The sequence below is a fragment of the Hymenobacter polaris genome, assembly GCF_012927305.1.
Classification (GTDB): Bacteria; Bacteroidota; Bacteroidia; order Cytophagales; family Hymenobacteraceae; genus Hymenobacter; species Hymenobacter polaris.
The window spans coordinates 1,764,696-1,821,576 of record NZ_JABBGH010000001.1 but is presented as its reverse complement, the minus strand read 5'-3'; the positions used below and the strand labels follow the sequence as shown (position 1 = coordinate 1,821,576).

Here is a 56,881-nt window from a genome sequence, read left to right as displayed (position 1 = left end):
AACAGCAAGATGCCGCCGCCACCGGCTACCGGTCGCGCGAAGCAGCTCCTTCCCTCGAACAAAGCACGCAAGCCCTGCTCAAAGTCGGGGGCTTCGATTTGCTGGAAACTACCATCGACGGGGCTTCCAACCTCAACCCCGAGAAGAAAGCGCGCAAAAAGATATTTCTGTCAGAAGACGGCAAAAAGACCGACCGCCAGCAGCTCAAAAAACGCCTGAGTCTGTGGCACAAGCTATTGAGTGAGAGCGAGTCGGTAGCCGATGCCGTTGAAAAAGGCCAGCAACGCGTTGAATCGACCGAGCAGCAGCTCACCGATAACCTGCGCTCTGCCGTGGAAGCTACCCATGAGCTAGAGCAGGCTTACCGCTCGGTGGCGCTTTTCTTTAAAAATACGGACCTAGACGAAGTAAAGAACATCTCCGTCCTGAACGCCGATAAAGACCAGCTGCAAGACCTAGACAATACCACGTTTATCGACGCGGTGTCGGAAGAATTGGAGCAAAACTACGACCGCCTCGACCTGCGCGACAACTACTCGCTGCTGGTGGTGCCAGGCTACCTAGGCTCGAACAAAGTGCTTGACAAATGGAGCAAAATTGCTCACAAGAATAAGGTGATGATGGTCACCGACTTCGAGCACTACGACACGCCCGAAGATGTGATTGAGCTGTTTGAGGAGGCCAACCTGACGGGCGCCGACGCGCACAAGTCGAACGTCATCATGACAGCTAACTGGTTGGTAGGCCGCGGCAAGCTCGAAGAAATCGGGGAGGAAGAGGATTTGTTCGTGCCACCGTCATCGGCGCTGGCGGGCCGCATCTACGCCACGCTGGCCTCGCAGGTCACGGCGGGCCGCAAGCACGGCACGCTCAGCGAGGTTGATGGAGTTAAGTTTCCGTTGCGAAAAAGCGAGATTTCCAACCTCGAAAAAATTGGCCTCGTGCCGATGGTCAACGAGTACGGCCGCGTCATGGCTTTCTCGGCCAAAACGCTGTTCAACGGCGACAACATAGGTTTGCAGACCTACTCGGTAGTGCGCGTGTTCGACTACGTGACCAAAGTGTTGATTGATTTTCTGAACCGCCGCGCTTTCGAAAACTGGGACCACAACATGCGCATGGACATTCAAGGACAGATTGTGCGCTTCCTGGACAGTATTGCCGGGCCGGGCAAACTAATAGAGAAATTCTCCATCAAGAAGTTTGAGCGCGACCCCGACCAGAAAGACCGAATTCTGCTCGACATCCACATGGTGCCTTACTTCCCAGCCAAAACCTTCCTCGTATCGCTGGACGGCACCAAAGGAGACGACCCCGACAACCCCGAACGCGACTGGAACGCTGAGTACGCTCAGCAATAGCTCAACCGTATGCTTATTAGCTAGTAGTCTTACCTTTGGCTAGGCAGTAGCGCTTAGCCAACTCATTTTTTACCACCCTTTTCCTTTTCACTATGGCTTCTTTTAGTGCAGTTTTCAGCGCCGCAGGCAGCGAAGAATGCGAAGTAGTAAGTTGCAACTACTCCTTCAACCAGACCACCGATGATAAGGGACGGCCTTCGTCAGTAGTGCAAGGCGGCACCATTAAGTGCACCATTGTTTCGACGGATAGCACTAAGCTTATTAGCTGGATGCTAGACCCTTACAAACGAGCCGATGGTAAGATTGTCTTCAAGCGGGCTGACCAGGATTCGAAGATGAAAGAAATTGATTTCAAAGAAGCTTACTGCGTAAGCTATACTGAGAACTTTGATGCGCGCGGCGACCAGACCCAAGCTTCTATGACGCTGAGCCTAGTTATCTCGGCAAACAAGATTGACGTGAACGGCGCTACGCTCGACAACAAGTGGGTATAGCTTATTTTTGATAGTCGTAAACAAAAGGGCCTTGTTAGATTCATCTAGCAAGGCCCTTTTGTTTACGACTATCAACGCCGTATAAATCCGTATAAAGAGCTATACAAAAGGGTATTAACTCTAAAAAACGGATTTTAGCCTGCTACGAGTACTTCCTATGCAGCGAGAAGTAGCGCGCCATTGCCCACTACGAAGCAACCGCGCCACACTACTTTGCCTTAGAGGGTCTTAAGTTTAAGCCGCGGCCCAAACATAGGAACCTCTAAGCTTCGGCGAGTCCGTTTGCTAGCTAAGTCCACACCCAGCCTGAGTTCTGCAACAGCCACAACCGTTTCTAAGATGTAAAAAACTATATACAGCGTAACTCTGCACCACGCTCCCGACCCACGCTAAAGCCGCGGTCACATTTCCGGGCGGTTCTCCACGTCGGCCACGGGCTTCACGGCTGGGTGGGTGGGGCTGAACTCGTCGAAGTACTGCTCGAACAGGGCTTGCATCATGCCATCTTTGAGGCCGATGTCGGGCACCAGCATGTTGTGCACGCCGGCCCACTGCATAGCCGAAAGGTAGATGTGACCGGCGGGCACAATCACGTCGGCCCGGTCGGGGTTGAGCATAGCCACGTTCACGCGCTCGCTCATGCTGAGGTTGCTGAGCCGGTCGAGCAGGGCGCTGACGCGGCGGCGGGTGATGGGCTTGCCCGGCGTGGTGCCCGACATGCTAAAGAGCTTGCCGATGTTGCCGCCCGTGCCGATGGCGCGCGTGACGTGGTAGCGACGAGCGTTGTCGCGCACCCAGGCTTCCATGCGCTGCCACAGGCCGTTCATTTCTTCCACCGTGCGGCCCCGCTCTTCCTGCTGCATCCGCCGGATGGAGCCAATCTCGAATGACTGCGCGGCCACCTTGCGCCGGTCGTGGTAGATGTTGAACTCGGTGCTGCCGCCGCCCACGTCGATGTGCAGGTAGTGGCGGTTGTCTTCCAGCAGGTGCTCAATAACGCGGTTGATGTAGGCGGCCTCGGCCTGTCCATCAATCACCTGAATATCAAGGCCCAGCTCCTGCTTCACGCGCTCGGCCACGGCGGCGCCGTTGGCGGCCGTGCGCATGGCCGAGGTGGCGCAAATCAGGTGGTGCGCCACCTCGTGCACCTCCATCAGCAGCTTGAGCGCCTGCAGAAACTTGACGAACTTATCGGCCTTGCGCGGCGTGATTTCACCGTTGGCAAATACGTCCTCCCCGAGGCGCATGGGATAGCGCACGTACTCGATGCGCTTGAGGCGGTAGCGCCCATTAAAAAAAAGCACCGCCGAAATCTGGCAGCGCACGGCATTGGAGCCGATATCGACTACGGCGAGCTTGGCAAGCTGATACTCCATTTTGCAAAGCTAACCGCAGATTTAACGGATTTAACGGATTTCGGAGATACGTCCGCTACGTGGGCTGACTACACGGGGGTGGCAGGTGGCTGCGCTAACCCTAAGGCCCTAGGGTATTCTTACTGGCTAAAGCTACTCTAGGTGCCATGTGCGTAGCCAGCCCGCGTAGCGGGCGTATCTCCGAAATCCGTTAAATCTGCGGTTCTGGTTGGTGGCTACCTCAGCTTGCAGCTACACTAAGCAGCGCTTGAGGTCGGTCAGTTGGCGCTGGCTTTGGCGCAGGCGCTGCTCATTCAGCGCGTAGCCTTGCACCAAATATTGCCGCAGTACCTGCGTGGCCCACTGCCGAAAATTGGTGCCGCGCTTGGACTTCACCCGGTAGCCCACCGAGATAATCACATCGAGGTTGTAGTGCTTAATGCTATACTCTCGCCCGTCAGGAATAAGTGTCAAGGATTCCTTGACACTTATAGCTTCCTCCAATTCGCCTTCCTTAAAAATATTGCGAATGTGTAAGCTAACGTTCTGTTTGGTAGTTTCAAACAACTCTGTCAGCTGCGCCTGCGTCAGCCAAACGGTGTCGTGGTCGAGCTGTACGTCGAGGCGGATTTGCCCGTCGGGCGACTGGTAAAGCAGAATATCCTGAGTGGCAGTGGGCATGGCGCGGGTTTTCAGCGAAGGTAGGACCATGAGCCCTCTGGCCTAGTAGCTAGCGCATTACCTCATCGTGCAGAAAATCCGGGTCGGGCTCGCCGATGGGCGCGCCGGGTGGCACCCCTAGGGTGGGGGCGGGCACAAACTTGCTGGGGTCGGCCTCGAACTTATTGATTTGCGACAAGCCAAACAGCAGGCTGGCTTTTTGGCGCGGGGCGGCCGCGGGCAGGTGGGCGGTGAGGTGCTGCTTGAGGTCGGCCACGGCCAGCAGGCACTCGCCCCGCACGCCTTCCGAGGCGCTGGGAGTAGCAGCTAGTTGCAGCAGGTTGTTAAGCACGAGGTTGTTGACGACCACTTGCAACTCGCCTGCGTAGCCGGCCGGCAAGGGGGCTTTCCAGGTTTGGGCAAGTAGCTGGTCAACCACCGGCAGGAAGCCGGGCTGCTGGGCGTCGCGGGCGTGGTACTCAAGCAGGCGGGCGGCGCGGGCGGGGTCGAGCAGGGCGGCTACGGTGGGGCTGGCGGCGGCTTCGGCGGCGGCCAGCGGGTCAAAGGCGATGCCGGTGCGGCTGCCAAACAGCTCCAGGGTGCTGGGGTAGCCGGCGGGCCTAGGGGGTATTTGCGCCAGCAGCTTCTCGGGCAGCGCCAGCGCGGCCGGGGTGAGGGTGGCTAGCAGGGCCTGCAGGGCGCGGGCTTGGTCGGCGGGCGGCACCAGGCGGGTAGGCACCTGCCCGTCGCCCTTCACGGCGGGCGTGAAGTAGAGACCCCCTAGGGTTTTGGCCGTGGCCACCACCTGGTAGCGGTGCAGCAAGTACATGGGCACCAGCACTTCTTGCAGCGTAGCCAGCGGCGCGCCGGCCGGCACGGCGTTGTCCGAAAACGTGTCGAGCACGTGGCGCCGCACGGTCATCAGCTGCGTGAGCTGGGCTACGGGGTCGGCGCCGTCGTCCCACTGGCTCGAGAGCGGGTGCAGGGTAATAGTAGGGTCGTAGGCAAATAAATGGCCCTGGGCCAAGGTTTCGCGCATAATGGCCCCTAGGCCCGCCGCCTCGTCGGTGCCCTTCGGAAAGTCCTGGTAGCCCCACAAAATGGCGCGCTTGTCCCAGCTGCCGATGCCCGTGGCGTAGGCCTGGCGCACGTCGAGGGTGCCGTCGGGCTTCAGCACGATGCGCGGAAACGGGTAGTCCATGACCGAGCTGCGGTCGCGCACGCTGGCGGCAAAGTTGTGAAACAGCCCCAGGGTGTGCCCAATCTCGTGGGCCGACAGCTGGCGGATGCGGGCCAGCGCCAGCTCGCGCAGGGCGGCCGGGGCCGGCTGGCCGTTTTTGTAGGGTTGCAGCAGGCCCTCGGCCAGCAGGTAGTCCTGGCGGTGGCGGTCCGAGCCCAGGGTTACCACGCCCTTGATAATCTCGCCGGTGCGCGGGTCGCTGTACGACATGCCGTAGGAAAACGCCCTCGGGTTGCCGGCGCGGTCCACCCAGTTCACCACGTTGTAGCGAATGTCCATGGGGTCGGCGTCGGCCGGCAGCTCCTTCACGATGAACGCGTTGCGGTAGCCGGCCGCCTCAAACGCCTGGTTCCACCAGCTGCCACCCTCGATGAGCGCCTGCTTCACGTCGGGCGGGGCGCCGCGGTCTACGTAGTACACGATGGGCTCGACGGGGTCGCTCAGCTGGGCGCCGGGGTGCTTCTTGGCCAGGCGATGGCGGCGGGTGAAGCGCTGCAGCAGTGGCGCCTCCATGGGGGCCGAAAAATCCTGGTAGCTAAAGGCGTTGAAGCCCGAGCGCGGGTCGAAGGGCCGCATCTCGAAGCCCGGCCCCGGCAGCTCCACAAACGACTGGTGCAGGTGCACGGTAATGGCGTTGGGGTCGGGCGCCTGGCCGCTCTCGCCGCCAAAGCCCCAGCTCGCCGCCACCGGCCCACCCGTGAAGGTCACCATCGCCTCAAACTCGCTGTTCTTGGGGAAGTTGCGGGTGCGCTCGGGGTACACGGCCGAGCGCGACTCGTCGAAGCGGTAGGGTGCGGTGGGCCCGCCGGTGCGCGGGCCGCCCCCTAGGCCCACGAAGTTGCTGCCGCCCAGCTGCTCGGCCAGCTTCTGGCTGTCGCGCACCAAAAAGGGCGTCAAATCGAGCAGCACGCGGTTGCCCTCGGTGGCCACCGGCACGAAGCCCCAAATGATGGACTTGGCAAATGAGCTTTCTACCGCCCACTGCGCGTCGGCGCCGCCCGAGGCGCGGTAGGCGAAGTTGGGCTCGACCAGAAACACCTTGGGGCCTACCTTAGTGAACCGAACCGCCGCCGCCGCGCCCTGCCCGCGCTCGGGGCCCCCTAGGCCCACGCCATCGGCCAAGGAGCTGAAATACAGAAAGTCCTGGTCGAAGCGACTGACTTCCAGGTACACCTTGCCGGTTTTCTCGTCGTAGTAAAACGGGAAGAAGCCATCCGACTTGCGCAGGCCCTGCGTGATGGCGCCGAGCGTGGCGGCCGGCTTGGCCTCGGGGCGCGCGGCCGGCGGGCTGCCGGCCGGGGCGGCGTTTTGCGCCGCGGCCAAGCCGCTGGCTCCTAAAAATGTAGCTAACAGTAAAGAAGGCTTCATGCCAAAGCGAGCTTGATGAAGTCGGGAAGATAAGTAACTGAGGCGGCGGCTCGTTTGCTGCCTAGGGGCAAAAGCCAAAAAAATAGCCGCAATGTTCGATATCCTCTTGCCTCAGTTCTACTACCACTACTGGCAAAAAGCAGCACGTCATGCTGAGCTTGCCGAAGCATCTCTACCGCGCCGCCTAGGGGTTGTTCGGTAGAGATGCTTCGGCTGCGCTCAGCATGACCGCTTGGTTTCATAATCGCCTCTTTTATTGCCCGCTCAGCAATACGCTAGCCGGCTGCGGCCTAGCCCCCGTTGGCGCTAAAACACCTCGCCCAGGTTCAGGGCCAGGCCGTGCGAGCCGTCGAGGCCCCAGGCGTAGTCGATAGCCAAGTTGGTGTGCGAGATTTTGTTGAGGTTGAGGCGCAGGCCCGCCCCTAGGGCCGGCACCACCTTCTCGAAGCCGCCGTCCGATTCGCCCTTGCCGCGGGTATAGTTGATTTCGCTGACGCTCTGTGCGTTGGCAAAGACCACCCCGCCCAGCAGCCGGTTGCGCGTGATGCCGTAGCGGTACTCGGCCTCGCCGTATACCAGATTCCTGCCCCGAAACCGGCCCTGAATAAAGCCCCGCCCGGTGTTGCCGTACATGTCCCAGCCGGTGGCCGGCAAGTCCAGAAAGGGTGGATTGCCGCTGAGGGTGAGCGCGTTGTAGCTCCACAGGGCCAAGATGTTGGCCGAGCGCGGCGAGGGGTGCAGGTACAGCCGGCCCTCTACTATCATCGACTGAAAATTACGGTCGCTGCCTAGGGCGTGCAGGTTGGGGCGGTACTGCACATTGAAAAGGTAGCCGCCCTGCGGGTTAATGGCGTTGGTGCGCCCGTCGTGCAGCAAGCTCAGCACTGGCCCCACCGATACCGAGCGGCCCGACACGCCGTAGGGGTAGTGCGAGATGCTGGTCACCTCGCGCCGCCGGTTGCGGCTCACAATGTCCCAGTGGTCGTCGAGCTGCATTCCCACGCCCACGTACCAGGCCGGGGCCACGCGCCGCAGCACGGTTTGGTACAGGCGCAGGTACTTGTAGTCCATGCTCACCGCGTCGTCGGTGGTATTGGTGTACATGCCCAGGCCGTACGTGCTTTGCGGATAGCGCATGATGCGCCAGTCGCCGAGCAGAGCCCAGCGGTTGCCGGGTCGCCACAGGGCCGAGGTGAGCGTGAAAATCAGCTGGTTGTTGAGTGTGTACTGGGCCGCGCCCACCATCGTCGACACGTTGGCGGCCGGCGCCCGGTAGGCTAGGTTGAGGGCCAGCTCGGCCACGCCGCTGGTTTGCTGCGAGTAGCCCACCACCGGCACCAGCAGCAGCACGCGGTGCCCAGGGGCCAGGCTCGCCGAGTCGTGGGCCGGCAGGCGCGGGTAGAGGCGGTGCGCCACGTCGGCCACGTCGAGCGGGGCCGGCGCGGCGGCTGGGTGCAGGCCGGGGGCCTCGGGCACTTGCGCACGGGCTGCCCCGGCCGCCAGCAACAGCCCCGCCAGCAGCCAGCAGCGCCACTTCGTAAATAACCCAGTCAACATGCTAAAAAATAGACGGATAAAACAGCTGATAGCTAACTTTTCACGAAAGATAAGCAGCCGGGTCATTGCTGGTTAGACTGCCGAGCTACCCAAAGGTTAAGGCCCGCGGCTGGATAAAAGCTAAATAATCGCTGAACCCGGCGCGGGTGCCGACCGAAAACGCGCAAACCAGCACGTGGCCCGCCCCTAGGCTAAACGGTCCCGGCAGCGCTTGTCTCCCGCCTGGCAGGGCTCGGGTCAGCTGGTCATCGGGTAGTCGGCGGGGACGCCGGCCCGCTTAGGGGGCGGCGTAGCCCTAGGGGCTCTACAAGCAATAAGCCCCGCGGCAGCTACCGCGGGGCTTATAATAATGATACTAGGATAAACTTGCTAAGTAGCAATTAATACACTAGGATAGCTAGTGGCCGGCAAAGCGCCGTATAGCTTATTGAAATAATGTTTACAACTACCGTGCCAAAAAGGCGCTAGTCCTGCTCCAGCATTAGCTTCAGGATGTGCAGCTCCTGGGTGGCGCGCTGCACGCTGGCTTCGAACGCCTCATAGTTGAGCTGCTCGGGCTTGGTTAAGGTGATGGCCAGGTGGCAGCCCGAAGGCGTAGCCAGCAGCTGCACGGGTACCTGCCGGAACGTAGTATTGGCCGTGAGCAACTCGTACTGCGCCGCGCCGTGGGTGGCATCGTAGCAGGGGCGCAGTTTGGCCAGGCCAGCGGGCGTTTTAACCAGCCACTGGCCAAAGGGCAGCGGCTGCACCGACTCGACTTGCGGCAGAGCCCAGGGCAGCCACTGCGGCGCATCACTCATACAATCAACCGCTTTGACGACCGTGCAGCCGATGTTGATGGTCTTGGTAATGGTGAAGGGGCTGATGGACTGGCACATGAGATGAGTAGCTGAACAAGGTGAGTTGGAAGAGTGATTTGGCGAACTGGTGCTTGAAATACGCAAGCAACTTGGCCGCCGGATTGAGGCCATCGATAAAATGGCCTACTCGCCCGATGAATTATCCTGTGTGCCTGTCAAATAAGTTTTGTCTTATTTAACGGCTCCCCAAAGCGGTACTATATTATCTTGATATTATCCTTATACATCAGTTAGTTAGCTCCCAGGTGCCTAGAGCTTACAACTAGCCGGAGTACTTTTTATAGATGAGCTGTAAATCGGCGTTGTGCCCGGCTGCGTGAAGTAGTGGCTAGCGTACTTGCTCTATGGTGAGCTGATAGGGCAGGCTGCCATAGCCCCCGAGCGGCGTGACGCTGCTCACGCACACGTAGCCATTGCTGCCGTCTTCAAATAGGCGGAAAGGGTACGCCTTGGTAGGGATGGAGCGTATCAGGGCGTAGGTACTGGCATTGTACTGCTCTACGGTGCGGGTAGTAGTGCCTGCACAAATGGTTTGGCCAGCCGCATCAAAGCAAAACGAGGTGTAGGCTAGGTTGCCGTGGGGCAGGGTGCCCTCATACGTCAGCACCTTCGAGTAGATAGCCCCTTCGCTGGATGTGAGGTACTTAGTGCCGTTGGGAAACAGCTCGAAGATGGTAGCATCAACCGGATGGTCGCCGTGGTATCGGTCGGCAAAATGCGTTTGCACACTGCTGCCATTAAAGCTGTAGTAGTGCTGGTCAGGTGGGCCGATGGTCAGCGTCATCTCCACCAATTCGGTATTGGAGCCGGGCACCCGCTTAAAGCGCGTAGAATACCAGTCGCCGGTTTGATTTACTAGCATTTTGGCGGCCCGGTTGTAAACCTTTAACGCATCGTACTGCCACGTTGCCGTCGAAACGAATAAATAGCCGTTGTTTGCCACTACGCAAGTAGCGGCCGTCCCTACGTTGAGCTGGTCAATCTTTTCCAGCGTTTCGGCATTATAGATAAAGACCCACCCATCGTTGCGCGGCACATATAGCTCCGGCACGCCGTTGTAGGTGGCAAAATCGCTGTAGCCGATGGTAGCCCCGGAAGCCACCGATTTGGTAATCTCGCTGCTCGTGAGGCTGTATTGGGATATGGTGCCGCTCCGCTCAAAAAAGTAAAGCTGGCGGCGGCGGCGGTCGAACTGCACATCAAAGGGCGAGCTGGCAACCACCTTAATGTTAGGCCGCTGCACTTTTACTGAGTTGCTGTTAATGGGAGCGGTAGGACCGGCTGAGGTATTCTTTAGTATCGCTACTACTTGGTACTCAACGTAGGGCGTGTAAGGCACTAGCTTGTCGGTGAACGTGGTGCTGGTGCCCTGCTGGTAGGAACTGATAGCGGTGCCTGGGTCGGTGGGCGATAGGCGGCGTAGCACGCGGTAGCTCACCAGGTCGGCGTTGTCGAGCTTGGTCCACGAGAGCGCCACGGAGTCGCTCGCCAGCTGTGTTTCGTGCAGCACAATCTTGTCGGGGTAGGAGCTGGGTTCTGGCTCTTGGTGGCGGCAGGCGGTAACCAGCGACACTAACGCTATAAAAAAGAAAAGTACAAATTTTTGCATGTATAATAAATATTGAAGGCCGTAAATGCAGGCAAAGTTATAAATAAATTTTAGGTGAAGAAGCCCAATGGCACCTAATAGCTGGTAAATACTGCGGGCGTAAAAAAGCGCTTAAACCAAGATGGCTTAAGCGCTTTTTAGCAAGCGGCTCGTTTACTAGGCGCGAGTCGGTAGAGGTTCTGGTTAAACGCTAGTGGTCGAGGGGATGCTAGTCGGTAATCAGTGGCCGGGCTGCGCAATGCCGAGGGCCTGCAGCTGGCCGGCATACTTGTTATAAATCAAGCGCAAATCGGCGTTATGCTTGGCCGCGTCGATGCCCTGGCTGGTATTTTGGGCGTGGAAGCGGTGCAGGTGGCTGTAGTGCGCGCACACCACGGGCAGGTGCCCGGCCAGCAAAAAGCGCACGTAGAGGTCCAGGTCCTCGGCGGTGAGCAGCTCGGCGTCGTAGCCGCCTACCTCATCCAGCAGGGCCTTGGTGTAGCACACATTGCCCTGAATGAAGTGCTCGGCCCGGAAGATGGCCGTGAGCATGGCCGCGGGCGAGTCGAAGCGCCAGGCGTAGTAATCCTCGCCGGGCAGGTAGCGGCCATGCCCGTTTACGCGCAGAAAATCGGCCACCAGCCAGGGCCGGTCGGGGTGGGCCCGGATGGCGGCGGCGTAGTGGTAGAGGCTACGCTGCAGCAGCAGGTCATCGTCGTCGAGGGGCGTGAGCCAGGCCTGGGCGGGCGCCTGGGCAATGAGCTGGTTGCGGGCATAGCCGGGGCGGCGGCGCTCGGCGTCGAGCCAGTAGCGCAGGGGCGGGCCGGGCTGCTGGGCGGCGTCGGCCAGCCAGGCGGCGGTGCCGTCGTCGGGCCCGTTTTGGTAGATGAGGTGTTCAAACGAGAAGTCGAGCGGGGCCGTGATGGTGGCCCGCACGCTGGCCACGGTTTCGGGCAGCAGCGCCCGGCGCTGGAGCGAGGGGGTAATAACGGAAAAATGCATAGGCCCTTCATTCGGCGCGGCGGCCCCTAGGGTTGCGCGGCGGCCCCGCCGGCCCCGGCCCGGTGGGTGTAATGCCGCGCTAACTACCGGCGATGAAGCTAGGGTGTTCGCGCCCCCGCGTACCTTTCGAAGCCGGCGGTAGTCCTTGTTTTTGCGCAACTTAAACCGCGGCTGCCGACGTTGGGCAGGGGGACCTAGTTTTCCGGTTTACCTTCTTTTTTCTGCTTTTTCTGGTTGCTCATGCTGCTTATTTTTCTAGGGTTTATCGTGATCATTCTGGGCCTCAACGCCACGCGCTACTCGGAGGGGTTTGGGCGGTGGCGCGGGGGGCTGCTGGCGCTGGGCACGGGGCTGCTGCTGCTGGGCGTGGCTTTTAGCACGGTGGTGCAGGTAGGAGTGGGGCAGGTGGGCGTGCAAACGCTGTTTGGCAAGGTGGAGGGGCAGGTGCTGGCGCCGGGCCTGCACCTGGTGAACCCGCTGGTGAACGTGACGCGCTTCGACACCCGCACCCAGAACTACACTATGTCGGCGGTGCGCACCGAGGGCCAGCAGGCCGGCGACGATGCCATTCGGGTGCTCTCGGCCGACGGGCTGGAGGTCGTCATCGACCTCACCGTGCTCTACCACGTGGTGCCCAGCCAGGCGCCCAAAATTCTGGCTACCATTGGCGAGGACTACCAGGAGAAAATCGTGCGGGCCATCTCGCGCACCCGCATCCGCGACAACGCCGTGTACTACGACGCGGTGGCGCTGTACTCGACGCGGCGCGAGGAGTTTCAGGCCCGCATTCTGGCCGCCATCGAGAAAGACTTCGGCAGCAACGGCCTCAAGCTCGACCAGCTGCTAATTCGCAACATTCAGCTGCCCGAGTCGGTGAAGCGCAGCATCGAGAGCAAGATTTCGGCTGAGCAGGACGCCCAGAAAATGCAGTTTGTGCTGCAAAAGGAAAAGCAGGAGGCCGAGCGCAAGCGCGTGGAGGCCCAGGGCATTGCCGACTACCAGCGCATCGTGAATACCGAGCTGAGCGACAAGCTCTTGCAGTACGAAAGCATCAAGGCCCAGCAGGCCATCGCCACCTCGCCCAATGCCAAAGTCATCATCATGGGCAAGGGCAGCGGCGCGCAGATGCTGATTGGCGATAAGTAGGCGGCGCCCCCGCGCAGCCCCGCGGCGGGCCCGCAACCCTAGGGCCGCGGGCCGCGCCCTTGGCAGGCAACTCTCCTTTTTATGCCTGACAAGTTACGCGCAGTGGTGCTGCTGGCCGCCCTGCTGGGCGCCCGGCCCAGTGCCAGTTATGGCCAAGTGGCAGCCCCAACCACCCGCGCGGCGGGCCGCCTCACGGGCTTGGTGACGGATGGCGCCACGGGGCGGCCGCTGCCCTACGCCACGGTGGCCGTGCTAACCGCAGCGGGCGCCGTGGTGGCGGGCGCCGTGGTGGCGGGCGCCGTGGGCGGCGGTAGTGGCCGGTTTGAGCTGGCGGGCGTGGCGGCCGGCACCTACACGCTGCGGGTGAGTGCGCTGGGCTACCAGGAGCTGACGCGCGCCGGCGTGGTGGTGGCGGGCGGCGAGCAGGCCCTAGGGGCCCTGGCCCTGGCGCCTGCCCCCCAGCAGCTGAGCGAAGTGACCGTGACAGGCCCCAGGCGCCTGGTGGAGGAGCTGGTGGACCGCACCGTGTACCACGCCGACCAGGATGAAACCACCCGCGGCGGCGACGCCACCGAGGTGCTGCGCCGCGTGCCGCTGCTGAGCGTGGACCTGGACGGCAATGTGAGTTTGCGCGGTAGCCAGAATATTAAGGTGCTGATAAACAACAAGCCCAGCACCATCACGGCCACCAGCGTGGCCGACGGCCTGCGCCAGCTGCCCGCCGACCAGATTGCGCGGGTGGAGGTGATAACCGCGCCCTCGGCCAAGTACGATGCCGAAGGCTCGGCAGGCATCATCAACATCGTGACCAAGGGCAACGCCCTGCGCGGCGGCCAGCTGAGCGCCGATGGCAGCGGCGGCACCCGCTCGGGCACCCTCAACCTGAACGGCGGCTACCGCACCGGCCGCATGGGCTTTGCCCTGGGGGGCTTCGGGCGGGCGGGCTACAACACGCCGGGCAGCTTCCGCAACGAGCAGCAAACCACCGACCCCGCCACCAGCGCCCAAACCCGCACCACGCAGGTGGCCGATACGCGCCAAAACCAGTTGTTTGGCCGCTATACCCTAGGGTGGGATTTTGACCTGGATAAACAAAATGCGCTAGCGGCTTCGCTCACCTATGGCACCCGCAACGCCACCACTTACCAGGACGGGCTGCTGACCCAGACCCAGCCGCTAGCTACAGGCCTAGGCACCAGTTCGGCGCGCAACGTGCGCACCACCGACGAGTCGGGCACCGTCGATGCCAGCCTCGCCTACACCCACCTCTACGCCAAGCCGCAGCGCGAGCTGAGCGCGCTGGCCCTGCTGAGCTACAACAACCGCGACTACAACTTCGACAACGACATTTACGCTGCCACCGACGCGGCGGGGCCGGGCACGGCGGGCAACGACAACCACAGCACCAACCAGGAGCTAACCGCCCAGCTCGACTACCAGACGCCCACCCTGAAAAACCAGCTGCTGGAGCTGGGCGCGAAGAACATCCGCCGCCGGGTGGGCAGCGACTACACCTACTACGGCCAGCTGGCCAGTGCGCAGGCCGACAACTCGTTTCGGTATCGGCAAAACGTGGCGGCGGCCTACCTGGTCTATACCTTCAACCTGCCCCTAGGCTTCACTTTGCGGCCGGGCCTGCGCTACGAATACACCAGCATCGCGGCCGATTTTGGGCGCGGCGGCGCGGCCGAAATCGGCCGCGATGCTGGTGCCCAGCGTGGGGCTGCTGCACAAGTTTGCCAACGGCAACGTGTTGAAGCTGAACTATAACCGCCGCTTACAACGGCCCTCGCTGCAGTTTTTGAACCCCAATGTGCAGGCCGCCAACCCGCTGCTGCAAACCCAGGGCAACCCCCAGTTGCGCCCCGAACTTACCAGCAACTACGAGCTGGGCTACGGCACGCTGCTGCGGCAAGCCAACCTGAATTTCTCGGCCTTTGTGCGCCGCACCACCGGCTCCATCCAGTCGGTGCGCACGCCCCTAGGCCAAGTTGAGTACCCCGGCGCGGTGCTGATTGACTACCAGAACGTGGGCGCCGAAAGTGCCTACGGCGGCAGCGCGTTTCTTGATTTGAGCGTGGGCCAACAATTTAGCATCAGCGCCGGGCTGGACGCTTACTACCTGGTGCTGCAAAACAACGTGCCCGACCCGCGCTACGCCGCCCGCAACGCGGGCCTGGTGCTGGCCGGCCGCCTCTACGGCAGCTACGCCCTGCCCAAGGGCTGGGGCTTGCAGGTGTTTGGCTTCTACCGCGGGCAGCAGGTGCAGCTGCAAGGCGCGCAAAGCAACTTCGCCGTTTACAGTTTCAGCCTCAAGCGCGAGTTTGCCAACAAGCGGGCCAGCCTGGGTTTCGGGGCCGAAAACTTCTTTTCGCTGCGCAACGCCGTGCGCACCGACATCGCCAGCCTCCTGCTAACCCAAAATAGCACCGTTGTGCAGCACCTCACCAGCTTCAAGGTGTACTTCAGCTATCGGGTCGGCAAGCTCAGCGCCGAGGCACGCCCCCACAAAAACGTGAAAAACGACGACTTGAAAACCGACGAAAACGGCGGCGGTAGCCAAAGCGGCAGTTCCACGCCCGCCGCCACTCGCCCCGCGCCCGTTGCGCCAGTGGCGAAGCCAGCGGGCGGTAGCAAGTAGCTGCGTCGTGGTAGGTCAGGCGGTTGGACAAGCCCTGCCAGCCGGCCGGCCCCATCCAGCGAAATGCCCGTTCTTGTGGGTTAAAAAAAATGTGGGCTTAACGCTGGTTTGTTTTAGGTTGGCTGGGCCAGGGGCAGCGCTTGCAAGTGCGTATTTCTGCCTCAAACTTGTTTCTTCATGCCGTTTCGTGTCCGTTCTGCCGGGCGGTTGCTGCTAGCCGCTGGCTTGCTGGCGGCCCTGCTGCCCTTCTTCCTGCTGTGCTACTACAACCAGCCCTACCTGGATGATTTTGCGCTGGGCACCCTAGGCCGCACGCGGGGCCCGTGGGCAGCCCAGGCTTATCTCTACGCGCATCTATACGGCCGCTTCGTAGCTTCCTTTCTTCTAGTAGTCGGCAACCCGCTGACCTACGGTGCGCTGCGGGCCTACGGGCTGGCGAGCCTGGTTATCAACTTATGTACGCTGCTTGCCCTGTGGTTTAGTTTGCGCAGCCTGCTGCGGCCCGCCCTCAGCCGGCTTACTACGCTGCTGCTGGCCGGCGCGCTCCTGCTGTTCTTTATCGCGCTTATTCCCGATATCTACGCCTCGTTCTATTGGTTTGCCGCGCAGGTAACGCACCACCTGGCCGCGCTATATCTGCTGCTAGTGGTAGTAGGCGCGGTGCGTTTTCAGCAAGCCACCCGCCGGGCTCCTAAGCTGGCGTGGCTGAGTTTGGCGGTAATCGGCACCCTTTGCACGGGCGGTTCGAGCGAGCCGGCCACCGTGCTGCTGGGGTGGCTGCTGCTCGTGGCGGGCGGCATCAGTTGGCAGCGGTGGCAAGGGGCGGCCCTGCGCCTCTGGGCCGGCTTGCTGGGGCTGCTAGCCGGGGCGGCGTGGCTAAACGCAACGGCCCCCGGCACGCAGCAGCGCCTGCACGCAACGGCCTCAGGCGCAAGGAATATGGCCCCGCTGCTCGCCTCTTTTTGGCATCCGGCTTGGCTGGCCGGGGCGTTGGGGCGCCTGCTTTTTACTCCCGGCGTGCTACTACTGCTGCTGGCGCCGCTCGCGTTGCAGCCCTTGGTGCCCGCACTGGTAGCCGCGCGGCCCCGTGGGCTGCGGCTGCCTTTGCCTTTCGGCGCCGCCGTGCTCCTCGTCGGGATCCTGCTAGGGGCATTGCTGATGCAGGTGCAAATTGAAAGCCCCGCCATTTCGAGCAGAGTGGCTAATCTGCTGCTCTGGTGGCTGCTGCTTGGCTGGCTAGGGGCTTGCTGGGCGGCCCTGCCCGCTGCGGCCAGCCAGCGCCGCCCCGTTCCCAAACTCGTGCGGTACGCCATCGGTGCCCTGCTCGTGCTGTATGTGCTGCTGCCCGTGCGCCGGGCGTGGCGCGAGGTAGCCATCGAGGCTCCTAGCTGGTATGAGCAATGCTGGCAGCGCTACGCTTTTTTGCAGCGCCTAGCCCTCACTACGCCCCACGTGCGAGCGCAGGTGCCACCCATTCGGCGCGTGGTGCCGCGCTACGTGCTTATTCGGGGCTACGATATTGGCACAACTTACAACCGACCCTACAACCGCGATGTGGCGGCTTACTTTGGGGTTGACTCGGTGCGCGTTGACCCGGCGGCCCAGCACGCTGCCTTCTAGCACTGTGCCGCCCAATGGCCAGCCTTTTTACTAGTTATGCAGGGTGCGCATTAGGCCACCGCCGCTGCTACAGCACCTTCCTTGCGCTCGCCAATTTGCTGGCGCCACATGGCGTAGTAGAGGCCTTTTTGGGTAAGCAGCTCGTCGTGGCGGCCGGCTTCGGCTACGCGGCCGCGCTCGAGCACGAAGATGCGGTCGGCGTGCAGAATGGTACTGAGGCGGTGGGCAATGAGCACGGTGATGTGCTGGCGCGAGCCCGACAGTTCGCGCACGGTGCGGCCGATTTCCTCTTCCGTGAGCGAGTCGAGGGCCGAGGTGGCCTCGTCGAATACCAGCAGGGTGGGGTGGCGCAGCAGGGCGCGGGCAATGCTGAGGCGCTGCTTTTCGCCGCCCGATACCTTCACGCCGCCTTCGCCCAGTACCGTGTCGAGGCCCTGGGGAGCGCGGGCCAGCAGGGTGTCGGCGGCCGCCTGGTGCAGCGCGCGCAGGCACTCTTCGTCGGTGGCCTGGGGCGCCACGAAGCGCAAGTTTTCGCGGATGGTGCCGGCAAATAGCTGCGTGTCCTGCGTCACGAAACCGATTTGCTCGCGCAACTGGTCGAGGTCCACCTCCTGGCTGGGGATGCCGTTGTAGAGGATTTCGCCCGACAGCGGCGGGTAGAGGCCCACCAGCAGCTTCACCAGGGTGGTTTTGCCCGAGCCGCTGGGGCCCACGAAGGCAATGGTTTCGCCCAGCTTGGCCTCGAACGAGATACCCGCCAGAGCCGGCGCGGGCGCCGTGAGGTGCTTAAATACCACGTCCTCGAAGGCCAGGGTTTCGATGCGCTCAATGGCCCTAGGGTGGGCCGGCTTCACGTCGCGCGGGGTGTCAAGGATGGTTTGGAAATTATTGAGCGAAATCTCGGTTTCGCGGTAGGTGCCGATGATGGTGCCCAGCTCTTGCAAGGGCCCGAAGATGGAGAACGAGTAAATAAAGAACGAGAAAAACTCGCCCAGGCTAATGTGGTTTTGCACCCGCAAGTACAAGAGCAGCAAGATGATAATGTTGCGCAGTAAATTCACGAACGTGCCCTGCACGAAGCTCAGCGAGCGCAGGTAGCGCACCTTGCGCAGCTCCAGCTTCAGGATTTTGCTGGTGATGCCGTTCAGGCGCTCGGTTTCCTGCTGGGCCAGCCCGAGGCTCTTAATCAGCTCGATGTTGCGCAGGCTTTCGGTGGTAGAGCCGGCCAGGGCCGTGGTTTCGCCCACGATGGTGCGCTGAATGACCTTGATTTTCTTGCTGAGCGCGAAGCTCAAAATGCCCAGCAGCGGGATGGTGAGGAAATAGCCCAGCGCGATGGGCCAGTACACGGTAATGGCGTACCACATCACGAAGATGATGCCCACCACCGACGTAAACAGCACGTTGACAAAGCTTTGAATGAGCTTCTCCACGTCGAGGCGCACCTTCTGGAGCTTGCCCAGGGTTTCGCCCGAGCGCTGGTCCTCAAATACCTGGTAGGGCAAATCGAGCGAGTGGCGCAGGCCGTCGGAGTACATGCGCGCGCCCAGGCGCTGGGTGATGACGTTGACGTAGTAGTCCTGGAAGTTTTTGGCGATGCGCGACACCATGGCCACGCCTAGCATGGCACCAATGTAGGGAATGGCCTGCCAGAAAAACGGCCAGAAGGGCACGTTCAGCAGCCCGCTCACGCCGCCGGTGCGGGGTACAAAATGGTCAACGAGCCGGCGAAACAGGTAGGGGTCGAGCAGCGAAAAGACCTGGTTGACGGCCGCCAGCACCAGGGCCAGCACCAGCAGGGGCCAATAGCGGCGCAGGTAAGAGTAAAGCAGTTGCATAAAAAAACCGCCGGGCTCAGTGCCCGGCGGTACTTATAACAACAAAGTAGCCCAAATGGCCCTAGGCCAGCCGCGTGGGGGCCGGCCGGCGCAGTACCAGGATGGCCACCAGTCCCACTAGCAAACCTATCGCTCCCAGCCCGTTGGGCAGCAGCCCGCCCGGAATGCGCGTGGCGTGCATAAATGCCGCCCCAATCATGATGATAATCAGCCCTAGGGCCGCTGGGCGCACAAACTGCGGAATAAACAGGCCAATGCCGCCCAGCACCTCGCCACCCGCCACCAGGTAGGCCACCACCGTCGGCAGCCCCAGCTTGCCGAACATGGCTACCGTGTCGTTCAGGTGCAGGAGTTTGTTGCCGCCAGAGGCGATGAAAGCCAGCCCAATGAGCACTTGCAAAACCCAGGCAATAATGTTGCGCGCTGCCATACGAGAGAAAGAATAAGGTGAGGCGCTAAGGTAGTTGGCTTAGTGATTAACTACTAGTGACTAATGACTAGTTACCAACAAAAAAGCACGTCATGCTGAGCCCTGCGAAGCATCTCTACTGAACAACACCCTAGGCGGCGTGGTAGAGATGCTTCGGCAAGCTCAGCCTGACGTGCTTTCGTTAAGCACTAAGCTACTGCCAGCCGCCGCCTAGAGCCCGCACCAGGGCCACGGCGGCGCGCAGCTGGGTGGTTTGGGTTTGCACCAGCAGGCGGGCGGCGTCGAGGGTTTGGCGGTCGGCATCGACCACAGCGAAGTAATCGCTGAGGCCACGGCGGTAGCGCTCTAGGGTGAGGGCGCCGGCCAGGCGGGCGGCGGTGAGGGCCCGCTGCTGGGCCCGCAGCTGGGCTTCGGCGGCGCGCACGTTGGCCAAGGCGGTTTCGGTTTCCTCGAAGGCGGTGAGGGCTACGCCTTGGTAGTTAGCTTCTACTTCACGGCCCTGGGCGCGGGCCAGCTGCTCGGCCCCGCGCAGCCGGCCGCCATCAAAGAGCGGGATGTTGAAGCCGCCCCCTACGTAGTACGTCAGTCCCCGGCCCACGTTGGGCAGCTCGCCCAGCTGCGAGCTTTGGGGGCCCACAAAGCCGTTGAGCAGCAGCGTGGGCAGGCGGTTGAGGCGCGCGGCGTCGGCGCGCAGGTCGGCGGCGGCCAGCTGGCGCTCGGCGCGGCGCACGTCGGGGCGGCGGGCCAGCAGGCTGGCGGGCACCGTGGCCGGAATGCTGGGCAGCGGCGGCAGCAGGGCGGGGGCGCCAGTGGGGGCCGTGCGCGGGCCGCCCGGCAGCGCGCTCTGGTAGCTTACCGAGTCGGGCGCCAGCGAGGGCACCACAAAGCTGCTGGCCGGGCGGCCCACCAGCGTGGAAAGCGCCGCTACCAGCCCGGCCCGCTGGCGGCGCAGCTCAATAGCGGTGGCCTCCACGTTGGCCAGCTCGGTTTGGGCGCGGCGCACGCCAATCTCGTTGTCCACGCCGGCCTGGAAGCGCGCGTCGGTCAGTTGCACATTGTAGCGGCGGGCTTGGCGGGCGCTGTCGAGCACCAGCAGCTCAGCATCGAGGCCGCGCAGGTTGAGGTAGATGTCGGCCGCGTCGGCGGTGGTTGTTAGGCGCACGGCTTGCCCATCGGCTTCGGTGGCCTGCTCGGTGGCGCGGGCGGCTTGGGCCTGACGCTTGAGGCGGCCAAACAAGTCCACCTCGTAGTTCACGTTCAGGGGCACGTAGAACTGGGTTTGGGGCACGGCTACGGCCGGAATTACCGCCGACTGCAAGGGGCGCAGGGCCGACAGCTGCGACTTGTAGGTCTGGGGCGCCAGCGCAACGATTGGCACGCGCTGGGCATCGGCAATGCGCAACTGGGCGCGGGCCTGGTCGATGCGCGCCACGGCGGCCCGCACCGAGTAGTTCTGTGCCAGGGCTTGCGTTTCGAGCCGGCTCAGCGTGGTGTCGTTAAACACTGCCCACCAGGCGGGCAGGCTGGGCACTTGGGGCAGCTCGCGGGCGGTGTCGCGGGCTACTGGGGCCGGCTGCTCGGGCCGCCCGCGCCCCAAAGAGTCCACGGGCGCCGTGTTTTTAAACGCCGTGGGCACGGGCACGGCGGGCGGCTCGTAGCGGTAGCGCGTGGCCGCGCAGCCAGTGAGCGTTAAGCCGAAGATAAAAAGGGAAATACGCATGCCAACTGTTCTCAGAAGAACGTCATGCTGAGCTTGTCGAAGCATCTCTACTGCGCAATTAACTTCAAATGCAAGAGTTACTTATTCAGTAGATATGCTTCGACAAGCTCAGCATGACGTTCTTTTTTCGTTGTTATAAACTGAACTACTACTTGGCCAGCGGCGACGAGACCCTAGGGGCGTCGGGGTCGTTGGGGCCAGGCTTGGTGGGGGTGGGGCCGGTGGGCTTGGGGGCGGCGGGCGCGGCTTTGGTCGTTACGGCGGCGCCCTCGGCCAGCGTTTCGGCGGGGTTAATTACCAGCTGCTCGCCGCCCCGCAGGCCGCGGGTTACTTCCACCGTCGAGCCGAAGTCACGGCCGGTTACGATGGGCTGGAAATGCACCTTGCCGTCGCGCACGACAACTACTTTGGGCTCGATGCCCGGCACCAGGGCGTTGGCCGAAATCAGGATGCTAGGGGTAGTTTGGGGCAACTCGAAGCGCACCTGGCCGTAGGCGCCGGCCCGCACCTGCTGGCGGCGGTTGGGTAGCTGCACCTCGGTGCGCAGCGTGCGGGTGGCGGGGTCGAGCGAGGCAGCATCGCGCGAGACGTGCGCCTCGAAGGGCTTGGTGGGGTATTCGGGCACCAGCACGTCGGCGCGCATGCCTTTTTTGATGCCGGGCACGTAGTTCTGGGGCACGTCCACGAAGGCGCGCAGCGTGTCGGTGTCCTCCACCTTAAAGAGCTGCGTGCCCGTCGAGTTGCCGCCCGTCACCAGCGTGCCCACGTCCACGTTGCGCTGGGTAATGGTGCCGCTAAAGGGCGCCACCACCTGCCGGAAGCTGCGCTGGGCCTGCAGCTGCTTCACCACCGCCTGCTGGGCTAGGTACTGCGCCCGGCCGGCGTCCACTTCTTGCTTCGACACGGCGCCGGGCAGCCCCACGCTTTCGAGGCGGCCAAACGAGCTGCGGGCCAGCGCCAGGTTGGCCTGGGCCTGGGCAATCTGTTGGTCTAGCTCGGGCGTGGCAATGGTGGCCAGCACCTGGCCCTTGCGCACGTGCTTGCCGATGTCGGTGGTCCAACTCTGCACAAAGCCATTGACGCGGGCAAACACGAAGGTTTCGTGCAGGGCGCGGATGTCGGCGGGCAGGCGCAGGGCAGTGGTGTCGGGCGCGCGGCGGGCGGGCGCCACCAGTACCACGGGGCTAGCGGTGCGCTCGGTTTGGGCGGCCTCGCCGCGAGCGTGGTTGTTGCGCAGGCGCGGCACGATGCCCACCACGAAAAGCAGGCCGAATACGGCTAGTAAAATCAAGATAACCAGCCAGAAGCGGCCGGTGCCGGTATTTCGGGGTTGGGTGGCGGTAGGGTTAGACATTCGGCTTAAGGTATTTGGCGCGGCAGGGCCCTAGGGGTAGCAACAGTAAAAAAAGAGTGAGTAAAAGACGTCATTCCGAGCCTGCGAGGAATCTCGCCCGCTTCGTTGAATGGTGGTGCAATGACACCTGGATGACTTCAAGCGAGACTCCACGCAAGCTCGGAATGACGGCCTGACGGGTGGCTGCCAGGCCGTAAGAGCGCCAATACCCTAGGCCGCCTGCGGCGCGGGCACCTCGTTGGCTTCCTGCTGAGCTTTGGCTTCCGCTTTTGCCTCGCGCTCCTTGAAGAACGAGAACATGATGGGCACAAAAAAGAGGGTAGTAACGGTAGCCAGCATCAGCCCGCCAATCACGGCGCGGCCCAGCGGGGCGTTTTGCTCGCCGCCCTCCCCTAGGCCCAGCGACATGGGCAGCAGGCCGATAATCATGGCTAGGGCCGTCATCAGCACCGGGCGCAGGCGGGTGAAGCCGGCATCCAGGGCCGCGTCGCGGGGCGCCAGGTCGGGCTCCTCCTCGCGGCGCTCGTTAGCGAAGGTGACCAGCAGGATGGAGTTGGCCGTGGCCACCCCGATGCACATGATGGCGCCCATCAGAGCCGGCACGCTCAGGGTGGTTTGCGTCACGAATAGCATCCACAGGATGCCCGCCAGCGCGCCCGGCAGCGCCGTGATGATGATGAGCGGGTCGAGCCAGCTTTGGAAATTCACGGCCATCAGTAAGTATACCAGCACGATGGCGCCGGCCAGGCCCAGCTCCAGGCCCACGAACGAGGTGCGCATCGAGTCGGCCTGGCCGCGCAGCACCAGCGTGGTGCCCTTGGGCAGCGCCTTCTTATCCTTTTGGTACTTAGCCATCACCGCCCTGATGTCGCTGGCCACGCCCCCTAGGTCGCGCCCGCTCACGCTGGCGTAAATGTCCACCGTGCGCTGGATGTTATAGTCCGAAGCCACGGCTACGGTGCTGGTGCGGCGCACTTTAGCAAAGCTGGTCAGCAGCTGCGGCTCGGGCTGGTTGGCGCCGGTCACGGTTATCTGGTTCAGCTCGTCGAGGGTGGCCAGCTGGCTAGGGGGCGTCTGCACGGCCACGGTGTAGTTCACGCCGTTTTGCGGGTTCAGCCACTGGTTGGGGTTGGTTTGGGTGCTGCTGCTCAGGTTCACCAGCACGTTGTTGGCAATGTCGCGCTGGGCCAGGCCGGCCTGCTGGGCCCGCACCCGGTCCACGTCGAGGCGAATCTGGGGCTGGTCAAACTTCTGGTACACAAAGGCATCGACCACGCCCGGAATGCCCGCGATTTCCTTTTCCATCTTCTCGGCCAGGGCGTGGTTGGCGGGCACGTTGCGGCCGGTTACCTGAATGTCGATGGGCGCGGGCAAGCCGAAGTTCAGCGTCTGGTTCACGATGTCGGCGGGCTGGAAGAACACCGTCAGGTCGGGGTACTTCTGCTTCAACTCGGCCCGAATCTGGTTGATGTAGCCGGCGGTGGGGCCGTGGTCTTCCTTCATGCTCACCAGTATCTCGCCGTCGCCGGCCCCGATGGTAGGGTTGTCGCTCAGCAGCAGGTTGATGGAGATGGCCGGCAGGCCAATGTTGTCGAGTATCAAGTCCAGCTCCTTGGCCGGAATCACGTGCCGAATCACCTGCTCGACCTGCCGGAAGCGCACCTCCGTTTCCTCGACCCGCGTGCCGGTGGGCACCCGCACGTGCAGGCGCAGCTGGCCGGCATCCACGGTGGGGAAGAAGTTCTCGCCAATAAACGGGTACAGCCCTAGGGAGCCGATGAACAGCACCGCGAAGGCCGCGCCCACCAGCCCGCGGTGGTCGAGGGCCCAGTCGAGGGCGCCCTGATAGGTGTGGCGAAACTTCTCGAACCCGTGCTCGAAACCGGTGTGGATGCGCCACACCCAGCTTTTTTGAATGCCCTCGGCGGCGGCTTCCTCGGCTTTGGTGGGGGGCGCTTCGGCTTCTTCCTCGGGCGTGCCGCTAGGGTGCTCGTGCTCGAACTGCTGGCGGTGCAGGCGGGCCAGGTCGCGCTCGGCCTGGCTGACTTCGCGCCCGTTGCGGAAGTGGGCGCTGGGCACTTCCTCCTCTTCCTGGGCGTGGTAAATGGGCAGTTCCTTGCGTAGCAAGAACATGACCATGGTGGGCACCAGCGTGCGGCTGAGCAGGTACGAGGCCAGCATGGCGAAAATAACTGCCGTGGCCAGGGGCGCGAAAATGGCCGACGCCACCCCGCCCAGGAAGAACACCGGCACAAACACGATGCAGATACTCAGCGTGGCCACCAGCGCGGGCGTGGCAATCTGCTGCGCGCCGTCCAGAATGCTGCGCTTGAGGCCCTTCTTCTGGCCCATGTTGCGGTGAATGTTCTCGATTTCCACCGTGGCATCGTCTACTAAAATGCCCACGGCCAGCGAGAGGCCCCCTAGGGTCATAATGTTGAGCGTCTGGCCCAGGATGTTCATCACCACGATGCTGACCAAAATGGACAGCGGAATGCTGGTGGCAATGATGAGCGTGGAGCGCCACGAGCCCAGAAACAGCAGTATCATGAGCGCCGTGAGCGCCGCCGCGATGCTGGCCTCGATAATTACGCCCTTGATGCTGGCCCGCACGAAAAACGACTGGTCGAACAGTAGCTTGATATTGAGGCCCGCCGGGGCGTTGGCCTGAATGTTGGGCAGCGCCTTCTTGATGCCGTTGATGATGGTGAGCGTGGAGGCCGCCCCGCTTTTCAGAATCGGGATGATGGCCGTGCGCCGCCCGTTCTGGCGCACGATGTTCTGCTGCACCGCCGAGCCCTCGTGCACGAAAGCCACGTCGCGGATGTAGGTCGTTACGCCATCTACCGTCTTGATGGGCAAGTCGTTGAGCGTGGCAATGGCCTCGGGGCTGGAGTTGAGGCGCACGTCGTACTCGCGGTTGCCAATCTTGGCCGAGCCGGCCGGAATAATCACGTTCTGGGCCGTGAGGGTGTTCACCACGTCGTCGGCGCTCAGGCCCTTGCCGGCCAGCTTCTGCGGGTCGAGGTCCACCATCACCTGCTTGGGCTTGCCGCCGTTAGGCAGCAGCACCGAGGCGCCCGGCACCACCGCCAGGCCCGGCCGAATAAAGGCATTGGCCGCGTCAAACAAGTCCGACTCGCCTAGGGTCTCCGACGAGAGCGACGTCTGGGCAATGGGCACGTTGGAGGCCGAGTAGCGGATGATGAGCGGCGGCGTGATGCCGGGCGGCAGCACCCGCAGCAGCGTCTGGTTGATGGCCGTGAGCTGGGCCACGCCCGCGTCGGGGTTGGTGCCAGGCTGGAAAAATACCTTAATCAGCCCGATGCCCTTGAGGCTCTGGCTTTCCTGGTGCTCCACGTTGTTGACGGTGGTGGTGATGGCCCGCTCCACCGGAATGACGACGCGCTGGTTCATCTCCTCGGGCGCGATGCCCGAGTAGGTCCACACGATGCCTACCACCGGAATCGGGATGTCGGGGAAGATGTCCACCGCCATTTGCCGGATGGTGAGGATGCCGCCAATCAGAATCAGCAGCGCCATTACCACGAAGGTGTAGGGCCGCGCCAGGGCCAGTCGTACTATCCACATAAGTGCTCCGCTATCGTCACGCTATCAAAACCGGGCAAGGACGCAGCCTAGGCCGGCGCCGTTGCAGAACGGGTAGCCGCCGGGTGGGAGAGGGGACGGCCGGCAAGCTAACCAACCAAGCGGTTAAATGGTTGACGTAGAGCAGATGAATGTTTAGTGTAGGGCTGCTGCCAGCCAGCGGCGGGCTAGTAAGCTCAGACCCTAGCACCGGGCAAAGCGCCGCAGCCTTAGCCAGCTACCCACGAATTGGTGAGCGACGCACGGCTCAGCAGCCAGGCACCCCCTAGGGGGGATTCATGCCAAAAAATGCCGCGGCTTAGAAGAAAAAATAAAGTCAATCCAGAAATAAAAAAAGCCCCTTCCGCAGGGGAAGGGGCTTTTTTAAACTTAGTAAGCGTAGCGCGCTAACGCTACCTTAGGGGCAAGGCTATCTTAATAGCGATACACCTTTTCGGCGTTGTTCTGCTTGAACGACTCCTCGAAATACTTGGCGTCTTCGGCATTGCGGGGCTTCACGCCCATCACGATGCCACCGTTTTTAACGCCTTCTTCGTACTCCACGGCGTGCTCCTCGGGAATGCCCGAGCCTACCAGGGCGCCCACCAGGCCGCCCGTGAGGCCACCAGCCCCGGCGCCCGCCAAGGCCGCCGCCAGCGGACCGGCAATAATGAGCCCAAGGCCCGGCAGGGCTACCGACGTGCCGATGGCCGCGATGGCGCCAATAATGGCGCCCGCCGTGCCGCCGATGGCCGAGCCTACGCCCGCGCCTTCCATAGCTTTATCGCCCAACTCAGTGTGCTCATTGGCGTCGCCGAAATGCGTTTTGCGCGTGTCGTCCGACATCATCAGGTGTACATCGTCTTTATGATAGCCGCGCTCGTGCAGCGCCTGGTAGGCGCGCTCAGCACTAGTGCGGTCCTTAAACATACCGCTCGTAGTGCCCCCCTCGCGGTAATCATTGTCATAGCTGTCATTCTCGCCCGTTACGGCGTCCTTAACGGCATGGCCGGCCCGCGAGGCGGTATTCTGCACCGCGTCGATGCCGCGGCCCACGGCCGCGCCTGCCGAGCCAGCTACGGCCGCGCCTTTGGCCGTGGCGCTATAGTCGTCGCCGGGGCGCGAAGTCTGGTCGGAGTTAGTTGCCGACGAATTGGTTTCGGTGTTGCCGTAGGTAGAGCCGGTGGCTGAAGCGCCGCCTTCCATCGATTGGGTGGATGAGTCGAGGGTATCAGCGTCCGACGAGGTGCTACCACCGCTAGCGCCGCTGTAGTCGGTGCCGCCGGCGTAGCTGGTGCTTTCGTTGCTCAGGTTGCCGCTGTTGCCCAGGCCAGTGCCGGTATTGCTGGTGCCGTAGTTAGAGCCGGCGCCAGTGCCGGAATTCATCGGGTTGTTGGGGTCGTTGGTATTCATTGGAAAAGGAAACTTGGGTGGGAAAACGGCCTATGCCGTCTCGTTTAGCTTAACGAGTCTGGGCGCGCGGGGTTGCGCCCGGCTGGTTTTCGGCGCAGACGGCCATAAAAAAGCCCCGGTTAAGACCGGGGCTTATATAATTGATAACTAGTTATTAAGCTAAACCTCAGACAGAGCGGCATACTGCGCATAGTTTGCTTCTTGCAGCCAAAAGCTGCGGCAGTCCCGAATCAGCCCTTTCAAAAACTGCTCGTCCTGCTTCAGGCTGCGCCACTCGCCCAGGCCCAGGCGCTCGCACAGCTTATAAAAGTTATCGCCCTGACCTTTCGAACCCTGCACCCGCACCAGGCAGCTCAGCAGCGGCCGGCCCGCCTGGTGCTCCTCGGTCGAAATCTCGGCCAGCATCTCGTTCAGGCGCGATTTCTCGTGCGAGATATCCAGGTTCAGGCCCAGCTCCGACTCTTGCACGAGGGTGAGGTAGCTGACGGTGCCCACCTGCTGGCGGGCATAGCGAATAAGGTACTGGCGAAGGCGATTAGTCATAGCGAAGGATGGGAAAATGAAATAATTTAACTAGCGGGGCGACAGCGGCAGCCTAGCTGCGCGCCAGCCCCTAGGGGGCCCGGCTCGCGCAACGCGCCACTATCTTATACGTACGAACCGGTCGCCCCGACCGGTTCTGGTTTGTAGATAGATACCAAAAATCGAGCCGGCGTTGCGTCCAGGCCAAAATTTTAGGGGGTTGCGGCGCCCGTTTGCCAGCAGCTATTTCTTGCCGCTGCGGCGATTTAACTCCTTCTTTATCAGGCCAAACTCGCGGCTACTCTGGCCCGCGATGGCGGTGTTCTCATTGGCTCGGCGCAGCAAATAGGGCATCACGGCTTCCACGGGGCCGTAGGGCACGTACTTGGCCGTGTGGTAGCCGGCGTGGGCCAGATTATAGCTCAGGTTGTCGCTCATGCCGTAGAGCTGCGCAAACCATACGCGCTCGTCCTGGGGGGCCACGCCAGCCTCGCGCATCAACTCGGTAAGCAGGCGCGAGCTGGCCTCGTTGTGGGTGCCCGCGCACAGGCTGATGCGGTCGAGGTGCTGCACGCTGAAGCGCAGCGACTCGTCGTAGAGGTCGTCGGTGGCTTGCTTGCTGGGGTTGATGGGCGTGGGCAGGCCGCGCTGCTGGGCCAGGCGGGCTTCCTTCTCCATGTAAGCGCCGCGCACCAGTTTCACCCCTAGGTAGTAGCTGCCCTGCACCGCCCGCTCGTAGGCCGCCTTAAAGGCGTCGAGCCGGTCGTGGCGATACAGTTGGTAGGTGTTCCATACAATGGCGCGCTCTTGGTTGTAGCGCTGCATCATGGCCTCGGCCAGCTCGTCGATGGTGTGCTGAATCCAGCTTTCCTCGGCATCCACAAACAGGCGCACGCCACGCTCGTGGGCGCTGGCGCACAGCGCGTTCAGGCGCTGCTCGCCGCGCGCAAAGGCGGCCCGTTCGGTTTGCCCTAGGGGGATGCCCGCCTGCTTCTTCTCGAGTAGCGCGGTGGGCATCAGGCCCGTTACCTTAAACACCGAGAACGGAATGTGGGGCGTGGTGGCGGCCAGCGCAATGGTGGCCAGTATCTCGTCGCGGGTGCGGTCGAAGCTGTAGTCGTTGCCGGCGCCTTCCACCGAGTAGTCGAGGATGGTGCCAATGTGGTAGCGTCCCAGCTCGTTTATCACCGGCTGGCACTCGGCAATGGTTTCGCCGCCGCAAAACTGCCGGAATATCGTGTTTTTGATGAGCAGCTTCACGCCGGGCAGGTGCCACTGCAGGGCCGACTGCATAAGCCCGCCGCCGAGCTTTACCAGGCTGCCGTTGTTCATGGCCGCAAACAGCAGGTACATTTTGCGCAAGTCGGCGTCCGACTTGGCTTCGAAGGCAATGCGGGTATCCTCGAACGAAACGGGGGCTACGGGCGCGGCCGGAACGGCAGGGGAGGGGGCAGGCATGGGTAGGAGAGGGGGAAGAAGCTGGGGCCGGCCCTAGGCGCAATGCGGCGCGCCAGAGCCCTAGGGCCACTGCCCGCGCTACCTCGCTGCCGGCCCAGTACGGTACTACTACGCGAAGGTAACGCCGCCCGCCCCAACCCGGTTCGTACCTTTGCGGCCACTACCAAGCAGAGTGGCACTCTGCTCAGAATTTGCGCCCGCCGGCCCCGGCGGCGCGGGCGCGGGGTGCCACCCGGCGCCCTGCCCAGCTCATGCCAACTACCCCCACCGCCGACACCTTCTTCACCCGTCGGCTAGCCCAGAAGGGCAACCCCCTCATTATTGCCGGCCCCTGCTCGGCCGAATCGGAAGAGCAGGTGCTGGCCGTGGCCCGCGCCCTGAAGGCCGCCGGCCAGGCCGACATCTACCGCGCTGGCATTTGGAAGCCGCGCACCAAGCCCGGCGGCTTCGAAGGCCGCGGCACGGCGGCCCTACCCTGGCTGCAAGCCGCCCGCCAGGAAACCGGCCTGCCCATGGCCATTGAGGTGGCCACGCCCAAGCACGTAGAGGAGGCGCTGAAGCACGGCATCGACGTGCTCTGGATTGGGGCGCGCACCACCGTCAACCCCTTCGCCGTGCAAGAGCTGGCCGATGCGCTGGCCGGCACCGGCGTGCCGGTGATGGTGAAGAACCCCGTCAACCCCGACCTGGCGCTCTGGATTGGCGCCATCGAGCGGCTGGAGCGGGCGGGCATCCGCGACCTGGCGGCTATCCACCGGGGGTTCAGTACGTTTGCGCCCTCGCGCTACCGCAACGCGCCCACCTGGGCCATTCCGATTGAGCTGAAAACGCGCCGACCCGACCTGGTGCTCCTTAACGACCCCAGCCACATCGGCGGCCGGCGCGACTTGCTGCTGCCCATTGCCCAAAAGGCGCTCGACCTCGACTACGACGGCCTCATCATCGAAACTCACCCCGACCCCGACCACGCCCTGAGCGACGCCGCCCAGCAGGTGACGCCGGCGCGGCTGCAGGAAATCCTGAGCGAGCTGAAGTACCGCTACCGCAGCTCCGACAACGCTGACTACCGTAATAAGGCCGAGGAGCTGCGCCAGAAGATGGACGAGGCCGACCACGAGCTGCTGGAGGTGCTAACCCGCCGCGCCGCCCTGACGCAGGAGCTGGCCGAGTACAAGAAGGAGAACAACGTGAAGATTTTGCAGCTTGAGCGCTGGCAGGAAATCTTCCGCACCCGCCCCGAGTGGGCCGCCCGGCTGGGCCTCAACGAGCGCTTCATTGCCGAGCTCTACAAGCTCATCCACATCGAGAGCATCCGCCAGCAAACCGAAGTGCTCAACGGCCGCGCCATCGACGCGGTGCCCGCCCCGCTGGGGCCGGGGCTATAGCGGCGGGTGGCCCTAGGGCACCCGGAGGTAGGTGCGAATGGAGGCATCAAAAGCGCAGCCGTCTTTTGTACTGTCGATTATTAGGGTATCGCCGCGTAGCTTGTATATGCCATCTGGCGCATAAATATTAGCTATTGAGTTCAGTATAAGGAAGTCACGGTCAGCAAACTTTGAATTGCAGGTTGAGCTACGATTTATGAAATAAGTGCCATGAGCTTCTAGATGCTTTTTGAGAAAAAACCGGAATTGACCTTTATTGTCAAGCACAAGAATTATGTTGGAAGGCTTTTTGGGTAGTGCTAGAGCCGAATCCTCAATAAGGCGCCAGGTGCCGACCAGCGAGCTAGGCGCTGGCTCGTTGGTCGGGTGATGGTCAGCAAGACAACCGGCCAGTAGGAAGGCAAAAACTGGTTTCACAAGGAGAAAATTACAGCGAATTTGTAGTCCGTGAGTAGGGGCGGGGCTTGCCCCCGCCCATCGTTGAACGAAATCGGCTAAGCGGTGCAGGCGACGGGCGGGGACAAGCCCCGCCCCTACGGTACCCGGACCCTAGAGGCCAGCACTTCACTGCCGCTTGTAGGTAGCCACTGGCGCATCGGCGATGCACGCCGAGCCTTGGTCGATAACCAGCTTGTTGGCTTGCAGCGTGTAGGCTCCGCTGGGTGCGTAGGCCCCTACCGAGTCGGGCACTAGGCGCAGCAGCGACTGGCTGGCGCCTTGGCCGCACAGGTTGCCCTGGCTAGTAGCGTAGCGGCCCGCCGACTTCAGCCTACCGCCCCGGTAAAGCTGGTAGCGCTGGTTGGCTTCGAGCAGCAGCTGCTCGTCGGGAAGCCAGCCGGCGGGGCAGTAGCATTGCAGGTTGGTGAGGTGCCAGGTGCCTACCAGCTCATCGCCCGGGGTGGGGTCGGCCTGCTGGTGCGTGCAGCCGCCTAGGCTCAGCAGCAGGATAAAGGTAGCTAACGTGCGGTTCATGGGTTGGGGAGGGGCTAGCGTTGGCGCCGGAAGGTGTAGCGCGGGCCATCGGCGGCCAGGCACTGGTCGATAATGAGCGTATCGCCGCGCAGCGTGTAGTTGCCGTGCGGGGCGTAGGCATTGGGCGTGGCCGGCGCTACTTGCAGCAGGGGCTCGGCGCTGGCTGCGGCACTGCATGCCGAGCCCGTGCCCAGGGCGTAGGTGCCGGCGGCGGCGAGCTTGTCGTTGACGAGATACTGGAAGTGCCGCGCCGAGTCCAGCAGCAGGCGCTGGTTGGGTACGGTGTTGGTGGCTGGGCAAAAGCACTGCAAGGCTACCAGCCGCCAGGTGCCCACCACCGAGGTGCCCGCGGCAACATCGGCTTCGGCGGTGGTGGCAGGCGGCACGGCTTCGCGGTGGCAGGCGCCTAGGGCCAGCGCCAGCACCAAAGAGGGGGCAAGAATTTTCATAGGTCAGAAAGGTTAGTTGGCTACCCAGTGGTAGGTTTCGAAGCCGCCCGCATCGGCGCAGGCCGCCTCGCCGGTGATGCTGAGCAGCTGCCGCCCGTTTTGCTCGGTCACGGCGTAGGTCCGGCGGTCGCTGTTGGGTAGCTTTTGCTCGTCGGTGGCGTAGGTGACGATGGGGAACGTGGCCGAGCCCGTGCCGCACGGCAGCAGCCCCACCGACAACTCGTAGGGCACGCGCAAGTCGGGCTGGCCGCTGCGGCGCAGCAGCAATTGGTGGTCGGCCCCGAAGGTGAGCTGCCGCGAGTAGCCCTCGGTGGCCGGGGTGCGGCGGCCGCCCATGTAGGCGGTGGCGTCCCATTCCCAGTGGCCGGTGCCCAGCGCCAGCTCGTCGTAGGTGGCGGGCCGGATGTCGGCATCGGTCTGGCAGCCAGCTAGTAGCAGGCCAAAAGCAACGAGTAAAACTACTTTTTTCACGGTGGGCCGGGCAGAAAGGAAGTCAAGTGTGAAGACTTGATGGAAAAAGTGGGCCAGCCGTTGCGTGGGATACTAAAAAATAGTGCTTCAGGCTGCTTGCCGTTTCTTTGCGGCACTTACCCGTCCAACCCCGCGCCCGTTGACCGCTCCCCTCGCCATTGGCCCCGAGGCCCTGCCCGCCCTCGCCGAGTTTCTAGCCCACGCTGCCCCCAGCCGTCTGTTTGTGCTGGCCGACACCAATACCGCCCGCGCCTGCTACCCCCTGCTGCAGCCCCACCTGCCCCCGGCCCACGAGCTGCTCACCATTGAGGCCGGCGAAGCGTATAAAACGCTGGCTACCTGCGAGCTGGTGTGGAGCTGGCTTACTGCCCAGCAGGCCGACCGCCACGCGTTGCTGCTGTGCCTGGGCGGCGGCGTCGTCACCGACCTGGGGGGCTTTTGCGCGGCCACCTACAAGCGCGGCATCCGGTGCGTGGGGGTGCCCACCTCGCTGCTAGCCCAGGTAGATGCCGCCGTGGGAGGCAAGACGGGCGTTGACTTCCAGGGCTTTAAAAACCACATCGGAGTGTTTCAGGAGCCGGCCGGGGTGTTTATGGCGCCCGCTTTCTTGGCAACGCTGCCACCCGAGGAACTGCGCTCGGGCTACGCCGAGGTCGTTAAGCACGCCCTCATTGCCGATGCCGCCGCCTTCGAGGCGCTGCGAGGGCTGGACCTGGCCGCCGCGCCCGCCTGGACGCCCATTATCCGCCATTCGGTGGCCATCAAGCAAGGCATTGTGGCCCAGGACCCCCACGAGCGGGGCCCGCGCAAGCTGCTCAACTTCGGCCACACCGTGGGCCACGCCATCGAAAGCTACCTACTCACCCAGCCCGGCCGCGAGGTGCGCCACGGCGAGGCCATCGCCGCCGGTATGGTGTGCGAAAGCTGGCTCTCGGTGCGGCGCGGCTTGCTGCCCGCGGCAGCCCTAGGGGCTATCGAGCAGGTTATCGACGCCTCGTTTGCGCCCATTTCCATCCTCACCCTCGAGCGCGAGTTAATTGCCGCCTACGCCACCCACGACAAGAAGAACGAGGCCGGCCGCATCAACTGCACCCTGCTGGCGGGCATCGGCCAGGGCGTGTTCGACCAGGTGATTACCCTAGCCGAAGTGGCTGACTCTCTGGCTTATTACCAACAACGATAATCTTACTGCGGAAGTCGCGGAGGTTTTTCGCGGAAGCCGCGGAAGTACGACCTCCGCGACTTCCGCGAAAAACTTCCGCGCCCTCCGCGGTTAAAAAACCTATGCTTACTCTCTCCTGGCCCGGCGGCCCCTTGCGCGGCACCGGCCGGCTGCCCGCCTCTAAAAGCGAAGCCAACCGCGCCCTGCTGCTGCAGAAGCTAGCCGGCGGCGGCACCCTCACCAACCTATCCGAAGCCAACGACACCGTGCTGATGCAGCGCCTGCTAACCCAGGCCACCACGGCTGACTACCTCGACGCCGAGGACGCTGGTACCGTCATGCGCTTTATGACGGCCTACTTGGCGGCCACCGGCTGGCGCGGCCTGCTCACCGGCGCGGCCCGCATGAAGCAGCGCCCCATTGGCGTGCTGGTAGAGGCGCTGCGGGCCCTAGGGGCGGTTATCACCTACGAAGAAGCCGAGGGCTACCCGCCCCTGCGCTTCGGCGGGCAGCCGGTGGCCGCGCCCGCCAGTGGCCCCGCCGAGCTAATGGTACGCGGTGACATCAGCAGCCAGTACATTTCGGCCCTGCTCATGGTAGGGCCCACGCTGCCCGGCGGCCTGCGCCTACGCCTGACGGGCGAGGTTGGCTCGCGCCCCTACATCAACATGACGCTCAGCCTGATGGAGCATTTTGGTGCCACCGCCACCCTAGGGCCGGGCGAGACGATAACCGTGGCCCCCGGCGGCTACCGCCCGGCCGACTATGAGGTGGAAAGCGACTGGTCGGCGGCCAGCTACTGGTACGCGCTGGTGGCGCTGGCCCCGCCCGGCTCGGCCGCCACGCTGCCCGGCCTGCGGGCGCGCTCGTGGCAGGGCGACCACGTGATTCAGCAAATCATGCACCCCCTAGGGGTCGAAACCGAGTTTCTGGCCGACGGCGGGGCCTACCTGCGGCAGGTGCCCCTGGCCCCGGCGTCGCTGCTCGCCCAGCCCCTCGACTTCACCGACTGCCCCGACCTGGCCCAGACGGTGGCCGTGGTGGCGGCGGCCCTAGGGGTGCCGCTGCGCCTGATGGGCCTGCACAGCCTGCGCATCAAGGAAACCGACCGCATCGCGGCCGTGCAAGCCGAGCTGCGCAAGTTTGGCGCCGACATGCCCGAGGTAGCGCCGGGCGTATTCGAGATGCAGGCCACTGACTTTAAGGTGGATAACCAGGAAATCAATACTTACGACGACCACCGCATGGCCATGGCCTTCGCGCCGCTGGCCGTGCGCGGACCGCTGCGGGTGCACGAGCCGCAGGTGGTGCGCAAGTCGTACCCCAGCTTTTGGCGCGCGCTGGCGGCGGTAGGCGTTTCGGTTGGTGATTAACGGTTAGTGATTAGTGCTTAATAAAAGGCCGTCATGCTGAGCCCCGCGAAGCATCTCTACCGAACGGTACTCGAACGACGCGGTAGAGATGCTTCGCGGGGCTCAGCATGACGGTCTTTTATTAAGCACTAATCACTAAACACTACTTTTGGCGGGCCTGGCCGACCATTCACCGCGGCCGGGCCCGACTTGCTATGACGCATTTGCTGCGCTGGCGGCCCGGCACCCTGCTGCTGGGCGGGCTGCTGCTAGGGGCCTGCCGCCACCCCACCGGCACTACCGACGCTACCAACAAGAACGTGGTCTGGAAATCTGACGCTTACACCCTTTACCGCGACAGCGTGACGCAGGGCGCCAACCACGCCCGCGCACTGTCGGCCACCGAGCTGACCTCCAACTACCAAAGCCCCGCCAACGAGCGCCTGAGCCCGCTGCTGACCTTTAAGTTCAGCATCAACGGCAAGGACAACGAGCTGCCGCCCGGCCAGGACAACACCTTTCTGGCCTTGCCCACCGCCGCAGGCGCGCCCCTCGAAACGCCCGTTATTACCTGGGGCCAGCGCTCGCAGGAAACGCGCCCGGTGCCCACCGACCAGTTTCTGGCGCCCAGTACGCAGGTGAAAATCCGGGTGGATATGCGGCCGGTGCTGGCGGCCCTAGGCCAGCAGGGCTACTATACCACCTTCAAGGGCGAGAAGATATATAAGGCTGATTTCAAGCACGTATTCGTGGCCGGCACGCCCGCGCCGCTGAGCTGGGACTTCGACAACCTGCACAACAAGACCGAGCTGGAGCTGCACGACGCCGACGGCGACGGCATCTACGAAACCACGCTCACCTTCAACGTGCCCCAGGCCGCGCCGGCCACCGCGCCGCGCTGGCAAGCCAGCCTCCACCCCGCCGGCTTGCCGCAGTACAAGTCCGACTACCCGCTGGCCGACGCCCTCTACAACCTGGCCCTGGAGGAAGCCAAGCGCGCCGTGGAGCCCGACGGCACCTTCCGCACCGGCAAAGAGTGGGCCGGCGTCTGGACGCGCGACATCAGCTACTCCATCATCCTGGCGCAGGCCATTTTGCAGCCCCAGGTGGGCATGACCAGCCTGCTGCGCAAGGTGAGCCCTGAGGGCCGCATCATTCAGGATACGGGCACCGGCGGGGCCTACCCGTGCAGCACCGACCGGGTGATCTGGGCGGTGGCGGCCTGGGAAATCTACAAGGTGACCGGCGACGAGGCCTGGCTTAAAAAAGTGTACCCCATCGTGCTGAAGTCCTTGCAGGACGATGCCCAGAACGTGTACGACCCCGCCACCGGCCTGGCGCGGGGCGAGTCGTCGTTTCTGGACTGGCGCGAGCAAACCTATCCGCGCTGGATGCAGCCGGTCGATATTTACGAAAGCGAAAACCTGGGCACCAACGCTGTTCATTTCCAGGCCAATACCGTGCTGGCACTGATGGCCCGGCAGCTGGGCCAGGCTGACGTAGCCACCCAGCACGAGCAAGTGGCCGCCCGCATCCGGCAGGCAATGAACGAGCGCTTCTGGCAGGATGGCCCCGGCTACTACGGGCAGTACCTGTACGGGCGCCTGTACCCTTCGCTCTCCCCTAGGGCCGAGGCGCTGGGCGAGGCGCTGAGCGTGTGGTTTGGGGTGGCCGACGCGGCGCGGGCCCGCACCGTGGTGAGCAAGACGCCCACCGTGCCCTTCGGCATCCCGTGCATTTATCCCCAGATTCCGGGCATCCCGCCCTACCACAACGACGCGGTGTGGCCCTTCGTGCAAAGCTTCTGGGCCCTGGCCGCCGCCCAGGCCGGCAACGAAGCCTCGCTGACGGAGAGCATGGCGGCGGTGTACCGCCCGGCGGCGCTGTTCCTCACCAACAAGGAGAATTTCGTGGCCGGCAGCGGCGACTTCGCGGGCACCCAAATCAACAGTAGCAACATGCTCTGGAGCCTCTCGGGTAGCCTAGGGCTGGTGTACCGCATTTTGCTGGGGATGCACTACGAAACCGACCGCCTGGTTTTCCGGCCCTTCGTGCCGCAGGCGTTTGCCGGCCAGCGCACGCTCACGGGCTTCAAGTACCGCCGGGCGGTGCTGGATATTGACGTGCAGGGCTTCGGCAACGAGATAAAGACCATCACCCTCGACGGGCAGCCGCTGGCCGGCGCGGCCGTGCCCGCCACGCTGAGCGGCCGGCACAAAATCCACATCGAGCTGAGCAGCCAGGCGCCGGCCGGCGCGCCGGTGCACCGCGTGCCCAACCGCTTTAGTCCCGAAACGCCCCAAGTCACCTACGCAGGCGGCCGCCTGAGCTGGCCCGCGCTTCCCGGCGTGCAGGAGTATAAAATCTTGAAAAACGGCGTGGTAGTCGCCGCCGGCCCCGCCACCGAGCACGCCGTGGCGGCGCCTACCGACGTGGTGGCCGAGTACCAAGTGCTGGCCGTGGGTGGCAATGGCCTGCAGTCGTTTGCCAGCGAGCCGCTCAACGTGGGCCCCGCGCCGCTGCAGGTGCAGCTCGAAACCCTGGCCCCGCCCGCTGCCTACCCCTACCAGGGCTTCACCGGCGCGGGCTTCGTGGAAATCAGCACCACTAAAAACCCGCGCCTGAGCCTGCCCGTGACCGTGCCCGCCGCCGGCCGCTACGCCCTCGACTTTCGCTACGCCAACGGCAACGGCCCCACCAACACCAACAACAAGTGCGCCCTGCGCACCCTGCGCGACGCCCAGGGCCGGCAGCTGGGCACCGTGGTGCTGCCCCAGCGCGGAGTGGATGAGTGGAGCAACTGGGGCTACTCCAACGCCGTGCTGGTGCAGCTGCCCGCCGGCACCAGCACCCTCACCCTCGCCTACGAGCCTGCCAACACCAACATGAACGGCGCCGTCAACCAAGCCATGCTCGACTGCCTGCGCCTGCGCCGGGTAGAATGAAGTAGGGCCCTAGGGGCTACTTGAGGCAAAAAAGGCCGTCATGCTGAGCTTGCCGAAGCGTCTCTACCGCGTAAGTAATCCCAACGTTAGGAGTTACTTACACGGTAGAGATGCTTCGGCAAGCTCAGCATGACGGCCTTTTTATACTGTACTAACCGTTGGCACCCCCCAGCAGGCCTTTGGAACGCCGGTGGGTCCTAGGCCCCTATTCGGGCAGAATGTAGCGTGGCCCCTCAAACTCGGCGGCCGAGCGCAGCTGCAGTAGCTGCTGCAAGCCGCTGGTGGCTAGCTGGCTCAGCACGTGGGCCGACAGGCCGCACCAATAGCACACCACGCCGGCCGCGCGGGCCAGGCTTTCGGTGCGCAGCAGCGTGCGCTGGCCGCTGGCCGACACCTCTAGCAGCTGCTGGCAATCGACCCACAGGCGGGTGGGGTGGCTGGCCAGCAGGCGCCGGGTGGCCTGCTCTAGCTGGGCCACGTCGGCGGGGGTGGTGCAGCTGCCGCGCAGGCTAAGCCCCAAGCACCCGCGGTGCCCGCCTGCGTGAATGGTGAGCGGCTTGTTCATGGCAAAGGCGACAGGAGGGAGAGAAATAGAGGAAAGCAAATATAGGCATCTGCTGCCTTCGCTGCTATTATGAAAGTATGACGTAAAAACCCCTTGATTATGAGCGTTGAAGCTCGCGGAATGAGCCGGCCTGAGCTAGTAGTTCAGCGGTAGTAAAGTAAAACTTGGCAGGTTAAAAATACAATGAATACCTACAAAATTTACTAATTTAGTAATGCAAGACCGTTCCTGCGTCGGCGGCGCGGAAAGCGGGGGAGCGGCTCGCGTTTTAGCTCTATTTTTGCCCCCTATGACGGATGCCGAATTTGACCTGCTGGACGAGCTATACTTTGTAACGCCCTTCCGCACCCTACTGGAAAAAACCGGCCTGCCCGCGGCCGAGCTGCAGGAGCTGCTGGGCGGCCTGCTGGCCCAAGGCCTACTGCGCTACTACTGGCCCGACCCCGACACCGAGCTAGCTTACGAGCCCACCACCTTCGGGGCCCTGGGGCGCGATGCCAGCTACCTGGCCTCGAAAGAGGGCCTGCTGCAGCACAACACCCGCTAGCCGTGGCTGCCCTAGCCCCCGCCCCGCCCGACACCACGCCCGGCGGCCTCGACTCGGCCGTGGTGGTGCCGCCGGCCCCGGTGCGCACGCCCGGCTACTACGTGCGCCAGCGCCTGTGGGCCAACCGCCCGGCCGTGGCGGGGCTGGTGTTCATCGGCCTGTGCGCGCTGATGGCCTTGCTGGGCTACTGGGTGCTGCCCGACCCCAGCCCCGACGCCAACAACGGCCTGGTGCAGCTGCAAAAGCAGCCGCCCGGCTTCGTGGCTACGCTGCGCCAGGTGCCCGACCCCACCGCGCCGCCGCCCGGCAACGCCCTGCAAGTATGGCTGCACGGCCGCCCGCCCCAGGTGCGCGACGAGCTGGCCACCGCGCCCCCTAGGGCCGCCGGCCCGGCGCCGGGCCGCCTGGTGCGCCGCACCTACTGGCTGGGCACCGACAAGGCCGGGCGCGACGAGCTAAGCCGGCTGCTGCTGGGCACGCGCATCTCGCTGGGTATCGGGCTGGTGGCGGTGCTCATTTCGCTGGCCCTAGGGATTAGCATTGGGGCGGTGGCGGGCTACTTCGGCGGCGCGCTCGATAGCGTGCTGCTGGGGCTGATGACCGTGGTGTGGAGCATTCCGGGTATTATGCTGGTCATTGGCATTTCGCTGGCGCTCGATAGCAAGGCGGTGTGGGTCAGCTTCCTGGCCGTGGGGCTCACCATGTGGGTGGACGTGGCGCGGGTGGTGCGCGGGCAGGTGCTGGGTTTGCGCTCGGCCACGTTCATTGAGGCGGGGCGGGTGCTGGGGCTGCCCACCAGCCGGCTCATTTTTGTGCACCTGCTGCCCAACCTGCGTGGGCCGCTCATTGTGCTGGCCACCAGCAACTTTGCCGCCGCCATTCTGCTCGAAGCGGGCCTCAGCTTTCTGGGCCTGGGGGTGCAGCCGCCGGCCCCCAGCTGGGGCCTGATGGTGAAGGAGGGCTACGACCTGCTGGGCACCACGGCCGGCCTGTGGCTCACCCTGCTGCCGGGCCTGGCCATTAGCCTACTGGTACTTAGCTTCAACGTGGTGGGCAACGGGCTGCGCGACGCCTTCGACCCCAAAACCCCGCTCGCCTAGCCCGGTACGGCCCAGCTTAGCGCGCCTGCCGCGCCGGTTGTAATATTGTAGTCGCAACTTTTGCGTTTATTGCCGCCTCGCCCGCACCATTCGGTTGCCGAAGGCTCCCTAGCCTATGCCGCAAGCCGCTACCATTGATGAGCTAACCACCCGCCTTGTGCTGAAGGAGCGCGAGCTGGAGGCGCTATTGCAGATTACGCAGGCCGTGACCGACGACCGCGCCGAGGGCGAGCTGTACAAGATTTACCAGTTTACGCTGCTCGGGCAGCTGGGCATTCGGCAGCTGGCGCTGTACGTGCTCGAAGAGCAGGCTTTTCGGTTGAAAGCCAGCAGCTTCGGCACGCGCCTGCCCGCTGACTCGCGCTTTCGGCCCGAGGAGGTAGCCACCTGGTGCCCTAGGGTAGCCTGCCCCCTCAAGGAGCTGCCGCTGGGTGAGCCCTGGCAGCAGTTCGAGCAGCTGGTGCCCATCAGGGGCGAGAACGAGACGGTGCAGGCCCTGCTCTTCACCGGCGCCACCCAGAGCCGGGCGGGCCTGACGGTGGCCGACTCGCTGGCGTTTTTGGTGACGCTGAGCAACATTTTGCTGGGGGCCGTGGCCAACCGCCGGCTGGTGCGCCAGCGCATGGCCTCGCTGGCCGCCGAGTCGGCCCGCCAGCGCGAAATCGAGATTGCCCAGCAGGTGCAGCTGCTGCTGTTTCCGCAGCGCCTGCCCAACAACGAGCGGGTGGCCCTGTACGCCACCTACCGGCCCCACGCCGAAATTGGGGGCGACTACTACGACGTGGTGGAGCTGGACGCCGACCGGCTGCTGGTGTGCGTGGCCGACGTGAGCGGCAAGGGCGTGCCGGCCTCGCTGCTGATGTCGAACTTCCAGGCGGGCCTGCGCACGCTGCTGCGCCAGGGCATCGACCTGGCCACCACCGTGCGCGAACTGAACCACCTGATATTTCGCAACTCGGCGGGCGAGAAGTTCATTACGGCCTTTCTGGCCCTCTACGACCGCCGCACCCAGGTGCTGGAGTACGTGAACGCCGGCCACAACGACCCGCTGCTGCTGCCCGACGCCGGCCCGCCCCAGCGCCTACACGATGGCACCCTCATGCTGGGCGTTATGGACGAGCTGCCGATGCTCAAGGTGGGCCTGGCCCACATGGCCCCGCACTCGCTGCTCTTCACCTACACCGACGGCCTGACGGAAGTGTTCGACCAGCAGCATCAGGAGTTTGGCGAGGCCGGCGTGCTGGCCGTGCTGCAGGCCCACCGCTACCTGCCCCTGCCCCGCCTGCACCACGAGCTGCTGGCCGCCATTCAGCGCTTCAACCGCAAGGGCGACCGCTTCGCCGACGACGTAACCATGCTCAGCCTGCGCGTCAAATAGACCGCAGATTTAACGGATTTAACGGATTTCGCGGATACGCTGCTTCGCAGCTGGCTACGCGGGGGGTGCGCACGGGTGCTGCTGCTGGCTGGTTAGCTTGCTGATTGGCTAGCTGGCGTAAACTGGTTGGCAATTCGCGTAGGCTTGGTTGGCGATTGGTTAGCCCGCCCTAGGCCCCCGGCGCAGGCAAAACCGCGCTATGCGCGTCGTCAGCCACCGCAGGTGGCGTATCTGCGAAATCCGTTAAATCCGTTAAATCTGCGGTCCAGGAATCGCAGCGGATGAGCGCGGCCAGGCCTACGAAGAAGAAGGTGCCGATTTTATCGACTTCCAACAGCTCGTTGAGGAAGAGGTGGAAGAGGATGATGACCAGCGACAGCACCACGGCCAGCACGATACGGCGCACCTCGGGCCGGGCGGCGCTGGCATGGTAGAGGCGCTCGGCCGTGAGCAGGGTGGTGGCCACCAGGGCCGCAAAGAGCAGGAAGCCCGGCACGCCCTGCTCAGCCAGCTGCAGCAAAAAGTAGTTGTGGGTGGTGGAGTGCTCGGGGTTGGCGCTCACGTAGGTGCGGAAGCTCTTGAGAGTGTAGCGCTTATACTCGGGGTAAAAGGTAGATGGGCCGGTGCCGGTGAGGGGCTTGTCGGCCACCATGCGGGCGGCGGCCACCCAGCGGTACACCCGCTCCATGCCCGACACATCCTGCAGCTTGTAGGTCGAAGCCAGGTGGGCCTCGAAGTTGCCGCCGTGCCACACGGTCTTCTCAAAATCGGGCGCGTAGTTCATAAAGCGGTCGGCCCCCGTGAAGTACACGGCCGACCCCACGCCGGCCACCGCCAGGCCCAGCAGCAGCCAGCGCGTGAGGCGGCGCCGCAGCACCCAGTAGTATAGCCCCGCCACCGGCAGCGCCAGCCACGAGGCGCGGGTGTAGGAGGTGATGAGCCCAAACAGTAGTAGCCCGCCGGCCGCCAGCCACCAGCGCCGCCGGCCCGGCGTGCTGGCCTGCTGCGCCAGCCCACCGGCTAGCGGCAGCAGCAGCGCCAGCACGGTAGCGTAGATGACGTGGTTGATAAAAAACGGCTGCACCGCCCAGCCCACCTTGGCAAAGCTGAAACCCTGGGTGGCGTGGCGGGGCATCACCCACGCCAGCGCCACCACGCCCGCCCCGGTGTAGCAAGCCGCCACCCGCCAAAAATCGGCGGGGCGACGCACCAGCAGCAGCGTGCCCAGCAGGCACGGCACCAGGTACCAGCACTTGGCCAGCAGGTACTTCACCGAGTGCAGCACATTCACCGAAAACAGGGTGTCGAAGGCGGCCCAGGCTAGCATGAGGGCCGGCAGCAGCAGCAGCGGGTGGCGCCACTCGCGCGGGGCCAGCTGCCCTAGGCCCCCTGGCCCCAGCAGCAGGGCCAGCGGCACGCACACCAGCAGGCTCAGCAGCAGCGGCTCGCTGGGCACGTCGATGTGCAGGCTGCCCAGCACCAGCTCGTGCGAGAAGGGCAGCGTGAGAAACAGCAGGTAGTAGAGCCACTGCCAGCGGGCCAGCACCAGCACCAGGGCCGGCACCGCCAGCGCCGGCAGCAGCCAGGCCGGCTGCTGCACCAGCGCCGCCAGCCCGCCCCCGAGGGTCAGCAAGGCCAGAAAACCCACGAATACCCACTGCAGGGAGTCGGCGGGGCGCAGGCGAAGCAGCAGGTGGCGCATAGTGGTGGGTAAACTGTTAGGTGGATGGTGGGTGGATGGTTGAGGTGTTAGGTTAAGTAGCCCGTCATGCTGAGCCTGCCGAAGCATCTACCGCGCAAGTAATCCTGGCGTTAGGGTTTAGTTACGCGGTAGAGATGCTTCGGCAGGCTCAGCATGACGGGCTACGTGATTTCCTATCCGCTAACCCTAGCGTTAGGGTTTAGTTACGCGGTAGAGATGCTTCGGCAAACTCAGCATAACGGGCTACGTGATTTCCTATCCGCTAACCCTTTGCCTGACCCCTAGGCCCGGCCGGCGGCGCAGCAGCTCGAGCAGCAGCACCAGCACCAGCGACACGGCCAGCGTGCCCACCACCGCGCCCAGCACGAGGAGGACCCGGAAGGGCCCGCTCTTGCGGGTGGCCGGGTAAGCCTTCTGCACCAAGTAGAGCGACGACACGCGGGTGCGCAGCGAGGTTTCGGCCTGCTCGAAGGCGGCTTGCGAAGCTACCAGGCGCGTTTGCAAATCGGTCAGGCGGCCGTTCAGCAGGTTCACCGAGTCGGCCCCTAGGGTGATATTTTCGAGGTTGATGGGGTTGCCCATATCGGCCTGCGTGAGGCCGCGCAGGGCCCGCCGCAAAGCCGCCGCGTTGCCGCCGCCACCGCCCTCGGCCAGGTTCAGGGCCCGCTGGGTTTCAATGATTTCCTTGGCCAGGTAGCGGCCCTGCTGCTCGAGCCCATACACGCCGTAGCGGCGGCGGGCGGCCAGCAGCTGGCGGCGCACGGCCTCGTAGTTGGCCCCAATGCGCGCCGAGCGCTGCCGGTACAGCTCCAGTACCTGGCGGCGGTTTTCGTAGGTCAACTGCTGGTTTACCGAGTCGATGGCGGCCACCAGGGCGTTGGCCACGGCGGCGGCCAGCTTCTTATCGCGGTCGCGGAAGGTAAGCTCGATGGCGTCGCGCTCGTTGTGCACGATGCTGAAATTGCTGTTAAACTCGCTCAGGGCGTTGTTTTCGGCCCGGTCGGTGCCGGGCGGGCCCACGTGGTAGTGCTCGTAGAGGTTGAAGCGCCGCACCATCTGCTCGGCCAGCGGCAGCGACTGCCCGATGGTGACCACGCGGTCGAGGTCCTCGGGCCGGCTGCCAATCTCCAGCTTCGAGCCCTCCACCAGGCGGTCGGGGTCGGCGCTCTGGGGCGAAGTGGGCAGAAACACCGCCGTCGAGCTGTAGATATTGGGCAGCGACAGGGCCACCACCACGCTTACCACGGCCGCCAGCGCGGCCGCCAGCCCCAGCAAGTACTTCCAACGGTTGAAAATGGCCCGCAAGCTGGCCAGCGAGAAAACGAACGGCGAATCGGGCGACATAACGGGCAAAAAAGTGCCTGGCGCGGTAAGCCGGCCGCCAGGCCGGGCAAAGATAGGGCGGCTGCCAGCCTGGGCGGCCGCCTATCTTTGCGCGCTTTGCCGCCGCTCGCCTTATTCTTTTTGTCGCATCAAACGTTTTTTTGGTAACATTAGCCTGGCCGTGGGCCTCAACCTGCTGGTAAAGCCCGGCTGGGTGCTGCTCGAAAACCTGGTGCAAGACCGCCTGGGCCACGCCACGTTTGGGCTGGTGGCGGCGGCTTCGTCGCTGGCCGTGGTGGTGGCCACGGTGGGCGATTTGGGCCTCACGCAGTTTACGGTGCGCCGCCTGGCGGCCGAGGCCGACTTTGCCCGCCAGCACTTCGGCACGCTGCTGCCGCTGCGGGGCTTGCTCACGCTGCTGGCCCTAGGGGTGCTGCTGGCCACGGGCTGGGCGGTGGGCTACCGCGGGCCGCAGCTGCAAGTGCTGGCCGCCATCGGGGCCAGCTTGCTGCTCACGCAGTACGGCCTGTTTTTGCGCGCTCCCGTGCAGGGCCGCCAGCACTTCAACACCGACGCCGTGCTGTCGGTGCTGGAAAAATTGCTGGCCTTGGGGCTGGTGGGCGGGCTGGTGCTGGGCGGGCAGCTGGCACTGGGCAGCTACGTGGGGGCGCGGCTGGCGGCGGCGGCTTTCACGGCGGTGCTGTTTCTGGGGCTGCTGCGGCGGCTGTTTGGGGCCTTGCCCCACCGCTGGCCCCGGCGGCTGCCGGCCGGGCAGCTGCTGCGCGGGGCCGTGCCGTTTGCCTTCATCGCCCTGCTCTACGGCATCAACGAGCGCCTCGACATGGTGCTGCTCGAGCGCCTGGCCTCGGCCCGCGAGGCCGGCTACTACGCCGGGGCCTACCGCTGGCTCGACGCCCTGATGATGTACGCCTGGACGGTGCTGCCGCTGTTTTTTGCGCGCTTCGCCCACGCGCTGGGCCAGCCCCGGCAGCAGCGCCAGCTGCTGTGGTTTGGTCAGCGCATCGTGGCCGTGCCGCTGCTGCTGGCCGTGGCGTTCGTGCTGTTTCGGGGCGAGGTGCTGTTCTGGCAATTCACCCGCAGCTCGCCCCCCGAGCTGGCGCGCATGGTGCTCTGCCTCAAGGTATTGTTTCTGAACGTGCTGGTGCACGCCTTTTTCGCCATCTACAGCACGCTGCTCACCAGCACCCACCACCAGCGGGCGGTGAGCTGGCTGGTGGCGGGCAGCATCGCCCTCAACGTGGGCCTGAACCTGCTCACGCTGCCGCGCTACGGGGCGGTGGCGGCGGCCGTCAACACGCTGGTGAGTGCCGTGCTGGTGTCGGGCGGCTACGTGTGGCTGGTGGCGCGGCGCACGCCGGTGGCGGTGCCCTGGCACATCCTGGCGCGGCTGGCGCTGGCCTTCGGGCTGCTGTGCGGCGGCTGGTACCTGGCGCGCACCCAACTGGCCCTCAGCTGGTGGCTCGAAACCGGCCTGATGGGCGCGTACTTCGCCGCCCTGCTGCCGCTGACGGGCCTGGTAAGCCGCCGCGATTTTGGCCGGCGTATGCGCCCAACTCGTTAGGGAAGTTCCCGCAGAGGTGCGCAGTGGTAAACCGCCGAGGCTCGCTGAGTTTCAAATGCCCCAACTCATAACTCATAACTAATAAAGCGATGCACGTCGCCGTGACGACCCGGTTTCTGCTGCCGGGCGGGCAGCTGGAGGGCCTAGGGCGCTACGCCTTCGAAACCCTGCGCGAGCTGGTGCGCCAGCGGCCCGACTGGCAGTTTCACTTCCTCTTCGACCGGCCCTTCGACGAGCGCTACCGCCTAGGGCCCAACGTGACGCTGCACGCGCTGCTGCCCCCCGCCCGCCACCCCCTGCTGATGCTGGCCTGGTACGAGGGCGCCGTGGCCGCTTGGCTGCGCTGGCACCGCCCGGCGGCGCTGCTCTCGCCCGAGGGCTTCACGGTGCTGGGCACCCGCGTGCCCCGCGTGCTGGTGGTGCACGACCTAGCCTACCTGCACCGCCCCCAGGATATGGGCCGCCTCATGCACCGCTACTACGCCTACTTCGTGCCGCGCTTTGCCCGCGCCGCCGCCCAGCTCGTGGCCGTGTCCGACACCACCCGCCAGGACGTGGCCCGGCAGTTTGGCCTCGCTGCCGCTGGCATTGCGGTGGCTCATAATGCGCCGGCCGCCCACTTTCAGCCCCAGCCGGCCCTGGCTGTAGCGGCGGCGCGCACCCGCTACAGCCAGGGCCAGCCGTATTTTTTGTACGTGGGCGCCTTGCAGCCCCGCAAGAACCTGCCGAATCTGCTGCGGGCGTTTGCGCTGTTTAAGGAGCAGGGTGGGGCAGCCGCGGCGCCCGTGCAGCTGCTGCTAGTGGGCCGCGACGCCTGGCGCACCGGCCCCTTGCACGACACCTACCGGCAGCTGCCCGCCGCGGTGCAGGCGGCCGTGTGCTTCACGGGCCGCGTGGGCGAAGCGGAGCTGGTAGCCCTGTATGCCGGCGCGCTGGCTATGGTCTACGTGCCTTTCTTCGAGGGCTTTGGCTTGCCGGTGGTGGAGGCCCAGGCCAGCGGCTGCCCGGTGCTCACCTCTAGCGTGTCATCGCTGCCCGAGGCGGCCGGGGGCCCCACCGCCGCCCTACTCTGCGACCCCCACGACCCCGCCACCATCGCCGCCGCCCTAGGGCAGCTGGCCACCGACGAGGCCCTGCGCGCGCGCCTGCGCGCGGCCGGCCTGGCCAATGCCGCGCGCTTTAGCTGGGCCGCTAGCGCCGCCGTACTGGGCCGGGCCCTGGCGCGGGCCGCCGGCCAGGAGTAGCCCCAGCGTGGGGCAGGCAAGGAACGCTGCCCACCAGCCGCTATTTTTGCCGCATGGCCCGCCTGCACCCGTACCAATTTGCCTTTCATATGCTGCCGCAACTGGTGTGGCGGCGGCCCGAGGCCGTGCGCCACGAGCTGGGCGACCCGCTGCTGGCCCGCGAGCTGCTGCTGTACGTGTGGGACAAAGCCGCCGAAAACCTGGCCTCGCCCGAGCGCGTGGCCCCGCGCGGCTTGCAGCTAACCTGGCACCGGGTGGCGGGCCGCGCCACCGCCCTGCTGCAGCTGCCCGCCGCCCAGGCCACCGGCGAGGCCCACCTGGCCGCCATCGTGTATGAGCAGCCCGAGGCCGACCCGGCCAGCTACGAGCGCGTGCCCGACGACCTGGACGAGGAGGCCGACGACCTCCTGCCCGACGAGCCCGACGAGCAGCTGCCGCGCTACTTTTTGCTCGAAGCCACCCTAGGGCGCAGCCCCGACGAGACCGGCACCCCTACCATGCTGGGTGAACTGCGCGGCGAGCACCACCGCCACCACGCCCCCGGCCCGCCCGCCGGCCGCACCGACACGGCCGGCCGCTTTTTGCAGGCCCTGGCCGGGCTGCTGGGCCCCCCGCCCGAGGAGGTGCCCGTCATGCGCATCGTGCGGGGCTAGGCTGGTTGTTAGCTGTTCGTTGTGCAGCCCGGCCGCCGTTGCCGAACAACGAAAAACGAACCACCGGCTTACTGGCGCACTATTGTATTGATGTCGTTGCCGGCGTCGGGGTAGGTGAAGTGGCCGCCCACCACGCGTTTGCCCTGCACTCGGCACTCCCAGGTGTAGCTGCCGGCCACGGGCTGGGCGGCCAGGCCCTTTGGGTTTTTGAAGTACTCGGGGTCGGTAGGTTCGGAAGGAAACAGCACATCGACGCCCTGCTCGGTTTTGGCTACCGTCTTGACGAGCATGTACTCCTGGTGGTCGCGCTCGCTCGTCACGATGAAGACGGCCTGGTAGCCATCGAGCGAATGGTACTTATCTAATACGCCTAGCTTAATGTAGGGCGTGGTAGAAACCATCCAGGTCTGGGCCTTGGCCGCGGGCGCACCCCATCCTAGCAGAGCGATAACAAATAGGAAAGCCAGTGAATAAGATTTAATTGGTCGACGGCAGAGGTAAGTAAATAGGGCTTTCATGGTATATAAAAAAGGTGAAGCTTTGAAATATTCAATCAGAAGAAAAAATAAGAATAAAATAATGGATGCCGCTGTCCTAATAGCGCAATATAAAGCAGGCGCCCGGCACAATTGCAACTTACGCTGCGCCTTGCCAGTTGATAGCAAAGCCACTGCTGGCTTAGGAGGAACGATTTTTGTAAGCCCTTGACGCTGAATCACCCATGCGCCGCCGCCACCAGCTAGCCCAGGCCGCCGCCGAAGCCACTGCCCGCGCCCAGCAGAGCGCCGATACCCGCTGCGGCCTCTGCGAGCGCGAGGTGCAGCACACCAGCCGCCACCACCTGGTGCCCCGCGAGGAAGGCGGCCGCTACGGCGACACCGTGAACCTGTGCCAGCCCTGCCACAGCAGCGTGCACCGCTTTTTGAGCAACCGCGAGCTGGCCCGCCAGTACAGCACCGTAGCGGCCCTGCGCGAAGCCGCCGAGCTGCAGGAGTACCTCACCTGGATTCGCAAGACCCGCGTGGAGCGGATTCGCAACCGCCGCGGCAGTAAGTAGTTGTTAAATAGTACTGTATGTTAGATGTTGACTTGTTTTTGCCACGTCATTTTGTGCCCTTTGGCCAGCTGCGGCGCCAGCCGACCATCGTGGTAGACAGCACCGGCCTGGGCGCGGCCCTCACGCTGGCGCACTGGCGCGGGGCGGCCACGCCCGCCGCCCTGCGCGATGATACTAGCGCCGGCTCGGTGCTGCGCGCCCTGCGCCAGCCCGCCGCCCTAGGCCCCGCCCAGGCCGTAACGGCCAACCACTTTGACATCGACGGCTTTGTGGGCGTGTGGGCGCTGCTGCACCCCGAGCTGGCCCTAATCCACGAGGACTTGCTGCGCCAGCTGGCGGTGCTGGGTGATTTCCGCGAAATAGATTGGCAAAACCCGCTGGCAGATACGGCGCTCAAGCTAGCCTGCTGGCTGAACGCCGAGGAGAAGACGCGCTTCTACGAACCCTTTGGCGCGCCCGCCCGCCGCCGGCGCGAGGACGAGGCCTCGGCCGAGAAGTTCGCCTGGTTTCTGCCCCGCTTCGCGGACATTTTGCTGAACCCTGAGGCCGGCCGCACCGCCTGGGAGCCCGAGTATGCGCGGGTGCGGCAAGCCGTGGCCGCCCTGCAGGGCCCCCTGACCGAGCGCCGCAGCTATGCTGCCATTGGCCTGGCGGTGGTGCAAACGCCCGCGCCAGTGCCCTACTACGCGCTGTTTGGTCCCACGGCGGGCTTCGACTGGGTACTAAGTGTTTACGACGGGCAGCGCTACGAGCTAGAGTGCAAATACACCACCTGGATTGACCTGGAGAGCCGCCCTACGCTGCCGCGCCTGCCCCTAGGCCCCCTGGCCGCCCGCCTCAATGCCCACGAAACTGGCCCCTACCGCTGGGTGGCCGACCCCCTCACCGATACCGGCCCGCTGCTGCGCCTGGCCGGCCGCCCCCTCTCCAAAGCCGAGCGCTACGCCGACCCCGACGGCCGACCCATCTACGCCTCCTCGCTAGCCCCTAGGGTGGTAGAGGCCGAGGTAGTCGCTTATCTGCAAGAGGGTTACGAAGGAGTAGAGTCCCGGCGCTATTGGACCTGGGCCGAGGTGCGGGCAGTCGGTAATAGGGATAAATGAGTAGATGAGTACAATAGGCGGTCATGCTGAGCTTGTCGAAGCATCTCTACCGCATCGTATGTTCAGTAGAGATGCTTCGACAAGCTCAGCATGACCGCCTATTGTACTCATCTACTCATTTACACATCTACACATCTCCTCACCCCGAGCAGTCCAGCTCGTTGCCCATTACGTCTACTACGCGCACGGTGCTGTTGCCGCCGGCCACGGGCTGCACCCGAATCTGGGTGCCGATGCGCTCCTTGAGGTCGGCCACGTGCGAGATGACGCCAATCATCTTGCCCGAGTGCTGCAGGCGCTCCAGGGCGTCGAGGGCGGTGTTGAGCGCGTCGGGGTCGAGGCTGCCGAAGCCCTCATCGATAAACAGCGACTCGATGCGGGCCTTGTAGCCGGCCAATTCGCTGAGGCCTAGGGCCAGGGCGAGGCTCACGAGGAAGCTCTCGCCGCCCGACAGCGAGGCCATGGGGCGCACCGTATCGGCCTGGTCGTGGTCGATAATCTGCAGCTCCAGGTTGCGGTTGGGCGTTTTGAGGATGGTGTAGCGGCTCGTGAGCTGGCGCAGGCGCAGGTTGGCCAGCCGCGCCAAGTGACTGAGCGTGAGGCCCTGGGCAAACTGGCTGAACTTGTCGCCCTTGGCCGAGCCTATTTGCTCGGCCAGGTCTTGCCAGCGCTGCTCCTCTTGCTGGCGCAGCTGCAGCTCGCGCAGGCCCTCGGCCAGCAGCTGGCGGGCGGCATCGTCCTGGCTGAGCTGCTGGCCAGCGGCCCCTAGGCGCTGCTGCAGCACGTCGCCCGCCGCCGACAGGGCCGCGAGCTGGGCGGTTAGCTCGCTGGCGCTGAGGGCCGTGAGGCCGGCTTCGGCGTGGTGTTGCAGCGCGGCCGTGAGGTCGGTGAGGCGGCGGGCGGTGGCGGTGGTAGCCGTGGCGTGGTGCTGGCGGCGCTGGTGCAGGCGCTCGGCCTCGGCGGCGGGCAGCAGCAGCGCCCTAGCCGCCGCGGCATCGGCAAAGCCGGCGGCAGCCAGGGCGGCGGCCAGCGCGGCCTGGCGCTCGTCGTAGGTGGCCTGGTGGTCGGCTAGCTGCGCTTGCAGCGTTTCGAGCGCGCTTTGCTGCACGGCCAGCGCCTGCTGCTGGCGGGCCAGCTGGCTTTCGGCTTGCTGGGCGGCGGCGGCCAGTTGCTGGGTGTGCTGGCGCAGCTGCTCGGCCTCGGCGGCGGGGTCGGGGCCGGCGTAGCGGGCCTGGCGGGCGGCCTGCTGCTGCTCCAGGGCCAGCTGGTCGGCGGCCAGGGCTTCAGCGGCGGCCGTTAGCTGCGCTTGCTGGCGAGTGAGCTCAGCGGCGCGGGCCTGGTGCTGGGTGGCGCGCGCCAGCAGCTGGTCGCGGCCGTGGGCCAGGGCGGCGCGCTGGGTTTCGTAGTGGGCGGCGCGGCCTTCCAGAGTAGCCAGCACACCGTCGTAGGGCGGCTGGGCGGGCAGCGCCAGCTGGTGGGGCCGCAGCACGTCGCGCAGGGTGCTTTCGTAAATGCCGGCCTGTTCGCGCCAGTGCGCCAGCTCGGCATCCAACTGATTGATGGTGAGCGCCGCGGCCTGCTGGCGCTGCGTGAGCAGGCGAAGCTCGGCCTGAGCCGTTGTCAGGGCCGCGTCGGCCGCCAGGCGCTTTTCGCGCAGTGTAGCCAGCTGCTCGTCTAGCTGCGCCAGCTGGCGGCGGCTGGCCACGGCGGCGGCGTGCTCGGTGGTGGTGGCGGCCAGCAACTCTCGCACCGCCGCCGGGTCGGCGGGCTGGGCTGGAGTTGGAGCGAGGGCGGCGGCCAGCGCGTGGGCCTGGCCGTGGGCGGCGGTGGCGGCTTCGTGGGCCTCCTGGGCCTGGCGCTGGCGCTGCTGCTGCTCGGTTTGGCAGCGGGTGAGGTGCTGGGCAGCGGCCGAAAGCGCTGCTTCCAACTCGGCCAAGGCCTGCTGCTGCGCGTGCACGCGGGCTTCCTGCTCGTCGGCCGCGGGCGCAAAGTCGGCGGCGAAGGCGTGCTCCAGGGCTCCGCACAGCGGGCAGGGCTGGCCAGCGTGCAACTGCTGGCGGTGGGCGTTGAGGTCGGCCAGGGCCTGCTGGGCGCGCAGCTCGCGGCGCAGGCTTTCGAGCAATTGCTGCCCTAGGGTGCGCTGGGCAGCCAGGTGGCGGGCGGTGTCTTCGGCGGCCGCTAGGGCCGGGGCAGCCTGGGCTAGCTGGGCTTGCAACTGCTCGGCGCGGGTGTGGTGCTCGTGCGCGGCTTCGGCCTTGGGTAGTAGCTGCTGCAGGCCCTGCAGGTGCGCGGTCAGGTCGTCGGCGCGCTGAGCAAGCTCGGCGGGCGTGGTGCTTTGCAGCAGTGCGGCGCGCGCGGTGCGGCCGGGCTGGCTAGCGGCTTCCAGGGCTTGCTGCTGCCCTAGGGCCTCGGTGGCCAGGTGCTGCTGCCGGTCCAGGTCGGCGGCCGTGGCTTGCTGCTGGCGCAGCAGCTCGGTGCGTTGCGCCGCGCGGGTGCCAGTTTCTTTTTGGGCGGCTTGCAGGTCGATTATCTCGCGGCTCAGCACCACCAGCTGGCTTTTCAGGTCGGCCTCGTGGCTGTGGGCTAGCAGCCAGCTATCGAGCGCGGTTTGCTGGGCGGCCAGGGCTTGCAGCTCCTGCGCCTGCTGGTGCCAAGCGGCCTGCGCGTCCTGGTGCGCCACCAGCGCATCGAAGTGCGCGGTTTGGTTTTTATGCAGCTGCTGGCGCTCGGCGGCCAGGGTGGCGTCCAGCAGGCGGACTTCTTCGAGCAGGGGACGCCGGTGGTTTTCCTGCGTTTGGGCCGTTTGGTGGGCGGTAGCGGCCACTTCCAGCGCCGTTTGGGCGGCGTGGGTGGCGGTGGCCAGGCCGGGCAGCGTTTGCTGCAGCCGGGCTAGCTGCTCGGTGCTGGCTTGCAGGGCATCATGGGCTACTTCGGTTAGGGCCAGGGGGGTAGCCAACTCCTTGGCCCGCAGGTGGCCGGCCAGCCGGGCAAACTCGGGCTGCAGCGCTTCCTCGGCCTGGCGCAAGGCCTCGGCCTCGCGGGTGGCGTCGAGCAGCTGCCGGTCCAGCTGGTCGAGCAAGGTGCGCCAGGTCAGGCAGATGGTTAGCTCCTGCTCTTCCTCGTGGTGCTGCTCGGCGTCCTCGTTCAGCGCGTCGAGGCGCTGCTCCAGGGCGGCGCGCTCGTCGGCCGGCAGCAGGCGGGTGGCTTCGAGGCGAGCGGCCAGCAGCTCGGTTTTCTGCTTTTCCTCCTTGGCCTTCTCAAACGCGGCCACTGACAGCTGCGAGTAGATGCTCACGTTGGTCATTTTCTCCAGCAGGGCGCTGCGTTCCTTCTCGGGCGCGTGCAGAAAGCGCGCAAACTTGCCCTGGCTCAGCAGCACGGCCTGCTCGAACTGCCCAAAATCGAGGCCAGACAGCTCGCTTACCCTGGCCGGCACCAACTCCTTGCCGCTCAAAAACGTCTGGCCGGTGGCGCAGTCGGTCAGCGTCATGGCGTCCTGGCCCAGGCCGCCCTTGTCCTCGCCGCGGGTTTTGCGGCGCACCTCCCAGCGCGAGCGGTAGCGGGCGCGGGCGGCGTGGCCGGTGTCGGCGTTGGTGTGGTGCACCTCAAACTCCACCTCGGCCCAGGCGCCGGGCGCGTGGCGGCTCACCATCTCGCCCACCTGGCGGTCGTGGCGCGGCACCCGCCCGTAGAGGCCTACCGCAATGGCGTCGAGCAGCGTGCTTTTGCCCGCCCCCGTAGGCCCCGTAATGGCAAACAAACCCGTATCGGCCAGCGGCGAGGCGTCGAAGCGAATTAAGTAAGGGCCCGGCAGCGAATTGAGGTTAGCAAAGCGCAGGCTGATAATCTTCATACCCTAAAATTACGCCCGCCCCCGCCGTATTGGCAGAAGCGGGCGCAACCGGGCCCTAGGGCCGGCGCCAGAGGCTAGCGCTGGTGGGCTACTTGGCCGGCGGGGCGGCGGGCTGCTGGCGGCGGGCATCTTCGGCAGCGTAGAAGGCCATTTCCTGCTGGTAGGGCTGCAAGCTCCAACTTGGGTTGGCGCGGGCGGCGCTCACGGCGGCTTGCTGAATGGCCGTGCGCTGCGCGGGGGTGCACACTACGCCGGTGGGGCTGGCCTGCATGGCTAGGCGGCACTGTTCCAACTGGGCTTCGAGGGCCGTAATCTGCTCAGCGCCTTTCTTGGGCAGCTTGTCGGTGGCCGTGCGCTGGGGCCGCAGCTCGGTAAGCGCGACGGCCGGCGCCACTGTAGCAGCAGCGCTAGCTTGCTGAACACTAGCTTGCTGCGCGGCTTTTTCGGCGGCTTTCTGCTGGGTTGCCTGCTGCTCGGCTGCGCGTTGCTCGGGCGTCATGCGGGCGCGCTTAATGGCGCCTACGCCCAGCACCAAGCCCGCCCCAACCAGGTTGCCTAGCTGGGCGTGTGCCTGCTCGGCAGCCCCCAGCGACAGGGCCATAACCGCAGTAAGTAGTAATTTTTTCATAGGTAGCAGGAGAAAAATAATAGGATGTGAAATGCTGGTGAAAACCGGGTCTAAACTACGTTAAGCTCGGCAAATCAGCGCGCGTCCGGGCGGCGGCAGCGCGCGGCCGTGGCAAAATCCTAGTTACTCCATTATCTACTCCCCGGCACCCCCTAGGGCCTGCGGGTCGGCCTGGGTTAGCAGCTGGCGCAGCTCCTGGAAGGTGGCGGTGAGGGCGGCGGCGCGGGCTGGCGGCAGCCCGGCCACGCGCCGCCGAAATACCTCGTCCACGGTCAGTTCGTGCAGGTGTTCGAGGGGTGCGGGCGCCGGGCCCCCCACGTCGTTTAGCTCGGTGAGGCGCTGGTGGCGCACGCCGCGCGGGGCCAGCACGGCCGGGCGGCGCTCCTTGAGGGCGGCCTGTACGCGGCGCTGCACTTCGCCGCTGGGCTCGTCGGAGTGCACCAGCACGTCGGCCCAGGCCACCAGGCTAAACGCTTCGTTGTCAAACTCCAGAATGGCTTGCTCGACCTCGGCCAGCGCGCCGTGGAAGCGTTGCAGGCGCCGCGTCACCGGCACGGGCAGGCTGGTTACCTCGGGCGCCCCGGCGCCCGGCCCAAAGTCGAGCAGCAGTACCTGCTGGCGGTCGTCGGCCTCGGTGAAGGCCAGCGGCACCGGCGAACCCGCGTAGCGCAGGCGCGCCTGCCCGCCCACCACCTGGGGCCGGTGCAGGTGCCCCAGGGCCACGTAGTCGAAGGCGGCGGGGAAGTGCTCGGCCCCCACCACCCCTAGGCCCCCGATGTGCACGTCGCGCTCGGCGCCCTCGCGGGCTTCGCCGCCGGCCACGTAGAGGTGGCCGGTGGCCAGGGTGGGGCGGTCGGCGTCGCGGTGGCGGCGCAGGATTTCGTGCTCGGCCAGGGCCTGGTAGTGCCCGGCAATGCTGTCGCGCACGCGCAGCTGGCGGGCTTCGGGCGTTTCGCCGGGGGCGCCCAGGCGCAAGTCGCGGTCGCGCAAAAACGGCACGGCGGCCACCAGCAGGCCGCCCTCTAGCAGGATGAGCTGCTCGGCGGGGTCAGCGGGCACACCGCCTACCACGTGCACGCGCAGGGCCCGCAGCAAGCGGCGGCTGGCGTTGAGCAGGGTGGGGGAGTCGTGGTTGCCGCCCACCACTACCACCTCGCGGCAGCCGGTGCCTTGCAGCCGCACCAGGAAATCGTAGTACAGCTCCTGGGCCGCGTGCGAGGGTGAAGTGGTGTCGAATACGTCGCCGGCCAGCACCAGCGCCTCTACCTGGTGGGTGCGCACGGCCGCCAGCAGCCAGTCGAGAAAGGCGCGCTGCTCGGCCAGGCGCTCCTGGCCGGTAAGAAAGTGCTGACCCAGGTGCCAGTCGGCGGTGTGCAGTACGCGCATGGAAAAGGAAAATAGGCATCCCAAAATTACCGCCGCCGCGCTCGCCCTGGCCAGTGCGCGCCGCACGCAAGCGGCCTAGGGGCCCTTGCGGTGGCATAAGGGTCTTAAGGCAAGCTGGCGGCGTGAGCGCCGGTATTATTTCGATTTATATGGTTAATTATATGATATTCAGTAAAATAATTTTAGCAAGCGTCAAGAATAATTGCTTGCTAAACGGAGTTTTCACAAGATATACACGTTCGCTGGAACCGTGACTGCGTATAAGGCAGGCCGCTGGGGCTAGCCGGCAACTAGCCCCGCGTATCTTCCTTTTCCACGATTCTAAACTTGTTACTCATGAAAGCTCCCCTGTTTATCGGCGCCGCCCTGCTGGGCCTCGCCCTTAGCCGCCCCGCCCAAGCCCAGGTTGTAAACGGTTCGCCCGCTAATGCCCCCGGCGCTGCCATCGGCACTCCGGCAACCACTACGGGCACGCCCGGCATAACTACTGGCGTAAACGGCACCATCAACGGCTCTACGGTGAACGGCCAGCCGGGCGTAGTGCCCAACACTACTCCCATCGGCACTACCGCCACGCCCATCGGCGGCTCGGTAGTAGGCGGCACCCTGAACGGCACGACGCCCGCCGGCCAGCCCCGCATTAACACGACCAACACGTCGCGCAGTGCTACCCGCCGCAGCACTACCACCCGCGCTACCACGCCGGCTACTACTACTACCACCACGCGTCCCTAAGCTGAGTAGCTGGCTGCTGCCAAGCGGTTAGCCTCTGTTAAAAAGCCCGCCTGCTTTCGAAGCCGGCGGGCTTT

Annotated in this window: 45 protein-coding genes (1 of these 45 running past the window's edge); 19 read left to right on the top strand and 26 right to left on the bottom strand. The window is 64.7% G+C overall.

The window, feature by feature from the left end; genetic code table 11:
• Both HHL22_RS07775 and tssD read left to right on the top strand, forming a co-directional pair.
• Window positions 1-1,361: the 3' portion of a DUF5458 family protein gene (locus HHL22_RS07775; protein ID WP_169530358.1), read on the top strand. 10 nt of this gene lie to the left of the window's left edge; 1,361 of the gene's 1,371 nt are visible here — the last part of the coding sequence; the start codon falls outside the window, past its left edge; the stop codon is at window positions 1,359-1,361.
• Window positions 1,362-1,453: 92 nt separating this feature from the next.
• Window positions 1,454-1,855, top strand: coding sequence for a type VI secretion system tube protein TssD (gene tssD / locus HHL22_RS07770; RefSeq protein ID WP_144849386.1), 402 nt, complete (start codon window positions 1,454-1,456; stop codon window positions 1,853-1,855).
• 401 nt (window positions 1,856-2,256) lie between these two features.
• Here tssD and HHL22_RS07765 read toward each other — a convergent pair whose 3' ends face one another.
• The 7 genes from HHL22_RS07765 to HHL22_RS07735 form a co-directional block, all read right to left on the bottom strand.
• Window positions 2,257-3,231, bottom strand: coding sequence for a Ppx/GppA phosphatase family protein (locus tag HHL22_RS07765; protein ID WP_169530357.1), 975 nt, complete (start codon window positions 3,229-3,231; stop codon window positions 2,257-2,259).
• A gap of 231 nt (window positions 3,232-3,462) precedes the next feature.
• Window positions 3,463-3,891 (bottom strand): virulence RhuM family protein, encoded by a 429-nt coding sequence (locus tag HHL22_RS07760; RefSeq protein WP_169530356.1) that lies wholly within the window; start codon window positions 3,889-3,891, stop codon window positions 3,463-3,465.
• Between the two features lie 49 nt (window positions 3,892-3,940).
• Entirely contained in the window at window positions 3,941-6,478 is a 2,538-nt protein-coding gene (locus HHL22_RS07755) for a zinc-dependent metalloprotease (RefSeq protein WP_169530355.1), read from the bottom strand.
• Window positions 6,479-6,784: 306 nt separating this feature from the next.
• Window positions 6,785-8,035 (bottom strand): BamA/TamA family outer membrane protein, encoded by a 1,251-nt coding sequence (locus HHL22_RS07750; protein ID WP_169530354.1) that lies wholly within the window; start codon window positions 8,033-8,035, stop codon window positions 6,785-6,787.
• Between the two features lie 464 nt (window positions 8,036-8,499).
• Entirely contained in the window at window positions 8,500-8,913 is a 414-nt protein-coding gene (locus tag HHL22_RS07745; protein ID WP_169530353.1) for a hypothetical protein, read from the bottom strand.
• Between the two features lie 310 nt (window positions 8,914-9,223).
• Window positions 9,224-10,468, bottom strand: coding sequence for a fibronectin type III domain-containing protein (locus HHL22_RS07740; protein ID WP_169530352.1), 1,245 nt, complete (start codon window positions 10,466-10,468; stop codon window positions 9,224-9,226).
• A 255-nt stretch (window positions 10,469-10,723) separates the two neighbouring features.
• The gene (locus HHL22_RS07735; RefSeq protein WP_169530351.1) at window positions 10,724-11,485 is read right to left on the bottom strand and encodes a glycosyltransferase; all 762 of its coding nucleotides are present in this window, start codon (window positions 11,483-11,485) and stop codon (window positions 10,724-10,726) included.
• A 240-nt stretch (window positions 11,486-11,725) separates the two neighbouring features.
• Between HHL22_RS07735 and HHL22_RS07730 the strand changes: the two genes are divergently transcribed.
• From HHL22_RS07730 to HHL22_RS07715, 4 genes are all read left to right on the top strand, one after another.
• Window positions 11,726-12,631: a prohibitin family protein gene (locus HHL22_RS07730; RefSeq protein ID WP_169530350.1), complete on the top strand. Its 906-nt coding sequence runs from the start codon at window positions 11,726-11,728 to the stop codon at window positions 12,629-12,631.
• Window positions 12,632-12,712: 81 nt separating this feature from the next.
• Window positions 12,713-14,401, top strand: a complete 1,689-nt coding sequence (locus HHL22_RS07725; protein ID WP_169530349.1) for a TonB-dependent receptor — start codon at window positions 12,713-12,715, stop codon at window positions 14,399-14,401.
• The gene (locus tag HHL22_RS24220) at window positions 14,334-15,272 is read left to right on the top strand and encodes an outer membrane beta-barrel family protein (protein ID WP_169530348.1); all 939 of its coding nucleotides are present in this window, start codon (window positions 14,334-14,336) and stop codon (window positions 15,270-15,272) included. Before HHL22_RS07725 ends, HHL22_RS24220 begins: the two co-directional genes overlap by 68 nt.
• A gap of 177 nt (window positions 15,273-15,449) precedes the next feature.
• Window positions 15,450-16,892, top strand: coding sequence for a DUF6056 family protein (locus tag HHL22_RS07715; protein WP_169530347.1), 1,443 nt, complete (start codon window positions 15,450-15,452; stop codon window positions 16,890-16,892).
• Between the two features lie 50 nt (window positions 16,893-16,942).
• On the opposite strand, the gene HHL22_RS07710 is transcribed toward HHL22_RS07715, so the two are convergent.
• The 8 genes from HHL22_RS07710 to HHL22_RS07675 form a co-directional block, all read right to left on the bottom strand.
• Complete coding sequence (locus tag HHL22_RS07710) at window positions 16,943-18,730, bottom strand: ABC transporter ATP-binding protein (protein WP_169530346.1); 1,788 nt, start codon at window positions 18,728-18,730, stop codon at window positions 16,943-16,945.
• Window positions 18,731-18,791: 61 nt separating this feature from the next.
• Window positions 18,792-19,160 (bottom strand): DoxX family protein, encoded by a 369-nt coding sequence (locus HHL22_RS07705; protein ID WP_169530345.1) that lies wholly within the window; start codon window positions 19,158-19,160, stop codon window positions 18,792-18,794.
• A gap of 193 nt (window positions 19,161-19,353) precedes the next feature.
• On the bottom strand, window positions 19,354-20,880 hold the full coding sequence (locus tag HHL22_RS07700; protein WP_169530344.1) for an efflux transporter outer membrane subunit: 1,527 nt from the start codon (window positions 20,878-20,880) through the stop codon (window positions 19,354-19,356).
• Between the two features lie 148 nt (window positions 20,881-21,028).
• On the bottom strand, window positions 21,029-22,234 hold the full coding sequence (locus tag HHL22_RS07695; RefSeq protein ID WP_169530343.1) for an efflux RND transporter periplasmic adaptor subunit: 1,206 nt from the start codon (window positions 22,232-22,234) through the stop codon (window positions 21,029-21,031).
• A gap of 210 nt (window positions 22,235-22,444) precedes the next feature.
• Window positions 22,445-25,825, bottom strand: coding sequence for an efflux RND transporter permease subunit (locus tag HHL22_RS07690; RefSeq protein ID WP_169530342.1), 3,381 nt, complete (start codon window positions 25,823-25,825; stop codon window positions 22,445-22,447).
• 432 nt (window positions 25,826-26,257) lie between these two features.
• Window positions 26,258-27,235, bottom strand: a complete 978-nt coding sequence (locus HHL22_RS24360) for a hypothetical protein (RefSeq protein ID WP_317172636.1) — start codon at window positions 27,233-27,235, stop codon at window positions 26,258-26,260.
• A gap of 159 nt (window positions 27,236-27,394) precedes the next feature.
• Window positions 27,395-27,778 carry a hypothetical protein gene (locus HHL22_RS07680; protein WP_169530341.1) on the bottom strand — a complete coding sequence of 128 codons (384 nt, stop codon included), beginning with the start codon at window positions 27,776-27,778 and terminating at the stop codon, window positions 27,395-27,397.
• 222 nt (window positions 27,779-28,000) lie between these two features.
• Window positions 28,001-29,215, bottom strand: a complete 1,215-nt coding sequence (locus tag HHL22_RS07675) for a proline dehydrogenase family protein (protein ID WP_169530340.1) — start codon at window positions 29,213-29,215, stop codon at window positions 28,001-28,003.
• 251 nt (window positions 29,216-29,466) lie between these two features.
• Here HHL22_RS07675 and HHL22_RS07670 point away from each other — a divergent pair, with 251 nt between their 5' ends.
• Window positions 29,467-30,600 carry a chorismate mutase gene (locus HHL22_RS07670; protein ID WP_169530339.1) on the top strand — a complete coding sequence of 378 codons (1,134 nt, stop codon included), beginning with the start codon at window positions 29,467-29,469 and terminating at the stop codon, window positions 30,598-30,600.
• A gap of 12 nt (window positions 30,601-30,612) precedes the next feature.
• Here the strand turns inward: HHL22_RS07670 and HHL22_RS07665 are convergent, their stop codons facing one another.
• From HHL22_RS07665 to HHL22_RS07650, 4 genes are all read right to left on the bottom strand, one after another.
• Entirely contained in the window at window positions 30,613-31,017 is a 405-nt protein-coding gene (locus HHL22_RS07665) for a hypothetical protein (RefSeq protein WP_169530338.1), read from the bottom strand.
• A 147-nt stretch (window positions 31,018-31,164) separates the two neighbouring features.
• Complete coding sequence (locus HHL22_RS07660; protein WP_169530337.1) at window positions 31,165-31,572, bottom strand: hypothetical protein; 408 nt, start codon at window positions 31,570-31,572, stop codon at window positions 31,165-31,167.
• A gap of 14 nt (window positions 31,573-31,586) precedes the next feature.
• On the bottom strand, window positions 31,587-32,021 hold the full coding sequence (locus HHL22_RS07655; protein ID WP_169530336.1) for a hypothetical protein: 435 nt from the start codon (window positions 32,019-32,021) through the stop codon (window positions 31,587-31,589).
• Window positions 32,022-32,033: 12 nt separating this feature from the next.
• Entirely contained in the window at window positions 32,034-32,492 is a 459-nt protein-coding gene (locus HHL22_RS07650) for a hypothetical protein (RefSeq protein ID WP_169530335.1), read from the bottom strand.
• A gap of 139 nt (window positions 32,493-32,631) precedes the next feature.
• Here HHL22_RS07650 and aroB point away from each other — a divergent pair, with 139 nt between their 5' ends.
• From aroB to HHL22_RS07635, 3 genes are all read left to right on the top strand, one after another.
• Window positions 32,632-33,675, top strand: coding sequence for a 3-dehydroquinate synthase (gene aroB / locus HHL22_RS07645; protein WP_169530334.1), 1,044 nt, complete (start codon window positions 32,632-32,634; stop codon window positions 33,673-33,675).
• A gap of 101 nt (window positions 33,676-33,776) precedes the next feature.
• Window positions 33,777-35,027 carry a 3-phosphoshikimate 1-carboxyvinyltransferase gene (locus HHL22_RS07640; RefSeq protein WP_169530333.1) on the top strand — a complete coding sequence of 417 codons (1,251 nt, stop codon included), beginning with the start codon at window positions 33,777-33,779 and terminating at the stop codon, window positions 35,025-35,027.
• A gap of 194 nt (window positions 35,028-35,221) precedes the next feature.
• Window positions 35,222-37,951 (top strand): alpha-L-rhamnosidase-related protein, encoded by a 2,730-nt coding sequence (locus HHL22_RS07635; RefSeq protein ID WP_169530332.1) that lies wholly within the window; start codon window positions 35,222-35,224, stop codon window positions 37,949-37,951.
• Window positions 37,952-38,156: 205 nt separating this feature from the next.
• Here the strand turns inward: HHL22_RS07635 and HHL22_RS07630 are convergent, their stop codons facing one another.
• Window positions 38,157-38,516: an STAS domain-containing protein gene (locus HHL22_RS07630; RefSeq protein ID WP_169530331.1), complete on the bottom strand. Its 360-nt coding sequence runs from the start codon at window positions 38,514-38,516 to the stop codon at window positions 38,157-38,159.
• A gap of 289 nt (window positions 38,517-38,805) precedes the next feature.
• On the opposite strand from HHL22_RS07630, the gene HHL22_RS07625 reads away from it, so the two are divergent.
• From HHL22_RS07625 to HHL22_RS07615, 3 genes are all read left to right on the top strand, one after another.
• Window positions 38,806-39,063, top strand: a complete 258-nt coding sequence (locus tag HHL22_RS07625; RefSeq protein ID WP_169530330.1) for a hypothetical protein — start codon at window positions 38,806-38,808, stop codon at window positions 39,061-39,063.
• 2 nt (window positions 39,064-39,065) lie between these two features.
• On the top strand, window positions 39,066-40,163 hold the full coding sequence (locus HHL22_RS07620; protein ID WP_169530329.1) for an ABC transporter permease: 1,098 nt from the start codon (window positions 39,066-39,068) through the stop codon (window positions 40,161-40,163).
• Window positions 40,164-40,278: 115 nt separating this feature from the next.
• Window positions 40,279-41,541 (top strand): PP2C family protein-serine/threonine phosphatase, encoded by a 1,263-nt coding sequence (locus tag HHL22_RS07615; protein ID WP_169530328.1) that lies wholly within the window; start codon window positions 40,279-40,281, stop codon window positions 41,539-41,541.
• Between the two features lie 169 nt (window positions 41,542-41,710).
• Here HHL22_RS07615 and HHL22_RS07610 read toward each other — a convergent pair whose 3' ends face one another.
• Together HHL22_RS07610 and HHL22_RS07605 are read right to left on the bottom strand one after the other, a co-directional pair.
• Window positions 41,711-43,243, bottom strand: a complete 1,533-nt coding sequence (locus tag HHL22_RS07610) for an O-antigen ligase family protein (protein WP_169530327.1) — start codon at window positions 43,241-43,243, stop codon at window positions 41,711-41,713.
• A 255-nt stretch (window positions 43,244-43,498) separates the two neighbouring features.
• Window positions 43,499-44,587 carry a hypothetical protein gene (locus HHL22_RS07605; RefSeq protein WP_169530326.1) on the bottom strand — a complete coding sequence of 363 codons (1,089 nt, stop codon included), beginning with the start codon at window positions 44,585-44,587 and terminating at the stop codon, window positions 43,499-43,501.
• 160 nt (window positions 44,588-44,747) lie between these two features.
• On the opposite strand from HHL22_RS07605, the gene HHL22_RS07600 reads away from it, so the two are divergent.
• The 3 genes from HHL22_RS07600 to HHL22_RS07590 all read left to right on the top strand — a co-directional run bounded on the left by HHL22_RS07600 (window position 44,748) and on the right by HHL22_RS07590 (window position 48,045).
• On the top strand, window positions 44,748-46,148 hold the full coding sequence (locus HHL22_RS07600; protein WP_169530325.1) for a lipopolysaccharide biosynthesis protein: 1,401 nt from the start codon (window positions 44,748-44,750) through the stop codon (window positions 46,146-46,148).
• A gap of 89 nt (window positions 46,149-46,237) precedes the next feature.
• Window positions 46,238-47,392: a glycosyltransferase family 4 protein gene (locus tag HHL22_RS07595; protein ID WP_169530324.1), complete on the top strand. Its 1,155-nt coding sequence runs from the start codon at window positions 46,238-46,240 to the stop codon at window positions 47,390-47,392.
• Between the two features lie 89 nt (window positions 47,393-47,481).
• Window positions 47,482-48,045 carry a hypothetical protein gene (locus HHL22_RS07590; RefSeq protein WP_169530323.1) on the top strand — a complete coding sequence of 188 codons (564 nt, stop codon included), beginning with the start codon at window positions 47,482-47,484 and terminating at the stop codon, window positions 48,043-48,045.
• A 68-nt stretch (window positions 48,046-48,113) separates the two neighbouring features.
• Here the strand turns inward: HHL22_RS07590 and HHL22_RS07585 are convergent, their stop codons facing one another.
• The gene (locus HHL22_RS07585; protein ID WP_169530322.1) at window positions 48,114-48,563 is read right to left on the bottom strand and encodes a hypothetical protein; all 450 of its coding nucleotides are present in this window, start codon (window positions 48,561-48,563) and stop codon (window positions 48,114-48,116) included.
• Between the two features lie 203 nt (window positions 48,564-48,766).
• Between HHL22_RS07585 and HHL22_RS07580 the strand changes: the two genes are divergently transcribed.
• Window positions 48,767-49,102 carry an HNH endonuclease gene (locus HHL22_RS07580; RefSeq protein ID WP_195809231.1) on the top strand — a complete coding sequence of 112 codons (336 nt, stop codon included), beginning with the start codon at window positions 48,767-48,769 and terminating at the stop codon, window positions 49,100-49,102.
• Between the two features lie 17 nt (window positions 49,103-49,119).
• The gene (locus tag HHL22_RS07575) at window positions 49,120-50,205 is read left to right on the top strand and encodes a DUF6687 family protein (RefSeq protein WP_241737989.1); all 1,086 of its coding nucleotides are present in this window, start codon (window positions 49,120-49,122) and stop codon (window positions 50,203-50,205) included.
• Between the two features lie 139 nt (window positions 50,206-50,344).
• Here HHL22_RS07575 and HHL22_RS07570 read toward each other — a convergent pair whose 3' ends face one another.
• The 3 genes from HHL22_RS07570 to sbcD form a co-directional block, all read right to left on the bottom strand.
• Entirely contained in the window at window positions 50,345-54,058 is a 3,714-nt protein-coding gene (locus tag HHL22_RS07570; RefSeq protein WP_169530321.1) for an AAA family ATPase, read from the bottom strand.
• Between the two features lie 88 nt (window positions 54,059-54,146).
• A complete protein-coding gene (locus HHL22_RS07565; protein WP_169530320.1) occupies window positions 54,147-54,686 on the bottom strand; it encodes a hypothetical protein in 540 nt (179 codons plus the stop codon).
• A gap of 135 nt (window positions 54,687-54,821) precedes the next feature.
• The gene (gene sbcD, locus HHL22_RS07560) at window positions 54,822-56,072 is read right to left on the bottom strand and encodes an exonuclease subunit SbcD (RefSeq protein ID WP_169530319.1); all 1,251 of its coding nucleotides are present in this window, start codon (window positions 56,070-56,072) and stop codon (window positions 54,822-54,824) included.
• A gap of 336 nt (window positions 56,073-56,408) precedes the next feature.
• Between sbcD and HHL22_RS07555 the strand changes: the two genes are divergently transcribed.
• Window positions 56,409-56,807: a hypothetical protein gene (locus HHL22_RS07555; protein ID WP_169530318.1), complete on the top strand. Its 399-nt coding sequence runs from the start codon at window positions 56,409-56,411 to the stop codon at window positions 56,805-56,807.
• The last annotated feature ends 74 nt before the right edge of the window (window positions 56,808-56,881 follow it).

What these genes read in the sequence shown, in the direction of transcription:
- HHL22_RS07675 (WP_169530340.1), bottom strand. Translation starts at nt 29,215, where the DNA reads ATGCCTGCCCCCTCCCCTGCCGTTCCGGCCGCGCCCGTAGCCCCCGTT.
- HHL22_RS07765 (WP_169530357.1), bottom strand. Translation starts at nt 3,231, where the DNA reads ATGGAGTATCAGCTTGCCAAGCTCGCCGTAGTCGATATCGGCTCCAAT.
- HHL22_RS07705 (WP_169530345.1), bottom strand. Translation starts at nt 19,160, where the DNA reads ATGGCAGCGCGCAACATTATTGCCTGGGTTTTGCAAGTGCTCATTGGG.
- HHL22_RS07625 (WP_169530330.1), top strand. Translation starts at nt 38,806, where the DNA reads ATGACGGATGCCGAATTTGACCTGCTGGACGAGCTATACTTTGTAACG.
- HHL22_RS07555 (WP_169530318.1), top strand. Translation starts at nt 56,409, where the DNA reads ATGAAAGCTCCCCTGTTTATCGGCGCCGCCCTGCTGGGCCTCGCCCTT.
- HHL22_RS24360 (WP_317172636.1), bottom strand. Translation starts at nt 27,235, where the DNA reads ATGAATACCAACGACCCCAACAACCCGATGAATTCCGGCACTGGCGCC.
- HHL22_RS07725 (WP_169530349.1), top strand. Translation starts at nt 12,713, where the DNA reads ATGCCTGACAAGTTACGCGCAGTGGTGCTGCTGGCCGCCCTGCTGGGC.
- sbcD (WP_169530319.1), bottom strand. Translation starts at nt 56,072, where the DNA reads ATGCGCGTACTGCACACCGCCGACTGGCACCTGGGTCAGCACTTTCTT.
- HHL22_RS24220 (WP_169530348.1), top strand. Translation starts at nt 14,334, where the DNA reads ATGCTGGTGCCCAGCGTGGGGCTGCTGCACAAGTTTGCCAACGGCAAC.
- HHL22_RS07735 (WP_169530351.1), bottom strand. Translation starts at nt 11,485, where the DNA reads ATGCATTTTTCCGTTATTACCCCCTCGCTCCAGCGCCGGGCGCTGCTG.
- HHL22_RS07755 (WP_169530355.1), bottom strand. Translation starts at nt 6,478, where the DNA reads ATGAAGCCTTCTTTACTGTTAGCTACATTTTTAGGAGCCAGCGGCTTG.
- HHL22_RS07635 (WP_169530332.1), top strand. Translation starts at nt 35,222, where the DNA reads ATGACGCATTTGCTGCGCTGGCGGCCCGGCACCCTGCTGCTGGGCGGG.
- HHL22_RS07700 (WP_169530344.1), bottom strand. Translation starts at nt 20,880, where the DNA reads ATGCGTATTTCCCTTTTTATCTTCGGCTTAACGCTCACTGGCTGCGCG.
- HHL22_RS07575 (WP_241737989.1), top strand. Translation starts at nt 49,120, where the DNA reads ATGTTAGATGTTGACTTGTTTTTGCCACGTCATTTTGTGCCCTTTGGC.
- HHL22_RS07580 (WP_195809231.1), top strand. Translation starts at nt 48,767, where the DNA reads ATGCGCCGCCGCCACCAGCTAGCCCAGGCCGCCGCCGAAGCCACTGCC.
- HHL22_RS07745 (WP_169530353.1), bottom strand. Translation starts at nt 8,913, where the DNA reads ATGTGCCAGTCCATCAGCCCCTTCACCATTACCAAGACCATCAACATC.
- HHL22_RS07760 (WP_169530356.1), bottom strand. Translation starts at nt 3,891, where the DNA reads ATGCCCACTGCCACTCAGGATATTCTGCTTTACCAGTCGCCCGACGGG.
- HHL22_RS07570 (WP_169530321.1), bottom strand. Translation starts at nt 54,058, where the DNA reads ATGAAGATTATCAGCCTGCGCTTTGCTAACCTCAATTCGCTGCCGGGC.
- tssD (WP_144849386.1), top strand. Translation starts at nt 1,454, where the DNA reads ATGGCTTCTTTTAGTGCAGTTTTCAGCGCCGCAGGCAGCGAAGAATGC.
- HHL22_RS07565 (WP_169530320.1), bottom strand. Translation starts at nt 54,686, where the DNA reads ATGAAAAAATTACTACTTACTGCGGTTATGGCCCTGTCGCTGGGGGCT.
- HHL22_RS07655 (WP_169530336.1), bottom strand. Translation starts at nt 32,021, where the DNA reads ATGAAAATTCTTGCCCCCTCTTTGGTGCTGGCGCTGGCCCTAGGCGCC.
- HHL22_RS07715 (WP_169530347.1), top strand. Translation starts at nt 15,450, where the DNA reads ATGCCGTTTCGTGTCCGTTCTGCCGGGCGGTTGCTGCTAGCCGCTGGC.
- HHL22_RS07615 (WP_169530328.1), top strand. Translation starts at nt 40,279, where the DNA reads ATGCCGCAAGCCGCTACCATTGATGAGCTAACCACCCGCCTTGTGCTG.
- HHL22_RS07585 (WP_169530322.1), bottom strand. Translation starts at nt 48,563, where the DNA reads ATGAAAGCCCTATTTACTTACCTCTGCCGTCGACCAATTAAATCTTAT.
- HHL22_RS07605 (WP_169530326.1), bottom strand. Translation starts at nt 44,587, where the DNA reads ATGTCGCCCGATTCGCCGTTCGTTTTCTCGCTGGCCAGCTTGCGGGCC.
- HHL22_RS07595 (WP_169530324.1), top strand. Translation starts at nt 46,238, where the DNA reads ATGCACGTCGCCGTGACGACCCGGTTTCTGCTGCCGGGCGGGCAGCTG.
- HHL22_RS07750 (WP_169530354.1), bottom strand. Translation starts at nt 8,035, where the DNA reads ATGTTGACTGGGTTATTTACGAAGTGGCGCTGCTGGCTGCTGGCGGGG.
- HHL22_RS07710 (WP_169530346.1), bottom strand. Translation starts at nt 18,730, where the DNA reads ATGCAACTGCTTTACTCTTACCTGCGCCGCTATTGGCCCCTGCTGGTG.
- HHL22_RS07690 (WP_169530342.1), bottom strand. Translation starts at nt 25,825, where the DNA reads ATGTGGATAGTACGACTGGCCCTGGCGCGGCCCTACACCTTCGTGGTA.
- HHL22_RS07680 (WP_169530341.1), bottom strand. Translation starts at nt 27,778, where the DNA reads ATGACTAATCGCCTTCGCCAGTACCTTATTCGCTATGCCCGCCAGCAG.
- HHL22_RS07590 (WP_169530323.1), top strand. Translation starts at nt 47,482, where the DNA reads ATGCTGCCGCAACTGGTGTGGCGGCGGCCCGAGGCCGTGCGCCACGAG.
- HHL22_RS07695 (WP_169530343.1), bottom strand. Translation starts at nt 22,234, where the DNA reads ATGTCTAACCCTACCGCCACCCAACCCCGAAATACCGGCACCGGCCGC.
- HHL22_RS07630 (WP_169530331.1), bottom strand. Translation starts at nt 38,516, where the DNA reads ATGAACAAGCCGCTCACCATTCACGCAGGCGGGCACCGCGGGTGCTTG.
- HHL22_RS07640 (WP_169530333.1), top strand. Translation starts at nt 33,777, where the DNA reads ATGCTTACTCTCTCCTGGCCCGGCGGCCCCTTGCGCGGCACCGGCCGG.
- HHL22_RS07610 (WP_169530327.1), bottom strand. Translation starts at nt 43,243, where the DNA reads ATGCGCCACCTGCTGCTTCGCCTGCGCCCCGCCGACTCCCTGCAGTGG.
- HHL22_RS07670 (WP_169530339.1), top strand. Translation starts at nt 29,467, where the DNA reads ATGCCAACTACCCCCACCGCCGACACCTTCTTCACCCGTCGGCTAGCC.
- HHL22_RS07730 (WP_169530350.1), top strand. Translation starts at nt 11,726, where the DNA reads ATGCTGCTTATTTTTCTAGGGTTTATCGTGATCATTCTGGGCCTCAAC.
- HHL22_RS07660 (WP_169530337.1), bottom strand. Translation starts at nt 31,572, where the DNA reads ATGAACCGCACGTTAGCTACCTTTATCCTGCTGCTGAGCCTAGGCGGC.